Source organism: Edaphobacter sp. FHG110511_03, assembly GCF_059115365.1.
The window spans coordinates 56,663-104,197 of record NZ_JBZYWL010000011.1 but is presented as its reverse complement, the minus strand read 5'-3'; the positions used below and the strand labels follow the sequence as shown (position 1 = coordinate 104,197).

General features: G+C 58.6%; 51 protein-coding genes and 1 tRNA gene (1 of these 52 running past the window's edge). 25 read left to right on the top strand and 27 right to left on the bottom strand.

Features of this window, described 5'->3' with window-relative positions:
• Positions 1 to 291 precede the first annotated feature (291 nt).
• From rpmG to rplK, 5 genes are all read left to right on the top strand, one after another.
• Positions 292 to 441 carry a 50S ribosomal protein L33 gene (rpmG, locus tag AC5S26_RS27515; protein ID WP_158786509.1) on the top strand — a complete coding sequence of 50 codons (150 nt, stop codon included), beginning with the start codon at positions 292 to 294 and terminating at the stop codon, positions 439 to 441.
• 55 nt (positions 442 to 496) lie between these two features.
• Positions 497 to 572, top strand: a tRNA-Trp gene (locus tag AC5S26_RS27510).
• A 71-nt stretch (positions 573 to 643) separates the two neighbouring features.
• Entirely contained in the window at positions 644 to 904 is a 261-nt protein-coding gene (secE, locus tag AC5S26_RS27505; protein WP_494188156.1) for a preprotein translocase subunit SecE, read from the top strand.
• Positions 905 to 947: 43 nt separating this feature from the next.
• On the top strand, positions 948 to 1,613 hold the full coding sequence (nusG, locus tag AC5S26_RS27500; RefSeq protein WP_494188155.1) for a transcription termination/antitermination protein NusG: 666 nt from the start codon (positions 948 to 950) through the stop codon (positions 1,611 to 1,613).
• A gap of 106 nt (positions 1,614 to 1,719) precedes the next feature.
• Positions 1,720 to 2,157 (top strand): 50S ribosomal protein L11, encoded by a 438-nt coding sequence (gene rplK, locus AC5S26_RS27495; RefSeq protein ID WP_494188154.1) that lies wholly within the window; start codon positions 1,720 to 1,722, stop codon positions 2,155 to 2,157.
• Positions 2,158 to 2,321: 164 nt separating this feature from the next.
• On the opposite strand, the gene AC5S26_RS27490 is transcribed toward rplK, so the two are convergent.
• Together AC5S26_RS27490 and AC5S26_RS27485 are read right to left on the bottom strand one after the other, a co-directional pair.
• Entirely contained in the window at positions 2,322 to 3,107 is a 786-nt protein-coding gene (locus AC5S26_RS27490) for a class I SAM-dependent methyltransferase (RefSeq protein ID WP_494188153.1), read from the bottom strand.
• Positions 3,108 to 3,113: 6 nt separating this feature from the next.
• Complete coding sequence (locus AC5S26_RS27485) at positions 3,114 to 3,485, bottom strand: metal-sulfur cluster assembly factor (RefSeq protein ID WP_494188152.1); 372 nt, start codon at positions 3,483 to 3,485, stop codon at positions 3,114 to 3,116.
• A gap of 59 nt (positions 3,486 to 3,544) precedes the next feature.
• Here AC5S26_RS27485 and AC5S26_RS27480 point away from each other — a divergent pair, with 59 nt between their 5' ends.
• Together AC5S26_RS27480 and AC5S26_RS27475 are read left to right on the top strand one after the other, a co-directional pair.
• Complete coding sequence (locus AC5S26_RS27480) at positions 3,545 to 3,949, top strand: (R)-mandelonitrile lyase (protein WP_494188151.1); 405 nt, start codon at positions 3,545 to 3,547, stop codon at positions 3,947 to 3,949.
• 171 nt (positions 3,950 to 4,120) lie between these two features.
• A complete protein-coding gene (locus tag AC5S26_RS27475; RefSeq protein ID WP_494188150.1) occupies positions 4,121 to 5,119 on the top strand; it encodes a carboxypeptidase-like regulatory domain-containing protein in 999 nt (332 codons plus the stop codon).
• Positions 5,120 to 5,171: 52 nt separating this feature from the next.
• Here the strand turns inward: AC5S26_RS27475 and AC5S26_RS27470 are convergent, their stop codons facing one another.
• The 3 genes from AC5S26_RS27470 to AC5S26_RS27460 form a co-directional block, all read right to left on the bottom strand.
• The gene (locus tag AC5S26_RS27470; RefSeq protein WP_494188149.1) at positions 5,172 to 6,182 is read right to left on the bottom strand and encodes a polyprenyl synthetase family protein; all 1,011 of its coding nucleotides are present in this window, start codon (positions 6,180 to 6,182) and stop codon (positions 5,172 to 5,174) included.
• Between the two features lie 38 nt (positions 6,183 to 6,220).
• Positions 6,221 to 7,978 carry a putative glycosyltransferase family protein gene (locus tag AC5S26_RS27465; RefSeq protein ID WP_494188148.1) on the bottom strand — a complete coding sequence of 586 codons (1,758 nt, stop codon included), beginning with the start codon at positions 7,976 to 7,978 and terminating at the stop codon, positions 6,221 to 6,223.
• A 99-nt stretch (positions 7,979 to 8,077) separates the two neighbouring features.
• On the bottom strand, positions 8,078 to 10,744 hold the full coding sequence (locus AC5S26_RS27460; protein WP_494188159.1) for a penicillin acylase family protein: 2,667 nt from the start codon (positions 10,742 to 10,744) through the stop codon (positions 8,078 to 8,080).
• 134 nt (positions 10,745 to 10,878) lie between these two features.
• Here AC5S26_RS27460 and AC5S26_RS27455 point away from each other — a divergent pair, with 134 nt between their 5' ends.
• Positions 10,879 to 12,486, top strand: coding sequence for a Na+/H+ antiporter (locus tag AC5S26_RS27455; protein WP_494188147.1), 1,608 nt, complete (start codon positions 10,879 to 10,881; stop codon positions 12,484 to 12,486).
• Here AC5S26_RS27455 and AC5S26_RS27450 read toward each other — a convergent pair.
• Complete coding sequence (locus AC5S26_RS27450) at positions 12,476 to 13,513, bottom strand: CPBP family intramembrane glutamic endopeptidase (RefSeq protein WP_494188146.1); 1,038 nt, start codon at positions 13,511 to 13,513, stop codon at positions 12,476 to 12,478. The genes AC5S26_RS27455 and AC5S26_RS27450 overlap by 11 nt on opposite strands.
• Positions 13,514 to 13,642: 129 nt before the next feature.
• Between AC5S26_RS27450 and AC5S26_RS27445 the strand changes: the two genes are divergently transcribed.
• Together AC5S26_RS27445 and AC5S26_RS27440 are read left to right on the top strand one after the other, a co-directional pair.
• Positions 13,643 to 14,647 (top strand): phosphoesterase, encoded by a 1,005-nt coding sequence (locus tag AC5S26_RS27445; RefSeq protein ID WP_494188145.1) that lies wholly within the window; start codon positions 13,643 to 13,645, stop codon positions 14,645 to 14,647.
• A gap of 55 nt (positions 14,648 to 14,702) precedes the next feature.
• Positions 14,703 to 14,858 carry a hypothetical protein gene (locus tag AC5S26_RS27440; protein WP_494188144.1) on the top strand — a complete coding sequence of 52 codons (156 nt, stop codon included), beginning with the start codon at positions 14,703 to 14,705 and terminating at the stop codon, positions 14,856 to 14,858.
• An 86-nt stretch (positions 14,859 to 14,944) separates the two neighbouring features.
• Here the strand turns inward: AC5S26_RS27440 and rseP are convergent, their stop codons facing one another.
• The 3 genes from rseP to AC5S26_RS27425 are packed head-to-tail and all read right to left on the bottom strand — an operon-like array spanning position 14,945 to position 18,419.
• Entirely contained in the window at positions 14,945 to 16,291 is a 1,347-nt protein-coding gene (rseP, locus tag AC5S26_RS27435) for an RIP metalloprotease RseP (RefSeq protein WP_494188143.1), read from the bottom strand.
• A gap of 37 nt (positions 16,292 to 16,328) precedes the next feature.
• Positions 16,329 to 17,519, bottom strand: coding sequence for a 1-deoxy-D-xylulose-5-phosphate reductoisomerase (locus AC5S26_RS27430; RefSeq protein WP_494188142.1), 1,191 nt, complete (start codon positions 17,517 to 17,519; stop codon positions 16,329 to 16,331).
• A gap of 36 nt (positions 17,520 to 17,555) precedes the next feature.
• Positions 17,556 to 18,419, bottom strand: coding sequence for a phosphatidate cytidylyltransferase (locus tag AC5S26_RS27425; protein WP_494188141.1), 864 nt, complete (start codon positions 18,417 to 18,419; stop codon positions 17,556 to 17,558).
• Positions 18,420 to 18,522: 103 nt separating this feature from the next.
• Between AC5S26_RS27425 and AC5S26_RS27420 the strand changes: the two genes are divergently transcribed.
• Both AC5S26_RS27420 and AC5S26_RS27415 read left to right on the top strand, forming a co-directional pair.
• Positions 18,523 to 19,119, top strand: a complete 597-nt coding sequence (locus AC5S26_RS27420; protein ID WP_494188140.1) for a PadR family transcriptional regulator — start codon at positions 18,523 to 18,525, stop codon at positions 19,117 to 19,119.
• Between the two features lies 1 nt (position 19,120).
• Positions 19,121 to 19,420, top strand: coding sequence for a DUF3861 domain-containing protein (locus AC5S26_RS27415; protein WP_494188139.1), 300 nt, complete (start codon positions 19,121 to 19,123; stop codon positions 19,418 to 19,420).
• On the opposite strand, the gene uppS is transcribed toward AC5S26_RS27415, so the two are convergent.
• Both uppS and AC5S26_RS27405 read right to left on the bottom strand, forming a co-directional pair.
• Positions 19,407 to 20,324, bottom strand: coding sequence for an undecaprenyl pyrophosphate synthase (gene uppS / locus AC5S26_RS27410; RefSeq protein ID WP_494188138.1), 918 nt, complete (start codon positions 20,322 to 20,324; stop codon positions 19,407 to 19,409). The two genes, AC5S26_RS27415 and uppS, sit on opposite strands and share 14 nt — an antisense overlap.
• A gap of 173 nt (positions 20,325 to 20,497) precedes the next feature.
• Entirely contained in the window at positions 20,498 to 21,031 is a 534-nt protein-coding gene (locus tag AC5S26_RS27405; protein WP_494188137.1) for a helix-turn-helix domain-containing protein, read from the bottom strand.
• A gap of 211 nt (positions 21,032 to 21,242) precedes the next feature.
• Here AC5S26_RS27405 and AC5S26_RS27400 point away from each other — a divergent pair, with 211 nt between their 5' ends.
• Complete coding sequence (locus AC5S26_RS27400) at positions 21,243 to 21,860, top strand: HD domain-containing protein (protein ID WP_494188136.1); 618 nt, start codon at positions 21,243 to 21,245, stop codon at positions 21,858 to 21,860.
• A gap of 61 nt (positions 21,861 to 21,921) precedes the next feature.
• A complete protein-coding gene (locus AC5S26_RS27395) occupies positions 21,922 to 23,094 on the top strand; it encodes an AAA family ATPase (RefSeq protein WP_494188135.1) in 1,173 nt (390 codons plus the stop codon).
• A 7-nt stretch (positions 23,095 to 23,101) separates the two neighbouring features.
• On the opposite strand, the gene pncA is transcribed toward AC5S26_RS27395, so the two are convergent.
• Complete coding sequence (pncA, locus tag AC5S26_RS27390) at positions 23,102 to 23,728, bottom strand: bifunctional nicotinamidase/pyrazinamidase (protein ID WP_494188134.1); 627 nt, start codon at positions 23,726 to 23,728, stop codon at positions 23,102 to 23,104.
• Between the two features lie 88 nt (positions 23,729 to 23,816).
• Here pncA and AC5S26_RS27385 point away from each other — a divergent pair, with 88 nt between their 5' ends.
• On the top strand, positions 23,817 to 24,476 hold the full coding sequence (locus AC5S26_RS27385; protein ID WP_494188133.1) for a hypothetical protein: 660 nt from the start codon (positions 23,817 to 23,819) through the stop codon (positions 24,474 to 24,476).
• 33 nt (positions 24,477 to 24,509) lie between these two features.
• Here AC5S26_RS27385 and AC5S26_RS27380 read toward each other — a convergent pair whose 3' ends face one another.
• Positions 24,510 to 25,049: a hypothetical protein gene (locus AC5S26_RS27380; RefSeq protein ID WP_494188132.1), complete on the bottom strand. Its 540-nt coding sequence runs from the start codon at positions 25,047 to 25,049 to the stop codon at positions 24,510 to 24,512.
• A 108-nt stretch (positions 25,050 to 25,157) separates the two neighbouring features.
• Between AC5S26_RS27380 and AC5S26_RS27375 the strand changes: the two genes are divergently transcribed.
• The 5 genes from AC5S26_RS27375 to AC5S26_RS27355 are packed head-to-tail and all read left to right on the top strand — an operon-like array spanning position 25,158 to position 29,859.
• Positions 25,158 to 26,882, top strand: a complete 1,725-nt coding sequence (locus tag AC5S26_RS27375) for an acyl-CoA carboxylase subunit beta (RefSeq protein WP_494188131.1) — start codon at positions 25,158 to 25,160, stop codon at positions 26,880 to 26,882.
• Positions 26,883 to 26,906: 24 nt separating this feature from the next.
• Complete coding sequence (locus AC5S26_RS27370; protein ID WP_494188130.1) at positions 26,907 to 27,770, top strand: hydroxymethylglutaryl-CoA lyase; 864 nt, start codon at positions 26,907 to 26,909, stop codon at positions 27,768 to 27,770.
• 46 nt (positions 27,771 to 27,816) lie between these two features.
• The gene (locus AC5S26_RS27365; protein ID WP_494188129.1) at positions 27,817 to 28,596 is read left to right on the top strand and encodes an enoyl-CoA hydratase/isomerase family protein; all 780 of its coding nucleotides are present in this window, start codon (positions 27,817 to 27,819) and stop codon (positions 28,594 to 28,596) included.
• 35 nt (positions 28,597 to 28,631) lie between these two features.
• Positions 28,632 to 29,063, top strand: coding sequence for an acyl-CoA thioesterase (locus tag AC5S26_RS27360; protein ID WP_494188128.1), 432 nt, complete (start codon positions 28,632 to 28,634; stop codon positions 29,061 to 29,063).
• Between the two features lie 58 nt (positions 29,064 to 29,121).
• Positions 29,122 to 29,859: an SDR family oxidoreductase gene (locus AC5S26_RS27355; protein ID WP_494188127.1), complete on the top strand. Its 738-nt coding sequence runs from the start codon at positions 29,122 to 29,124 to the stop codon at positions 29,857 to 29,859.
• On the opposite strand, the gene AC5S26_RS27350 is transcribed toward AC5S26_RS27355, so the two are convergent.
• From AC5S26_RS27350 to cyaY, 4 genes are all read right to left on the bottom strand, one after another.
• A complete protein-coding gene (locus tag AC5S26_RS27350) occupies positions 29,849 to 30,265 on the bottom strand; it encodes a cobalamin B12-binding domain-containing protein (RefSeq protein WP_494188126.1) in 417 nt (138 codons plus the stop codon). The two genes, AC5S26_RS27355 and AC5S26_RS27350, sit on opposite strands and share 11 nt — an antisense overlap.
• A 39-nt stretch (positions 30,266 to 30,304) precedes the next feature.
• Positions 30,305 to 31,948 carry a M28 family peptidase gene (locus tag AC5S26_RS27345; protein ID WP_494188125.1) on the bottom strand — a complete coding sequence of 548 codons (1,644 nt, stop codon included), beginning with the start codon at positions 31,946 to 31,948 and terminating at the stop codon, positions 30,305 to 30,307.
• 24 nt (positions 31,949 to 31,972) lie between these two features.
• The gene (locus AC5S26_RS27340) at positions 31,973 to 32,824 is read right to left on the bottom strand and encodes a glycosyltransferase family 2 protein (protein WP_494188124.1); all 852 of its coding nucleotides are present in this window, start codon (positions 32,822 to 32,824) and stop codon (positions 31,973 to 31,975) included.
• A 107-nt stretch (positions 32,825 to 32,931) separates the two neighbouring features.
• Positions 32,932 to 33,282 carry an iron donor protein CyaY gene (gene cyaY / locus AC5S26_RS27335; RefSeq protein WP_494188158.1) on the bottom strand — a complete coding sequence of 117 codons (351 nt, stop codon included), beginning with the start codon at positions 33,280 to 33,282 and terminating at the stop codon, positions 32,932 to 32,934.
• Positions 33,283 to 33,416: 134 nt separating this feature from the next.
• On the opposite strand from cyaY, the gene AC5S26_RS27330 reads away from it, so the two are divergent.
• On the top strand, positions 33,417 to 34,256 hold the full coding sequence (locus AC5S26_RS27330; protein WP_494188123.1) for a hypothetical protein: 840 nt from the start codon (positions 33,417 to 33,419) through the stop codon (positions 34,254 to 34,256).
• Positions 34,257 to 34,318: 62 nt separating this feature from the next.
• Here AC5S26_RS27330 and AC5S26_RS27325 read toward each other — a convergent pair whose 3' ends face one another.
• The 4 genes from AC5S26_RS27325 to AC5S26_RS27310 form a co-directional block, all read right to left on the bottom strand.
• Positions 34,319 to 34,675 (bottom strand): hypothetical protein, encoded by a 357-nt coding sequence (locus AC5S26_RS27325; RefSeq protein WP_494188122.1) that lies wholly within the window; start codon positions 34,673 to 34,675, stop codon positions 34,319 to 34,321.
• A gap of 172 nt (positions 34,676 to 34,847) precedes the next feature.
• Positions 34,848 to 35,357, bottom strand: coding sequence for a DinB family protein (locus AC5S26_RS27320; protein ID WP_494188121.1), 510 nt, complete (start codon positions 35,355 to 35,357; stop codon positions 34,848 to 34,850).
• A gap of 300 nt (positions 35,358 to 35,657) precedes the next feature.
• Positions 35,658 to 36,761, bottom strand: coding sequence for a sigma-70 family RNA polymerase sigma factor (locus tag AC5S26_RS27315; protein WP_494188120.1), 1,104 nt, complete (start codon positions 36,759 to 36,761; stop codon positions 35,658 to 35,660).
• 21 nt (positions 36,762 to 36,782) lie between these two features.
• On the bottom strand, positions 36,783 to 37,253 hold the full coding sequence (locus tag AC5S26_RS27310; RefSeq protein WP_494188119.1) for a single-stranded DNA-binding protein: 471 nt from the start codon (positions 37,251 to 37,253) through the stop codon (positions 36,783 to 36,785).
• 230 nt (positions 37,254 to 37,483) lie between these two features.
• Here AC5S26_RS27310 and AC5S26_RS27305 point away from each other — a divergent pair, with 230 nt between their 5' ends.
• Positions 37,484 to 38,185: a hypothetical protein gene (locus AC5S26_RS27305; protein WP_494188118.1), complete on the top strand. Its 702-nt coding sequence runs from the start codon at positions 37,484 to 37,486 to the stop codon at positions 38,183 to 38,185.
• 118 nt (positions 38,186 to 38,303) lie between these two features.
• Here the strand turns inward: AC5S26_RS27305 and AC5S26_RS27300 are convergent, their stop codons facing one another.
• The 6 genes from AC5S26_RS27300 to AC5S26_RS27275 all read right to left on the bottom strand — a co-directional run bounded on the left by AC5S26_RS27300 (position 38,304) and on the right by AC5S26_RS27275 (position 43,448).
• Positions 38,304 to 38,528, bottom strand: coding sequence for a hypothetical protein (locus tag AC5S26_RS27300; RefSeq protein ID WP_494188117.1), 225 nt, complete (start codon positions 38,526 to 38,528; stop codon positions 38,304 to 38,306).
• Between the two features lie 39 nt (positions 38,529 to 38,567).
• The gene (locus AC5S26_RS27295) at positions 38,568 to 39,125 is read right to left on the bottom strand and encodes a DUF420 domain-containing protein (protein ID WP_494188116.1); all 558 of its coding nucleotides are present in this window, start codon (positions 39,123 to 39,125) and stop codon (positions 38,568 to 38,570) included.
• A complete protein-coding gene (gene cyoE, locus AC5S26_RS27290; RefSeq protein ID WP_494188115.1) occupies positions 39,125 to 40,042 on the bottom strand; it encodes a heme o synthase in 918 nt (305 codons plus the stop codon). The genes AC5S26_RS27295 and cyoE overlap by 1 nt, the downstream gene beginning before the upstream one ends.
• 434 nt (positions 40,043 to 40,476) lie before the next feature.
• Positions 40,477 to 42,222: a DNA polymerase/3'-5' exonuclease PolX gene (polX, locus tag AC5S26_RS27285; RefSeq protein WP_494188114.1), complete on the bottom strand. Its 1,746-nt coding sequence runs from the start codon at positions 42,220 to 42,222 to the stop codon at positions 40,477 to 40,479.
• A 154-nt stretch (positions 42,223 to 42,376) separates the two neighbouring features.
• The gene (locus AC5S26_RS27280) at positions 42,377 to 42,598 is read right to left on the bottom strand and encodes a cold shock domain-containing protein (protein ID WP_494188113.1); all 222 of its coding nucleotides are present in this window, start codon (positions 42,596 to 42,598) and stop codon (positions 42,377 to 42,379) included.
• A 166-nt stretch (positions 42,599 to 42,764) separates the two neighbouring features.
• A complete protein-coding gene (locus tag AC5S26_RS27275) occupies positions 42,765 to 43,448 on the bottom strand; it encodes an NUDIX hydrolase (RefSeq protein ID WP_494188112.1) in 684 nt (227 codons plus the stop codon).
• 191 nt (positions 43,449 to 43,639) lie between these two features.
• On the opposite strand from AC5S26_RS27275, the gene bshC reads away from it, so the two are divergent.
• The 3 genes from bshC to AC5S26_RS27260 form a co-directional block, all read left to right on the top strand.
• Positions 43,640 to 45,292: a bacillithiol biosynthesis cysteine-adding enzyme BshC gene (bshC, locus tag AC5S26_RS27270; RefSeq protein ID WP_494188111.1), complete on the top strand. Its 1,653-nt coding sequence runs from the start codon at positions 43,640 to 43,642 to the stop codon at positions 45,290 to 45,292.
• Positions 45,293 to 45,365: 73 nt separating this feature from the next.
• Complete coding sequence (locus AC5S26_RS27265; RefSeq protein WP_494188110.1) at positions 45,366 to 45,695, top strand: hypothetical protein; 330 nt, start codon at positions 45,366 to 45,368, stop codon at positions 45,693 to 45,695.
• 35 nt (positions 45,696 to 45,730) lie between these two features.
• On the top strand, positions 45,731 to 47,535 hold the 5' portion of the coding sequence (locus AC5S26_RS27260) for an ABC-F family ATP-binding cassette domain-containing protein (RefSeq protein ID WP_494188109.1). 16 nt of this gene lie beyond the right edge of the window; 1,805 of the gene's 1,821 nt are visible here — the first part of the coding sequence; it begins with the start codon at positions 45,731 to 45,733; its stop codon lies off the right edge, out of view.

Below are 47,535 nucleotides of genomic sequence, written 5' to 3'. Positions count from 1 at the left end.
GTCCTGCGCGGACGGCGGGAAGCGCTTTGTGCGAGTTCCCCCGGATGCCGAAAAGAATCAAGGCGGCGAGCTTCGGCTCGCCGCTGATTTTCACCCTACGGAGACCTTTCTTTATCGTCTGATTTCGTGGATAATAGATGGGGACGAGCGTGGCCTGACCGCTCCTCTCTTCCGTATTAAAATTCAGGATTCAGGTTGCAGGGACCTTACCCCTGCGTCGCGGCGTGTCGGAAGTATTTCGGCAAGCTGCTTGCCAGCCGAAGTGGCTGGCCACGTTAGAAGGAGAAAGAAATGCGCGAGATCATTACCCTCCAGTGCCCGGATTGCAAAAATCGGAACTATTCCACCACGAAGAACAAGAAGACGACCACGGGCCGCCTGGAGTTCTCAAAATTCTGTAACACCTGCCGCAAGCACACGGCACACAAAGAGACGAAGTAAGAGCAGTCTTTAGCCGTTGGCTGTTCGTCCAGAAGATGGACAAATCAGCCGAACCGGGGGAGTAAGCTCAACGGTTAAACTGTCGGTCTCCAAAACCGAACTTCTCGGTTCGAATCCGAGCTCCCCCGCCATCTTTCCCGTTCGACCGGGCTGGATGGCAAGCAGAAGAAGTTAGCAGTAAGAGAAGATTTGAGGCGGCATTATGGCCAAGACAGTAGCGGTAGCCGAGCAACAGACCAGCGCGGGGATGCAGCAGCTGAAGTCGCTGCCGGATCGCGTCAGCAGTTTCCTCAGAGACGTGCGCAGCGAGATGCGTAAGGTCGTCTGGCCTTCGCGCGCCGAGGTGCAGTCCACGACAGGGGTTGTTATCGCCACGGTCTTCATCTTCGCGGCGTACTTCTGGCTGGTAGATAACGTGATCGGGCGTGCGGTCGAGGCCGTGCTCGGAGCGGCAACGAAATAAACGATTCGCCGCATAACGGCAGAGACGTAGAGACAGAAACACGATGCGTGAAGAAGGCACAACCATGGCGGAAGAGCAGCAGAATCCGGAAGAGCAGAATCCTGACGCACTGAGCGCAGGGAACGCCTCGTCCTCCGAGCAGCCGGCCGATCAACTGGCCCCGCCGGTCAACGAGAACTTCAAGTGGTACATCATCCACGCTTATTCCGGTTTTGAGCGCAAGGTGCGGGAGTCCCTGGAGAGCCGTATCTCAGCTTTCGGGCTGCAGAACAAAATTGGCCGGATCATGATTCCGACCGAGCCGGTGACCGAGCTTCGCAACGGCAAGAAGTACACCATCGAGAGGGTATTTCTTCCTGGGTACGTTTTGATCGAGATGGATCTCGACAACGACCTGTGGCATGTGATCAAGAACACGCCGCGGGTGACGGGCTTCCTTGGAACGGGTGATAGCCCGGTTGCTCTCTCCGAGCAGGAGGTCAGCTCGATTATCTTCCGCTCCGACGTCTCCAAGGAGAAGCCAACGCTCAAGATCAAGTTCGACAAGGGCGAGCAGGTTCGGATCAACGAAGGGCCGTTCGCGAACTTTACCGGTGCGGTGGATGAGATCAACGAAGACAAGCAGACCCTCAAGGTGATGGTCAGCATCTTCGGCCGCTCCACGCCAGTCGAGATCGAATTCTCGAAGGTGGACAAGGTCGAGGAGTAGGTTTGTTCGACCGCTTGAGTCTGGCGGTCTGGAAGTGAGTTTTAGAAATATCAAATTAAGCGAGACGGCCGTGAGGCCGCCGCTGGAAGAGTAAGAGGATTTACGAATGGCACCGAAGAAGATTACAGGATACGTCAAGCTTCAGATCATGGCGGCCAAGGCGACGCCTGCTCCCCCGGTCGGCCCCGCGCTCGGTCAGGCGCAGGTCAACATCATGGAGTTCTGCAAGCAGTTCAACGAGCGCACGAGCAAGGACCCGGCTCTGGCTGGCCTCACCGTGCCGGTCGTGATCTCGGTCTATGCAGACCGTACCTTCAGCTTCGTGACCAAGACGCCTCCGGCTCCGGTGCTTCTGCTGAAGGCCGCCGGCATCGACAAGGGATCGGGCACTCCGAACAAGGAGAAGAAGGGCAAGGTCACCGAGAAGCAGATTCTCGAGATCGCCAAGCAGAAGATGCCCGACATGAACGCCGCTTCGGTCGAGGCTGCAGCGAAGACAATTCGCGGTACCGCCCGCTCGATGGGCATCGACGTCGTCGCCTAACTTTTAGTTTTCTTCTTTTCAGAAGACGCCTGCATAGAGCCTGAGAGGGCTTTGCAGGTGTTTTCCTTTTAACGGTGTATTTCAGCGGGCCCTGAGAAATCTAAGGTGGCGCGGACGAAATACAGGGATTTTTCGCTGCTCTCAGAATGACGAGGAAAAATTTGTCAGGATTTATTTCCTCGGCCTACATAGCGGTAGATGGCACAGAGCTCATCTCCCGTAGATCCATATTCGGTCTGCTGGGCGATGGCTTCGAGGTCGGCAGCATGGTCTTCGGGGCTCATGGGAACCGCATCCTGCCAAAGCAGCCTGAAGGCGGGATGGCGATTGAGGACGGCCCCGTGCTCGGCGTTTACATAGAGGATGTCCAAAGATCCGGGGCGATCGGCGAATGCGGTCTCGATGCGGCGGAGAAGCATTTTGAGGACCGGGTCTTCGAAAGGGTGAAAGAGGAAGATCAGGGTTGGAGTCGAAGGCAGGGAAAAGTTGAGCGCATCCTCCTCTACGATCTGGATTTGTGCGATGGCCGGGGCGGTGGGGTCGGAGGCGTGTTCGTGACGCCATAGGCGCGTGTTTCCGCGAGCGACGCCTGCCATGGCGGGATTGAGCTCGACGCCGATGACCTGGCGGAAGGGAAACTCGCTGGCAAGGAGAATGGCGCGACCCTTTCCTGCGCCGATGTCGAGAAAGGTGTAGTCGGTGATGTGATGCGGAGGCTCGGTCTGCTTCCAGCGCTCGACGAGCGAACGAAGGATGGAAGGCGCGACTGCGTAGTATGCGGTGACGTGTTCGTCATTGGGATGACCGGTAACGAGATCACGCGCGGGCACGAGGCCGCTTGTGTCGGTCCCGTGAATCTGGTCGAAGGGATGGATAGGAGTCGCGGTGGGCTTGAGAAGGTCGCGAGGGCGGATGGGCTGCACCTTTTGTTTGGAGAGTGTCGAAGACATGAGAGCCTAGCGGATTTGAATAAGGTTGCGGTTGCCGTCGAGACCGAGAATGCGACGTCCTTCAGGAGTGATCTGCTGCGGCGTCCATGGAGGCTGGTTGACGGGAACGACGGTGGTCTCGCCTGCCTCTTCCATTCCGGCGAGGCGGTTCTGAATCTGCGCTGTGAGTTGGGCTTCGGCATCCTCGGAAGGGTTGGTGAGCGTGAACTCGATATGGATGCGGTGCTTCTGTGGAACTCCCGGAATTCCCGCGCCTGGGGCGTCTGGGTTAGGGAAGACATGGATTGCGCGAACGAGGCCGAGATCGACGATGTTGCAGGGCAACGCAGGATCGTAGCAGTCGCGGAGCGCGTTAAGAATGTCAGATTCGGTGAGCATCGCTGACCTGATGATAGCTGCTCCATGTGCAGCTAGCGCATCGGTGCTAAAGTTGCGCCATGAAGATTCTTGGGAATGGTGAGCGTGGTTGCAAGAAGGTTCCGGAGGCATGGTTCTCGGGAGATGCGTGGATGGATGCCATCGTTGAGCCGAGTGGGTTGTCGCGATCGCAAGCCTTGTATGTGACCTACGCTCCGGGCGCGAGGACAGCGTGGCATACGCATCCGATACGGCAGGTGCTGCATGTCACCACAGGCATTGGATGGATTCAACTGGAGGGAGAGCCAGCGCAGAAGATTCGGTCGGGCGATGTAGTGGTGATCGAGGCGAATGAAAATCATTGGCACGGTGCCGATGCTGCTCACACCATGGTGCATCTGGCAATGCAGGAGTCAGATGAGACTGGAAAGAACGTGGTGTGGGGACGGCATGTGACGGATGAGGAGTACGCCGCCGCAGGTTGAGCGTGCGAAAGTGCGATTGTTTGATTTTCTGTTCCGTCTCTGTGATCAGAGATCACGGAGACGAACAGTTATCGAAACTTTTGTTAAAAAAATACCTTGATCTCGCCGAAGACCCGTTAACTCCTGAATCGTTCGAGGATGCTGCATCGTCTGCTCTAGAGACAGTTAATTATGCGCATCTTTCGAATTTTTTGTATCTTTTTCCTTTTTCTCTCATCGATTCATGCGCTGTGCCAGCAAGTCTCTGCACCTGAGCCACAGGCTGGAAGCATCATCGGCACCGTAACCGATTCGAATGGCGATATTGTTCCTGGTGCATCCGTCACGATCGACGGAGCGGACTCAGGAAATAGACCCGCGGTCGTTACGAATCAAGACGGATTCTTCACCTTGAAGGATGTTCCCTCGGCGACTTCCTTTCATGTCAAAGTAAGCGCAAAGGGTTTCGCCGACTGGACATCGTCTGCGGTGATTCTCAAACCTGGTCAGGACTTCGACCTTGCGAACATCAAAGTTACGATTGCTGTCGTCGAGACAACGGTAAGCGCGATCTCCGAAGAGGAGCTGGCTACGGAACAGGTCAAGGCTGCTGAGAAGCAGCGCGTTCTGGGCGTCATCCCAAATTTTTATGTGGTCTACGATCCCAGAACGGTCCCACTTACGACCAAGCTGAAGTTCCAGCTCGCGACGCGAACTACAACGGATGCGGTCACAATTGGAGGAGCGGCGTTTCTTGCCGGCGTCTATCAGGCATCGGATAATAGCGCCTTCGTCCAGGGAGCGAAGGGCTATGGCCAGCGCTTCGGGGCTGTGTACGCCAGTGGCGTCACCGACATCATGATCGGCGGCGCGATTCTTCCCTCGTTGCTGCACCAGGATCCGCGTTATTTCTATCAGGGTACGGGAACGAACAAGTCCCGTTTTATGCATGCGATCTCGGCTCCCTTCTGGTGCAAGAATGATAGCGGCCAGTACGGATTCAACTACTCCAGCATCGGGGGCGACCTGGCATCGGCCTCGTTGGCGAATATTTACTATCCGCCTGCCGACCGTGGAGCGAGTCAGACTCTCAGCAGTGTGGCCGTGGCTACGGGCGGGCGGATGGCCAATGCGCTGGCACAGGAGTTTATCCTGCCCCGGCTTACCCGCCATTCCAAGACTAAGGATTAGCTGAGGCGTCTGGAGTTACGTATCTCTCGGAGGCGAAAGCCAAAACCTGGCTTTAGTGTTTGCGTTCGACGAGATAGGAAGCGAGAGCCTTGAGTGAATCCGCGTCTTCGCCGAAGGGCTCGAGAGCGGCGAATGCGTCGGCGATCAGCTCCTCGGCGTCTTTGAGAGAGTGGTCCACGCCGAAGACAGCGGGCCAGGTGGCCTTGATGCTGGCGGTATCTTTTCCCGCAGTCTTTCCGAGCTCTTCAGAGCTCTGCGTCATGTCAAGGACGTCATCGACGATCTGAAAGGCAAGACCGGCTTTTTCGCCGAAGGTGCGGAGGCGAGTAATAGTGTCGGCGCGCTGCGCGAAGGTTTTGCGGATGCGCTCTCCCTCTTCACCAGGTCCGCTCCCTGAGCCCATCAGAGGTGTGTACCCGTAATAGAGCCCGAGGAGTCCACCTGAGAGGATGCTTGTGGTGATGAGGGCACCGGTTTTAGAGCGATGAATGGCTTCAACTAGTTCAGCGGTGGGGGGAACACCCTCGGACTCGATGTCTACGACCTGGCCCCCGATCATTCCGGGGGGTAGTTTGGTGTCGAGATCGCCGTAGTGGCCTATGCCGGTGCCGATGGAGAGGGATATTTCTTTGAGAATTTCGATTTTGCCCGCAGGCGAGCTTGGAAGTTGCGCGATTGTCTGGAAGGCGAGGGTCTGCAGGGCATCGCCGGCGAGGATAGCAATGGCTTCGCCGAAGACGACGTGGCAGGTGGGCTTGCCGCGGCGGAGGTCGTCGTTGTCGAGGGCGGGGAGGTCGTCGTGAATGAGGGAGTAGGTGTGGATCATCTCGACGGCCGCACCGAGTTCGGCGGCGCCTTCGGGAATCTCTCCGGTGCGGGAGGTCATGCGGGCTGCCTCCATCGCAAGGATGGGACGCAGGCGTTTGCCGCCGGCAAAGACAGAGTGACGCATGGCCCGGTGGATGGAATGAGGCAGCGTGTCGGGAGAAGGAAGCAGACGCTCGAGCGTTGCGTCGGTGAGCTCGACGCCGGAGCGAAGCAGATCTTGCACGGAGAGATTCATCTGGACTTGATGATAAATCAGCGCGCGGCGACGTTGATTCAGCAAGGTTCGGCCGGGGTACGGCTGCGCAGGATCAGAACGCCGAATATGAGAAGAGAGAGCAGAGATAGAACGTACCCGAGCTTTTGATCGGAAAGCATGGCGTATCTGATCTCGATATGAGCAGCCCCTCCGGGAAGCGGGATGGCGATGAGTCCGTCTTTACGTTTGAGGCGCGTCTCGACGAGTAAGTGATTCACGGTAACGCGCCATGCCGGATAGTCGCGCAGATTGAGGACGAGAGTTGTTGCGGTTGCAGGCGATAGGTCGAGGCGAAGGGGAGCCGGACCAGGGACAGATGATGGCGGTGCGGCCGTATCCGTGGCGGCAGCGAGCCAGTATCCGGGGTTGTCCTCGCTCAGAGAGTCATTGTCGGCGGTGATCGGGGTGTACTCATCCGTGGGATCGGTTCCGGGGTTGGAGGATCGAAAGACGGTGAGGCGCGCAGCGACGGTGTCTTCGGGGTAACAGCGCTGATGGAAGGCGTGATAGCTGGGAAGAACAAAGACGACAGCACAGAGGAGAGCCGTGATGCAGCTGCGAAGGCGGAACCGTATCAGAACGAGTGCGAGCGCGAATCCGAAGAGAGGACCGAGCACGGCCAGGAGACGCCATGGAAATTGCAGGAACTGAAGCTCAGGAAGATAGCGCCAGAGCGGCGCCGAAAGTGGGGTAAGCATGAAGGCGATCCCTGCCGTCAGGAAGGTGAGAACTAATTTGAAGTGCTCAGGGGCAATCGCGTCTTCGCCCAGCGACTGCTCTTTTCGTAAAGGCAGTGAAGAGGAGAGATCCAGGTCGTCCTTGCTATGCGAGCTGGCCAGCGTATCGGGTTTGCTTGAAGTGAGGTGGATCCAGAGGAGAACCGCAGCCGTGAGAGTCGTAAGGATAAGAGCGAGGATGGAAGCGGTGTGAAGAACGAGGTCGTGTTCGGGGTCGGTGGTGCGCTGGAAGAGAAAGTTGTCCCAGGGACGGAGGCCGGGGAGGATGGCGAAGTTGATCTGGACGAACCGACGCTCGTACGCGGCGGGAAGGAGGTAAAAGGCCGAGAGGCCGAGCCCAAGCAGGACGCCGCAGATGGAGTTCAAGGCGAGACGAATGGGCGATGACTTGGTGGTGGTCTTATCGAGAACGGGGATCCCCACGGTCGAGGAAAGGATCAGGCGGAAGAGAATGACGGCTGCCATCGCATAGCAGCCCATCACGGCTGCGGGGGCGTTGGTGAGCCAGAGCAGAGCGACCGGAATCGCTACTGCAGGAATGCTGATGTGTCGTCGAAGGACGGCGTGAAGCGCGAGGGGGAGCCAGATGGCGGCGAGCAGCTCGGCGTAGGCAGCGCGCTCGTATGCGGTGTAGAGGATGTAGGGATTCGTGAGATAGAGAGCTGCGGCCACAAGGGCGGCGTTAGGCGGGGCATAGCTGCGTACGGCGTAGTAGAGGGCGAATCCCGCGGCGGTGAGGACGATCCAGGTGTAGGCGATGGGAGTCCAGGTCCAGGGCATGACGAACCCGAGGAGGGCTCCAAGGAGCCAGGATAACGGTGGATAGAAGACGAAGCGGGGCTCGCCGGCGTTCCATGCCGGAGTGAAGGCCCAGTGGGGATGAAGTGTTCCATGGGCGAGCTGGCGTGCGACTTCGAACCAGTTGATGAGGTGGAAGTCGAAGTCGTGCCCGCAGGAGCAGCCGCGAACGACGAGCGGAACGATGGCAATGAACGCGGCTATCGGAAGAAAGATGTAAGGAGAGCGATAGCGCGGCATGAGATTCAGGGTAAAGCAGAGAGGGGAGCAGGGAAGGGATTCTTTGTCTCCCTGAGAATGACGATTTCAAAGGCTGTTTTTGATTTGTAGCGACCCGCTCTATTGGGGTTGGAGGGTCAGGGTGTGGCGAGTGGCGGCATTGACGGCAGCAGTGGTGAAGGGCATGGGGAAGGTTGTGCCGTTATACCAGGCAGGCCATTGATCCATGAACCAGGGACTGGTGAGAATGCCGGATTCACCGAGGACGAGGTTCAAGGTGGAGCGATCGAGATCGGCTAGATCGGCAGTGAAGCGTTCGGAGGGGCCGAAGGACCGGCCGACCTGTTTGATGGTGCTGGTATCTCCACTCAACGGCTTAATGCCCGTTCCTGTGGGTAGGTTAATGAGGGCGCGAAGGAAGGCGGAGTGGGAGAAGACGGGATGCTCGATGTCGATGGGATAGGCCTGGCCATGTTTCCATCGCGAAAGATCGTTGGGGGCATGAGCGTCGGCAAGGCCGCGCTGGACGGCGGCGGTGAGGAGTTCGTTCCAGTTGCTGTAGCCGGGCGGCAACCAGCGTTCGGGAGTATGCATGATGATCTGCTCGGCAGCGTAGGTTTTTTCGCCCCAGCTGTAGAGCTTCCAGAGGGGAAGGCTCTGGCCCTGGGTGTTCGAGTGTAGTTCGGAGCCGAGGCGTGGCTCGAGCAGGAGCTGCCAGAAGGCCTCGCGGGCGGCGTTGACGATGGGAGGTGCGGGCGAGTCGGCGTCGACCTGTCCGTTCCAGTTGCGGAGAAGGTCGGCGGCCTGATGCAGTCTTTTGTCTTTGCTCGTGGAGTGATCGATAGAGTAAGCGAGACGCTGTGCGATGTTGTGATCGAGGTCGGAGTAGATGTCAGTCTGGAGACTGAGCATGTCGGCGGCGGTAAGGTGGTCGCGATTGAGCAGCATCTTCCAGATGCGCTCGTTGCGGTAAGGCGCGGCCCAGTTCAAGGTAAGGGTATAGGGATAACCGTCGGGTGTGACGCGGGCATTGGCGGTGGCGAGAACTCCGTTTGGGGGATCGAAGGACTGAGGGAGCTGGACGAAGGGGATATAACCGGTCCAGTCGTAATGACCAGTTACCGCGTCGACCGGGACAGGGCTCAGGGGGCTGCCACCGGGTGACACGGCGGGCGTTTGCGTCGGCGATTGCGGGTTTGGCGTTACCGGTGCGGGCTGCGAAGCGCTGGCCGAGGGATTTCCGCGGATGGGGATCGCTCCGACGGCGTGATAGCCAATGTGGCCCTGATCGTCGGCATAGACGACGTTCTGAGACGGTCCTCCGAATTGGGAGAAGGCGGTGAGGAAGCTGGGCCAATCCGTGGCCGAGTCGATGTTGAGCAGGGGCGCGGAGAGTGTGGTGGGGTCGTAGATGGTCCAACGGAGCGAGAGAGGCCGTTTTTCAGAGGCAAGCAGAGGGGAGATGATGGGCGTGGGGACCCCGCTGTGCAAGGTGGAGGTGACATCGAGGTCGACGTCGGGGTTGTCGCGGACATGAATCAGCTCAGTCTGATGAAGGACGGAGTGCCAGGCTCCGTCGGCGGACTGGAACTCGGCGGAGGGACCGGAGCCACGGAGGTGCTCGATGTAGACGTCCTGAACGTCGGCGCCGAGGTTGGTGAAGCCCCACGCGATGTGGTCGTTATGGCCGACGATGATGAATGGGACCCCGGGGAGGGAGACTCCGGCGACGTGGAAGCTTCCGAAGGGCGCCGGAGCAGCGAGATCGGCCTGGTACCAGGTGTTCGGCACGCTGAGAGCCAGATGCATGTCGTTTGAAAGCAGCGGTTTCCCCGTAGCGGTACGAGAGCCGGAGATGGCCCAGTTATTGGAGCCGGCGGTGCAGGATTCACAAGCGGGGTGAAGAGCCTGGGTGAGGGAAAGAATGTCGGCCGGAGAAGCGCCCTGCGTGGGCCGGCGAAGCTGAGATTGCGATTCGTCAAGCGGAATGTCGGGAAGCTCCTGCGGGGCAGTCAGGTCGACGACGGGCTGCTCTGGAGGATGATCCCGCCAGGAGCCGACGGGGTAGAGATCGTCGAGCAGTTCTGGGGGCAGGCGGGCGGCGATGGCCTCACGGCTGAGCTTGGTGGGAAAGTTGTTGGTAAGGTCCTGAAACATGACGAGGCCGACGAGAAGGGAGTCGCGGGAGGTCCAGGCCGCGGGATTGTAGCGAAGGACACGGAATTCGAGGGGGAGATGTTCGTTCTGAATTGCGATTGAGGCATTGACGCCGCGGGCATAGGCCTCGAGGTAGTGAAGCTGTTCCTTAGGAATGGCAGAGACGGCACGGTCGGCGGTGGCGCGAAGCTGCAGGATTCGCTGGATGCGGTCGTGTTCGAGGAGTGTAGGGCCAAGGACCTGGGCGAGCTCACCGGAGGCATGCCGTCGGAGGAGGTCCATCTGGAAGAGACGGTCCTGAGCGGTAACGAAGCCCTGCGCGAAGACGAGGTCATCAAGCGAGGCGGCGCGGATATGAGGAACGCCGTGGGCATCACGCTGGACTGCGACGGGAGCCGAAAGGCCCTGGACGACGAGCGCGCCATCCGTCTGTGGAAGCGAGGCGATGAGCACATGGCGAACGTAGCTGCGGGCGGCGAAGAATGCGGTGAGGCCGACGATAAGCAGGATAGAGACAGCGATGGTGAAAAACCTGGAAAGTCGACCCCGCTGTCGGCGAGGTGAAGGGGAATCGCTGTGTCTTCTGCGCTGGATCAGGGTCGGCTCGTCATTGGGTTGCAAAGGACTCATCTTGTTAAGCACGAGTCTAAATGCTCGAGGAGGAGAGAGGTGGGTTGTAGCCCAGGTATGGGACAGATGGCGACAGCAGATGACGAATTTTGTTTTACTGGGTCGTACAAGACACGGATCAAAGGGAGGGCTCTTTGGAGTCGGCGATCAGTCTCCATGCAATCGAGAGAGTGGTGCTGCTGCTGTTGGCGATGGTGGCAGTGTTCGCGGTGATGGCGCACCGGCTAAAGGTGCCGTACCCGATTGTGCTGGTGCTGGCCGGTCTGGGGCTGAGCTTTGTGCCTCACATGCCCAGGATCCCGCTGAATCCGAACCTGGTCTTTGTGATCTTCCTGCCCCCGCTGCTGTATGCCGCCGCATGGGCCGTCTCGTGGAGGGATTTTCGACGGAACCTCCTGATCATTGCTCTGCTGGCAGTGGGACTCGTGGGCTTTACCGTATGGGGAGTCGCCGAGTTTTCTGACCGTTTCATCACGGCTCTGGATTGGAAGGCTGGCTTCCTGCTTGGCGCAGTGCTCTCCACGACCGATGCGATTGCAGCGACCTCGGTGGCAAAGTCGCTCGGATTGCCGCGCCAGATTGTGGACATTCTGGAGGGGGAGAGCCTTCTGAACGACGCGACCGGCTTGCTTGCGCTGGAGATCGGCCTGGGGCTCCTGGAGCGCGGCGACCTGCCAACGGTGGAGGAAGGAGCCATCAGGCTGCTGTATCTGATCTTTGGCGGTCTTGGAATCGGATTGGTGATCGGTGTTATCGTAGCGACCTTTGAACGCTTTATCGACAACGGCCCGATTGAGCTGGTTCTGAGTCTGATTGTTCCTTACGCGTCCTATCTTGCGGGTGAGGAGGCCAAGGCTTCGGGCGTGCTTGCTGTCGTGGCTTCGGGGCTTTACCTGAGCCGGCAGAGCGCGAGAATCTTTTCTCCTTCAGTACGGATTCAGGTAACAGGCGCGTGGCAGGCGATGACTTTTGTGCTGAATGGCATTGTCTTTGTCATGATCGGCTTGCAGATGCCGTATGTGCTGGCGGGCATCCACGGGGGCTTCAGCCAGTTGACCTTGATTGAATATGGCGTGATCTTCAGCGTGACCCTGATTGCGCTACGTCTTGTCTGGGTGACCCCGGCAGTGAAGTTTGCAAACCTGATCAAGAAGTGGCGGCATCCCAAAGACGAACCGATTACGCCACCCGAGAGCTTTGTGATCGGGTGGACGGGGATGCGGGGAGTTATCGCGCTGGCGGCTGCTGTCTCGGTTCCGGAGATCGTCAACGGGCGCGAGTTCGCGCAGCGAAACCTGATCGTATTCCTGACCTTCTCGGTCATTCTGGTGACGCTGGTTCTTCAGGGATTGACGCTGCCCTCTGTGATCCGCGCATTAGGCCTGACGAGGAAGAAGGGGATGGAGCCTGAGGAGCGGTGTGCGCGAGAACTGGCCATCAAGGATGCGATCGCATACCTGGAGAAGGGAAGGAGCCAGACCGAAGACGGTCTCGAGCACGCGTTCGACGACCTGATCGACCGATACGAGCATCGGCTGGCAGAGGTGAGCCAGGGAGAGGGACATGAGGCTTCGAAGACAGAGGTGTACCAGACGCTGAGCCGGGCTGCCAAAGCCGCGGCGCAGGTAGAGCGGCACACGATCATCCAGCTGCGCGATGAGGGGCGCATCAGCGATGACGTGCTGAGGAGACTGGAGCGCGAACTGGATCTGGAGGAGACGAAGTTCGAGCTCAACTCGTAGCAGAGGGAAGTGTTTCAGGATCGTCGTGTGGCGGAGGCGGCAAAAGAGGCATCATCGCCGCATAGCTGTTCGCGGTGCGAGGCTGTGTCAGGTGGATGATCACAGCCAGCAGAATAAGGGGAATGAGACAGAAGATGCTTCCTTCCGGACCCGTGGCTCCGCCGCTGAGTAGAGGCGAGCCCACTGGATGGGTCTGGAGGAGGCGATGGTCGAAGATGGCTCCGCTATCGGCGACACCGAAGAGGACGGACTGGCCGTAGTCCCATGCGGCGTGCATGCCGACGGCCCACCACAGAGACCCGGTTCGCCACAGGCTGAAGCAGAAGATCAGAGAGGCAACGCCCGCGCAGACGAGTCCCGCGGGGCTTTCGCCGGGGTTGGAGCCGTGGACTGCTCCAAAGCCGAACGAGACGATGAAGGCCGCGATCCAGAAGCCGACCGCACGAGGATCGGGAGTGCCTGGAAGATATCGCGCGAGATCGGAGAGGCCACGAGCCAGCGTGTACTGGAGATAGCCGCGGAAGAGATATTCCTCAAAGAGTCCGATGGCGAGGAAGCCGGGAACCCAGAGAAGAAGGTAGTGAAGAACCGCCGAACCGAAGAGCAGTCGGCGGTCGATAACGAGCAAGCCGGACTTCAGAAGGATTAAGACGAGCAGCGAAATCGCTATCAGTCCAAGGATCGTTCCGACGAGAAGGCGCATGATCTTTCGATCGCCTCCAAGGCCATAGACAGAGATGGGGCGCCGCTCGATCGTCGACATGATCCAGGTGACGAGTACGACGACTAGAAAAGCGGCTGCTTCGGAGATAAATACAGGGAACGGGCCGGGCGTGTGCTCCATTGCGTGCGATGGGACCAGATGGGTTGCGCGAAGGATGGACGTCAGGCCAAAGATAAACGTGAGGAAGAGAGCAAGTGCGATCAGCAAGCTCCATCCCGCGCGGAGCCCATGTGGGCCGATGAAGATGCGTGAAGGACTCGGTTCAGGAGACATGTCTGGAGCTTCGGGAACGATATCGGACAATAGGGGCCTCACGAGAGTGACCTGCTGCGTTTCAGAGAGGATATACGAGCCGTGCTTCGCAGCTTGGAGATCGAGAAAGGTGCGGATATTCTAAAGCTTCTTCGAGTGCGGTAGACAGGCGTTCGGACGATGGGGGCTTTGATCTTGGACTGCAGAATTTTTTTTCACGACAAATGTTTCGACGGGGCTTGCTCGGCTTCGGTGTTTACGCGGTTTCACCGGGAGTGCATTAAGACTGCCTCGGAGTTTTCGTATCACGGGTTGGTGCATCGCGCGGGTGCGCTGTTCGATGAGAGCGACTTTATCGAGGGCGAGAATGCAATCGTCGACTTCAAGTATTCGGCTTCGAAGAAGGTGACCTGGTGGTTCGATCATCATCTGAGCGCGTTTCTGACGCCAGAGGACCAGGCCGACTATGAGCGGGGACAGGCCGATGGCACGCAGTCGATGCGGAAGTTCTACGACCCGAGCTATACGTCGTGCACAGGGCTGATCCTCGACGTGGCGACGAACAAGTTCGGATTCAACGCGGAAGCGCTTGCGGAGTTGCGTTACTGGGCCGATATCGTGGACGGGGCGAAGTATGAGAGCGCGACGGCTGCTGTGGATATGGCCGCTCCTGCGATGAAGCTGACGATGGTGATCGAGAGCACTCAGGATGATTCCCTGGGGAAGAAACTGATCCCCTTGCTGACGGAGATGCCGTTGCAAGAGGTACTGGATCAGCCGTTTGTACAGGAGCTGCTGGGGCCATTGATGGAACGCCACCAGGCTGCGCTGAAGCTGATTGGGGAGCGCGCCTCCATGGAGCGGGGGGTAATTCAATTCGACATCACGGATTATCCGACCGAAGGCTACAACAAATTTATTCCCTATTACCTGTTTCCCGGGGGGACGTACAATGTCGGCCTGAGCAAGTCGAGCTTCCGGACGAAGGTTGCGGTCGGGACGAATCCCTGGACGCCGCTACCGGCTGAGAAGCTGGCGAACCTGGCGGTGATCTGCGAGCGCTATGGCGGCGGCGGCCATGCGAGGGTTGGAGCAATCAGCTTTCCTCCGGACCGGGAAGAAGATGCGCGCAGGGCGGCCGGAGAGATTGTCTCCGAGCTCCAGGCAAGAGATATCGCCGGCTAGAGTTCCAAGCAACCGAAGGAGGGCGGCCTGACCTCAGATCAAACGGAGGTGTGCTATGAATCCTGTTCTTTGGGGTGGAGCGGTCGTTGTTCTGCTGATCGTGATTGCTACGGTGACGATGGGCAAGACAAAGTGGGGCCGATCGGAGCTGGACCAGAGACCGGCAGGGCAGCCTCGGAACCTGGGTCGAGTGAGCGGGGACGACGACTAGAAGAATGCATAAGAAATAAGAGGCGGTCAGTGTGAGAACAAAGGGACTCTCATGCCGACCGCCTCTTGATTTTGAACAGCGCTAAATCAGGGCTTCACTCGCGCGAAGATATTCAGCTTGCTGATGTCGTTGAAGATGACCATCGCGGCGAACACAAGGATGCAGACGAAGGCGACTTGGTACACACGTTCCTTGAGCTGCTGATTGAGGTCGCGACGCATGATGGATTCGACCAGGAGGAAGAGGATCATGCCACCATCAAGGATGGGAATAGGAAGCAGGTTGAAGATCCCGAGGTTCAGAGAGATGTAGGCCATCAGGCCGATGATCGGCATCCATCCCGGCATTGCGGCAGCCTGATGAATCTGCTGGCCGATTCCAATGGGGCCGGAGAGCGAGCGCACGGAGACCTGGCGGGTGAACATCCGCTTGAGGACCTCGACGATCAGCATGGAGCCCTTCTTGTTGTACTCCCACGAAGCCGCGACAGCCTTGCCGAAGGGAAGCCTCTCGACCTTCACCGGCGGCTGGACAGGACGGAAGCCGAGCCGGTAGTCCTTGGTTCCGTCGCCAACTTCCGCAAGCTGCGGCGTGATCTGGAGGGGAAGGCTTTGTCCGCTGCGAAGGATGGTCAGTGCAGCAGGCTTGCCAGCTTGATCCTGCAGATAGGCAAGCAGCGCAGGTACGGAGTGAAGTTGAAGGCCATCGATGGTGGTGATCTGGTCTCCTGACTTCAAACCAGCGTGCGCGGCAGGCATATTCGGCTCGAGAGAGTCGACCTGAACCGGGACGTTCTGCATCTTGGGGATGAGGCCCAGCCTGTCGAGGGAGAAATTATCCGCGCCCTCCTTGGCTTCGACGAAGAGCCTGGTGTTGACCCGCTGGCCGTCGTGGAGGTAAGAGAAGGCGACATTCTGGTTGATGTTAAGCAAGGATCGAATGGCGACCTGATCCCAGGTAGGGTTCTCTACGGTGTCGTAGTGGACGATGAGATCTCCGGAATGGATTCCCGTACGCGAGGCCGCGGTGTTGACCGGAATGTAGTCCGTGAGGGCGGGGCCAGAGATGTATTCCTGAACCTCGTTGTGCAGCATCGAGACGCCCGTCATCAGGCCGAGGGCCAGGATGAAGTTGGCAAAAGGCCCGGCGAGGGCTACAAGGACGCGCTGCCACCGGGGGTGCGCATTGAAGTCGCCGGGATCGGTAGGAGCTTCGCCGGGATTGTCTCCCGACATCTTGACGTAACCGCCAAGGGGAAGCAGGGAGAGGCGATAGTCGGTATCGCCGCGACGGAAGCCGAAGAGACGTTTGCCGAAGCCAATGGAGAAGGTCTCGACGCGGATGCCGCAGAGCTTGGCGACGGCAAAGTGGCCGAACTCGTGCACGAGCACCATGATGCCGAGCACGATACCTAATTGAATGATGGTGGACATGAAAGAGTAAGGACCTCGCTCGGAGAATCGTTGCGGCTTATCGAAGAACGCCTGAAAACTGGTGAGCGATTACATCACGGGCACGCGCTCGCGCCGTAAGATCGGCTTCGAGCACTTCTTGGATAGACGAAGGATGACGGCCTGAGGTTTGTTGCAGCACCTGCTCTATTGTACGCGGGATACCCAGGAAAGGAATGTGGCCCTGGAGGAAGGCGGCAACGGCGATTTCATCCGCCGCATTGAGGGCAATGCATGCCTCGCCTCCGGTTTCGGCAGCCTCATAGGCCAGCCGCAGGCAAGGGAAACGCTCAAGATCCGGGGCCGAGAAGTCCAACTGGCTCAACGCGGCGAGATCGAACGTGAGCCCGGAGGCGGGAGCAGCATCAACGCGCTCGGGGTAGGCCAAGGCGTAGAGAATGGGCAGGCGCATGTCAGTCACGGAGATCTGCGCGAGGATGCTGCCGTCAATGAACTCGACCATGGAATGGACGGTGGACTGCGGGTGGATTGTGACGCGGACCTGTGCCGGGGGAAGGGAGAAGAGGCGGCAGGCCTCGATGACCTCGAAACCCTTGTTCATCAACGTGGCGGAGTCGATGGTGATGCGCTGCCCCATCACCCAGGTGGGGTGTTTGAGGGCCTGGGCGGGAGTGATGTGCTCGAAGTCGGCGCGAGGCGTATTGCGGAAGGGACCACCGGAGGCTGTGAGCCAGATCTGCCGGACCTCACGGGCTTCTCCTCCACGCATGCACTGGTGGACAGCATTGTGCTCGGAGTCGATGGGGAGCAGAGCGACGTTATGCTCTTTGGCCGCAGCCATGATGAGCTCGCCCGCGGCGACGAGGCACTCCTTGTTGGCGAGGCCGATGGTCTTACCGGCCTTGATGGCGGCGTAGGTGGCGTCGAGTCCGGCGACGCCGACGATGGCGGAGACAACAAAGTCGACCTCAGGCAGGGTGGCTACATGAACGGTTCCGGCGGTGCCGTGGACGACCTCGACGTCGCTGATTCCTGCCGCCTTGAGTCGCTTCTCAAGTTCGGCGGCGAGTTCCTCGGTGGCGATAGAGATGACCTGCGGATGCCAGCGTACGCACTGGGCGAAAGCGGCCTCAAGATTTTGGCCCGCAGCCAATGCAATGGGCCGGTAACGGTCGGGGAAGGACTCGCAGATGGAGAGGGTTGAGGTGCCGATGGAGCCGGTGGAGCCGAGGATGGCGAGCTTTTTCACGGGTTCTATTTTCGCAGATGTGTCAGGGAGTGGCGATTAGAACCGGCCGAAGCCGAAGTAATCCTTGAGTAAAAGGGCAAACCACAACACAGGCGCGGCTACGAGGAGAGCGTCGATGCGGTCGAGAATGCCGCCGTGGCCGGGAAGCATGGTTCCGGAGTCTTTCACGCCCGCGCCGCGCTTGACAGCGGACTCCAGCAAATCGCCTAACTGGGCTGCGATGTTGAGAATGGCTGCAAGGACCAGGGTCTGCCAGGTGGGTTCAGTAATGTGCAGCATCAGGTTCCCACGCGCGGTCAGCGTATCGCTGATCCAGAGGACCAGAGAGGCGGCGAGGATGCTGCCGACGATGGAGGCGATCGATCCCTCCCACGTCTTGCCGGGGCTGATGCGAGGAGCGAGCTTATGACGGCCGAAAGCTTTGCCGATGTAAAGAGCCGCGATATCCCCAGACCAGACGCAGACCATCAGGAAGAGGACGAGCGCTGGGCCGTCCTCCTGCTTCCAAAGCATAGGGATGAGGGTGAGCGGGTAGGCGATCCAGAACAGGCCGAAGAGTCCCTGCGCGGTATCCGGAAGAACCTGGATCAGGGGAGCACGGAAACAATTCCAGGCAAAGAGAACCAGCGTAAGCGCACAGAGAACGGGGAGTTGCGCCTCGACAGGGAAATTGGTGAGGGTGACGACAAAGGCGAGCGCGGTGCCGAGTGCCATCCACCAGATGGGAATGCGCAGGTGGGCGTCGTGAGCTTCGGCGCCGACAGCGGCTAATTTGAGGTACTCATAGGCGGCCAGCTCAGCGACGAGCGCGGCGGCAAGGGCGATCATCCAGAGCTGGCCAAAGAAGAGCAGAGCAAAGACAGCGAGGATAAGAACAATGGCAGTAAGGATTCGCTTCATTGGAGGCTCACACAGTATATCTCTCGGAAAAATATAGAGACGAGACATTACTTGACATATAAAGATATATCTTGATACTGTTTCTCTCATGAGAGGTAAATTTATGCATTACGAACATTTCAGAGGTTTTCGCGAAGGAGAAGAATTTCGCGGAGAACAACATCAGCACCACCGGCAGCAGAGATTCTGCGGAAACTTTGGCGGATTTGGTCCAGGACGCCACGGATTCAGAGGACGCGGACGCGGCGAAGGCCGTATGTTCGGCTCGGGGGACCTGCGTTACGTCATTCTGCAGCTCATCTCGGAGAAGCCGAGCTATGGATACGAGATCATCAAGTCGATTCAGGAACGGCTGGGCGGAAACTATACCCCGAGCCCGGGAGTGGTTTACCCGATGCTGACGATGCTGGAGGAAATGGGCCACGCAAGCGTCGTCACCGAAGGCACGAGAAAGCTATACACGATTACCGAAGAGGGCGCGAAGGCGTTGGCCGAGAACAAGGCGACGGTGGATGCGCTGTTTACAAGGATCGAGAATCTCAAAGCGCAGTATGCCACCCAGCGTCCTCAGCAAATCGAGCGAGCAGTCGAAAACCTTCGTATGGCATTGCGGATGAAGATGGGATCGCTGACGACGGAGCAGATCCATGCGGTCACCGACATCATCGACGCCGCGGCCAAGCAGATCGAGAGAATCTAACGTGAACTCTTACCGATACAGGGTTACAGTCGAAAAACTGGCCGACGCGAAGGGCGAGTCCGTAACCGGGCATAGCCTCACGTTCTACGCGGCCAATCACGATGACATCCTGGAGATCGTCCGCCGACTTGAGGCGAAGCTGCCGTTTTCTGCAGGTACGACAGCTTCGCTTGGCGTTGGGTTGAAGCTCTTCAGCGAAGTTACTTTGGCGCACCGCGATAACCCTCTCTTTGCAGAGATTCGTCCTGCGCTGGGCAATTTTATTCAGCAGTTGAAGCAGCTACCGGCTAGCGGCGGCTGAGCTCGCGAGGGGGAGCCAGCTCGGTGGCGATCTCGCTTTCGAGCTCGGAGACCGGCTGCAGCGTGTCGATCTTCTCGTCGGAGTTGTCGTTCAGGCCTCCGAAACGGCGATCGCGGCGCTGGTAGTCGGCAATGGCTTCGAGCAGATGGGTGCCGCGGAAGTCGGGCCAGAGTCGGTCGGTGATATAGATCTCCGAGTAGGCGATCTGCCACAGCAGGAAGTTGGAGATACGCTGCTCGCCGGAGGTGCGGACGATCAGGTCGGGATCAGGCATGTGGGCGGTGTAGAGCGCGCGGGAGATCGTGGTCTCCTCGAGGGAGTCGAGAGCGCCGGCCCCAAGCAGATCTTCAACGGAGCAGCCTCGGGTGTGAGCCTCAGTGGTGAGGTCGGTGAGGATGCGGCGGACGGCGTCGACGATCTCGGAACGGGCACCGTAGTTTAGAGCCAGAGTGAGCGTGGTTCCTGTGTTTTTCGCGGTGGACTCCATGGCCCACTGCATGGTGTCCTGGACCTCTTGGGGAAGGTCGTAGGTGCGGCCGATGTAGGCCATGCGGACATTGTTATCGTTCATCCGCTTCACGTTGCCGATGAGGTAGTTCTTCAGCAGCTTCATCAAAAAGCTGACCTCGGCCTTGGGCCGGCGAAGATTATTTTCCAGTGAAAAGGCGTAGAGAGTCAGCCAGGGAAGATTAATCCGCGAGGCGGTCTCGACCACGTACTGGACGCTCTCAGCGCCCTGCTGATGTCCGAGGAAGCGTTTGAGCGCACGTTTGCCGGCCCAGCGGCCGTTGCCGTCCATAATGATGGCGATGTGCTGGGGGATACGGGAGGGATCGAGCTGCCGGTAGACACTCTGTTCCTCGGCAGAGAGCTCATGCACGCGGCTGGGGGAATTGGACGGCAAAAACAACCTCTCAAACCAAGACGCTAGCACACCGGAGTGGGCTGCGCAATGAACCAACAGTATGGTAGCGAGTGAGAGAGTTTATGCGATAAGGAGGAGGTGCCGCGCCTTTCCGTATTTCGGCCAAGCGCGGCACAGAGGTGAGGATCAGACAATGGCCCTTAAGCTGAGGGCTAGGCGGAGCGGCGACGGCCGGCCGCCAGCTCGCGGACGTGATTCAGGAAGATCGAACGCTGCAGCGCATCGAGTTGTGAGGTGTAAGCCGCGATTTCCGCAAGGAACGGATCGGCCATCAGGACAGCAGTCTCGTCGCGGTGCCGGGTGTTGGAATCGCGCAGCAGAGTGGAGATGTCCACCTGAAGGGCCTTGGCCAGGCGGTCGAGCGAGGAGAGGGTAGGCATCGCCTTCCCATTCTCAATTTTCGAGATGTACGTGCGCGGCACGTTCATGCGAGCCGCAAGCTGACGCTGCGACAGGTTGCGCACGTGACGAAGATCGCGTACCGCTGTGGCGACCTGAAGGCCGTCTGCAGGTGCCGGGGTTGCGGGAACGATGGAAAGCGGTGCCGGAATCGGCTCGGGTTCTTCAACCTCGAGCGATTTGTGGCAGCGGCGGCACAGTGCATTCACCGTGCGGAACTGTACCAGGCTGCAGTGGTCACAGCGTAGTACCTCACGCTGTTCGACGGGTGCCATCATGGTTGCCATAAGTTGTCTTGACGCGGGCGGGCCCAGAGCAAGGACCGCATCACATGTCCGATAACGGAGCAGGTGATGTGCCTAGAGTGACACTGGGGTTCCTGAGGAGTCAAGAGGAAAACCGACAATTCTTAGTAGAATGCCGGAAAAACCCGGAAGGGAACCAAAATAGTAACTTGGAAGAGATCCGGTTTGTATGGTGCAGGAGGAGAAGGAAGAAATGGGATTAGGACGGACGGAGGCACTTGAGCTTCTACAGGAATGGACGAAGGGCGAGTCGTTGCGGAAGCACGGCATGGCCGTTTCGGTGTGCACAGAGGCGTATGGCCGCAGAGAGGCCGAGAGGCTGGGGCTGAGCGGAGACGAGGCCGAGGCGTTTGCCGAACCCTACGCGTGTGCAGGGCTGCTGCACGATATGGATTATGAGCGCCATCCTTCTCTGGAGGAACATCCGTTTGTGGGAGTACGGCATCTGCGCGAGTTGGGCTGGTCCGAGCCGGTGCTGAACGCAATTCTGGCGCATGCGGATTACTCAGGCGTGCCGCGTGAATCTCACCTTGAGTGCGCTCTGTTTGCCTGTGACGAACTTGCGGGCTTTTTGACCGCGTGCGCGCTCGTGAAGCCGACGAAGTCGATCCACGATGTAGAGGTGGCAGGGGTGAAGAAGAAGATGAAGGACAAGGCCTTCGCGCGGGCGGTGAAGCGTGAGGATATTACGGGTGGGGCGGAGTTGCTGGGAGTTCCGCTGGAAGAGCATCTGGGGAATTGCCTGAAGGCGATGCAGGAGAGGGCGGAGGAGTTGGGGTTGGCGGGCACGGTGTGCGAATCTGCGAATTGACTGAGTGTTGTTTGTCCGATGCTTTACCGGTTCAAGCAGGGATCACGATATTCTGCGTCCTATGATTCGCACCGTCGCGGTTCAGGGTTACAGATCGCTACGCGACCTGGTACTGCCCCTGGGGCAGTTGACCGTAATTACGGGTGCCAACGGAAGTGGGAAATCCAGTGTTTATCGTTCGTTACATCTGCTCGCCGATGTAGCGCAAAATGCGGTGGTCGCTTCTCTCGCTCGTGAGGGTGGGCTGCCTTCTACATTTTGGGCAGGTCCCGAGACGATTTCACGCGATGTTCGTCAAGGGACATACGAAGTGGAGCCTCTTGCAAAACGCAAGGTGGCCAGTCTCAAGCTTGGCTTTGGAAGCGATACCTATGGATACAGCATCGATTTGGGATATCCTCCGCCACCTCCGCCTGCGACGATGTTTCAGCTGGACCCGTGTGTAAAACGGGAGTGTGTGTGGCACGGCTTGACCTATCGAAAGGCATCAGCGCTCGTAGATCGAAGGAATAATTTTGTCTGGCTTGCGACTACAAAAGACGAAGAGCCGGTGATGCTGACACAGCATCTTTCCGATACCGACAGCATGCTCGCCAGCATTGCCGATCCAGAGCGGGCGCCGGAGATGTTGGCAGTCCGGGAAGCCCTTCGCAGCTGGCGCTTTTACGATCATTTCCGCACCGACTCTGAATCCCCTGCAAGGACTGCCCAGATTGGCACTTTTACTCCAGTGCTCCATCACGATGGCAGCAACCTCGCTGCCGCGCTGCAGACGATTCTGGAGATTCGATCCGACGAAGCACTTGGCACCGCGATTGAAGATGCCTTTCCCGGTAGCCGGTTTTTTATCAAGGTGCAGGATGGGCGTTTTGAGTTGCAGCTGCAGCAGCACGGTTTGCTTCGGCCTCTCTCAGCTGCCGAGCTGTCGGATGGGACGCTGCGTTATCTGCTCTGGACCGCTGCACTGCTGACCCCGCGACCGCCGGAGCTGATGGTGCTCAACGAGCCGGAGACCAGTTTGCATCCGGAGCTGCTACCAGCACTGGGGAGGCTGATTCTCGCAGCGGCAGAGCAGACGCAGATCATAGTGGTGTCGCATTCTCAGGTGCTGATAGAGGCGCTCGCGACCGCGCCTTTATGCAAACACCTTCATCTGCTGAAAGAGTTTGGGGAAACCACGCTGGATGGCTCGACCCTGTTGAACGCGCCTAAATGGGTATGGCCGGCACGGTAGCTCAACATCACAAAATGGAGATAGCGCTGATCCGTCGAATGCCTTTGTCTTCGAAGGTTGTGTTTGCATCTTGGACCGAACCTGAAAGCCCTACCGCCCGGGTAGCATCTTCAATCACGATGCATTCAAATCCTGCGGCTGTCCCGTCGATGGCGGAGTAGCGTACGCAGAAGTCATAGGCCAGTCCACAAAGAAATAGCCGCTTCAGACCACGTTCGCGCAAATAACCCGCCAGACCGGTGGGGGTGGTGTGGTCGTCTTCGAGGAATGCGGAGTAGCTGTCGATGTGGCGGCGGAAGCCCTTGCGGACGATCATCTCGGCGTGCGGAAGATCGAGGCCGGGGTGGAAGTCGGCTCCTGGTGTGTCTTGGACGCAGTGATCGGGCCAAAGGGTCTGGGTGCCGTAGGCGACTTCGATGGTGGTGAAGGGCTGGGTGCCGGGATGGGTGGAGGCGAAGGAGATGTGGTTGGCGGGGTGCCAGTCCTGGGTGTGGATGACGTGCTCGAAGCGTTGGCCGAGACGGTTGATGAGAGGAATGACCTCATCGCCGCCTTTGACGGCGAGGGCTCCGCCGGGACAGAAATCATTCTGGACGTCGATGACGAGGAGGGCGTCGGTGGGACCCAGGTTCATGAGATCAAGTTTTGCACGGGAGGATTCTTAGTGCTCTAAAACAATAAATTTTCTGGACGATAGAACAAGCCTGGGGTCTAATCCGGTCATGCAAACACTTGGTCTTTCCAGCAATCCACAGCCTACCGATGGTCTGTTCAAAAGGCTCTTTTGGCCAGAGATTGCAAATCAATATGACGTTGATCTTGTCGGACAACAAGGCTTCTGGATTTGCATAGGGGTGTCAGCAATTTCGATGCTCGTACTTATTTTGAACGGGCAAGTTGGTTTCGCGCTGCTGATGGGTAGTGCATATTTTCTGGCGGCGATGGGGGTAAGAGAGCGCAGTGTTGCAGCGGCGGTACTCATCTTTCTTTGCTATCTGCTGGACCGCGTTGCTTCGATTGAATCTATGGTCTTGGGAATGGGCGGGGGCAGCAATCCCCTGATCGCCACGGTTGCGACCATGCTGTTGTTTGCTAATGTGCGCGCTACGATCTTGTCTCGACGCTGGCAGGCTCCGAATACACCAACCGAGGTGAGTGAACTACCAGAACGGTACACAAGCTCGCTCGGAGACAAGATTGCTAATGTATTGCCTGCGGTACTCTGGCCCCGGACTCGCTATATTTTTTATCCTCTGGCCTCAATTCTGGTGCTTTTATCCGTCTTAGGCGTGATTGGATTGCCCATGATGAAGCACAAGCAGGCCCAAATGGCTCCCCCGGCTCCCTCTGAGAAGGTTCTTACTGTAAGCCCATCTCGATAACGCAGATCGTTTGACGGCTCAAGTTCCCGAAACCTATTTCGGAGGAACGACTGTGTTCTGGATGGTCCTGATTTTGATATCGACCTGCTTGCAGGCTTTGTCTTTGCAGATTCCTGCGATCCAGACCTCGCCTGAGCCGAACATGGCTCCCTGATAGTTGACGAAGAGATCTTCATATTTCTGCTTTTGGATGGCGTCGGCGATGTGCGGTGTGACGATGTTGTCGTATTGGGCGATGAAGGCGGCTGGCGTGCGGATGTTGAGGACCTGCTTCGTGTGCGGATTGATGTCGATCGGGTAGCTGACGAGTGCGGCCACGGCTGAGGCGTCATGCTTCAGGATGCCCTGTTGTAATGCAGTCATGAGTTCACGGAACTTTGCCGGGTCGCCGACGTTCGTTGTAATCGATTGATCGACGGCGGTAGAGGCAGGCGCTGTCGTGGGAGTGGGGGGAGAGGGCTTGGACTCGACCGGAGCTTTCTGTGCCTCAGGCGCGGCTTGTGGTTTGGAGCAGGATGAGAGTGGCGCGAAAGCGATCAACAGGGTCGCGCATGCAAGATGTTTACACGGCATTCTTCTTCCTTTAGGGACAGAGTAACGTAAGAATGTCGAGACGTGAATACTGCTATGCGTTCGTCTTGACTAAGGTGCTATGCTGGCAGGTCTTTCGTGGAAGGTGCAATGGCTGAGGAAGCGAAGTTGGAGAGCAGTCTCGAGTCGAAGCTGGATGGGAAGGCGGCGCGGTTTACCGCGAACCGGGCTGCATTGATGACGCTGCTGGCGGCAATGCGCGAGCAGGAGGCCGAAATCCGCCAGGGCGGGGGCGCAAAGGCCGCCGAGGCACAGCGAGCCAAGGGCCGGCTGACGGTGCGTGAGCGGCTGGCGCTTCTGCTGGACGAGGGGACGGAGTTCCTGGAGCTGGGCCTGTGGGCCGCGCATGGAATGTACGAGGAGTTTGGCGGTGCTCCGGGGGCAGGTGTGGTAACAGGCCTAGGGAGGGTGAGCGGACGGTTGTGCATGATCGTCGCCAACGACGCAACCGTAAAGGCGGGGGCGTTCTTTCCCATGACGGCGAAGAAGGTTCTGCGCGCGCAGACCATTGCTTTAGAGAACCGCATTCCGACGCTCTACCTCGTCGACTCGGCGGGGGTATTTTTACCGCTGCAGGAGGATGTGTTTCCCGATCAGGACGACTTCGGTCGAGTCTTCCGCAACAACGCTGTGATGAGCGCGTTGGGGGTTCCGCAGATCACAGCGATCATGGGGATGTGCGTCGCGGGCGGAGCGTACCTTCCGGTGATGACCGATACGGTGCTGATGACTGAGGGCTCAGGCCTGTTTCTCGCTGGCCCATCGTTGGTGCAGGCGGCCATCGGTCAGAAGACGAGCGCCGAAGACCTGGGCGGGGCGTCGATGCACGCGGAGATCTCGGGCACGGTGGACTTCAAGGAGCCGAACGATCATCTCTGCATCGCGAGGTTGCGGTCGCTTGTCGGCAAAATCGGCGAACGGCCTGGAGCTCCGTTCAACATCATGCCTTATAACGAGACGAAGGATGCTCCGAAGTATGCAGCGGAAGAGATGTACGGGCTGATCGACCCCGATCCCGCAAAGGCGGCGACGAACGTTTATGACATGCGCGAAGTGATTGCGCGCATCGTCGATCGCTCGGAGTTCGATGAGTACAAGGAGGATTTTGGCAGGACCGTGTTGTGCGGATACGCTCGGATCGGTGGCCGGGCCGTAGGCATCGTCGCCAATCAGAAGGTCCATCAGCAACAGACGGTGGCGATGGGACCGCAGGCAGGGTCGAAGCGCACGGAGTTCGGAGGCGTCATCTACACCGAGAGCGCGCAGAAGGCGGCGCGGTTCATCATGGACTGCAACCAGAACCTCATCCCGCTGATCTTCATGCACGACGTGAACGGCTTCATGGTGGGCAAGGACGCGGAGTGGAGCGGGATCATCCGCGCAGGCGCGAAGATGGTGAGCGCCGTCAGCACCAGCGTGGTGCCGAAGATCACGGTCATCGTCGGTGGCAGCTTCGGCGCAGGCCACTATGCGATGTGCGGCAAGGCCTACGATCCGCGCTTCCTCTTCGCGTGGCCCACGGCGCGTTACGCTGTGATGAGTGGAGCCTCGGCAGCGAACACGCTGGTCGAGGTTCGCGTGAAGCAGATGGAGCGCGGCGGCAAGCATCTCTCTGAAGAGGAGAAGAAGGCGATCTACGAAGAGATCAAGACGACCTATGATTCACAGGCTGATCCACGCTACGGTGCAGCCAGAATGTGGGTGGATGCGATTATTGATCCAGCGAAGACGCGAGAAGTTTTAATGACCGCGCTCGAAGCTTGCGCGCTGAATTCCGAGGTGGCGAAGTTTAATCCCGGGGTTCTGCAGACCTAGGATCTGATGGAAGGGGTTTAGAACGTGGTAAAGATCATCGAATGTCCGCGCGACGCATGGCAGGGACTTCCCTTGCATATTCCTGCTGAGGTGAAGGCAGACTACTTGCGTGTGCTGATTGCAGCGGGCTTCAAACACATCGACGCGGTTAGCTTCGTGTCTGCTGCCGCGGTGCCGCAGATGGCGGATTCGGAGAAGGTGCTCGAATACCTCGATCCGCCCGACGATACCGAGATTATCGGCATTGTCGTCAACCCAAAGGGCGCTGAGCGGGCCATCAAGACGGATGCTGTGCGTACACTTGGCTTTCCTTACTCCATCTCGCCGGAGTTCCTGAAGCGCAATCAGAATCAGACACCGGAGGAGTCTCTGGAGGCGCTCGAGCAAGTGGGAGCGCTGGGCTACAAGGCAGGGCTTGAGGTCGTGGCCTATATCTCGATGGCCTTCGGGAATCCTTACGGCGACGCGTGGTCGATCGACGAGGTCGTCGATGCCTGCGATCTGCTGGTGGATTCGGGCGTGACGCAGATCTCGCTGGCCGATACGGTTGGGATGGCGACGCCAAAGCTGATCGCCGATGTGGTGAGCGACGTGATGGCAGTCCACGATGGCATAGAGGTCGGCGTTCATCTGCATGCCCGTTACGAGGGGGCGCGAGAGCTGGTGCGGGCGGCGTACAACGCCGGCTGTCGTCGGTTTGACGCCGCAATTGGCGGGCTGGGTGGGTGCCCGTTTGCTCAGGATGTTCTGGTGGGCAACCTTCCGACGGAGATGGTGTTGGAAGAGTTGCGAGCTCTTGGCGCGGAGCTTCCTTCGCTGGAGCCGCTGGAGAGTCTGCAGTCAGCCAGTGCGGAGATCGCACGCAAATATGGCACGAAGGTGCAGTAAAGATCGAGGGTGCAGTAGGATTCGATGCGGCAGGCATGAGGGGCGTATGAGTTACAAGACGATTCTGGTGACGGAAGAGAATGGCGTAAAGACGATCATGCTGAACCGTCCGGCGCGCCGCAACGCGATGACTCCGGAGATGCAGGATGAGCTGATCGCCGCCTTTGAAAAAGCGGCTACGGGGCATTGCAGGGTGATTGTTCTGACTGGCGCGGGAGAGGCTTTTTGTGCCGGATTGGATCTTGGCCACCTGCAGGCGATCGCGGATAAATCGCAGGCCGAACACGTAGCCGATGCCGAGCGTATTGCTCGCCTGTTTCGAATGCTGTACGAACTGCCTAAACCGACGATTGCGTTGGTGCAGGGGCCGGCCATTGCCGGCGGCACGGGGCTGGCCACCATCTGCGATTTCACCCTTGCCGCCCCGGGAGTGAAGTTCGGGTTCACGGAGGTGAAGATCGGCTTCGTTCCCGCTCTCGTCTCCGCCTTCCTTACGCTACAGATCGGAGAGAAACGAGCAAGAGACCTCCTGCTCAGCGGCCGGCTGTTCTCTTCGGAAGAGGCTGAGGGGATGGGATTGGTCAACGAGGTGGTGCACCCCGAAGAACTCGCGGACCGCGTCAAAGCTCTGGCTGAAAGACTGAAGGCCAATAGCCCTCAATCCATGGCTGCAACCAAACGCCTGATGGCGATGCAGAACCACGCATGGCTCGATGCGGCGATCGGTCATGCCATGACCGCGAATGCCGAGGCGCGGGCGATGCACGATTTCCGCGAGGGCATTGCCGCGTTCCTGGAAAAGCGCAGACCGGTCTGGGGCAAATAGAAGGCGTTCTTTCTATAGTTCTATAGACTGGAGTGATGAACGAAACGGAAAAGAAGTCAGTCGTGAGCGAGTCCCGGGTCCGGGTCCGGTATGCAGAGACGGATCAGATGGGCGTGGTCTATCACTCGAACTATCTCGTCTGGTTCGAGATCGGACGCGTGGACTTTATCCGGAGTCTGGGCATGAACTACCGTTCGATGGAGCAGGAGGACGGCCTCGGCATCGCAGTAGTCGATGTCACGGCGCGGTATAAGTGCCCTGCGCGCTATGACGACGAGTTGAAGATTGAAACGAGGTTGGCGGCTGCACGCGGCCCCGTAATCAAGTTTCAATATAGGGTGCTAAGAGATACAGACGACGTGCTCTTGTGCGAAGGTGAGACCGTGCATGTCGTCGTTGACAGGGAGATGAAAAAACGGTCGCTGCCAGAGAAATATGCAAGCCGTTTTGCTTCGGTGCTCATCTAACCCTTTAAATTTTGCGAATAGCTGCTGCGTGAAACGCACGGCGACGAGGTAGAAAACGATGAGCACTGCGAAGAAGGTTGCGCTGATCTCCGGCGCGAACAAAGGGATCGGTTTAGAAACGGCACGTCAGCTTGGGAAGCAGGGCATCACGGTAATTCTGGGCGCGCGCGATCTGGCCAAGGGCGAAGCTGCGGCAGCCGAGCTGAAGAAGGAGGGCGTCGATGCCATTCCTGTGAAGTTCGATGTTGCAGATGCGGCTGACATCAAAGCCGCGGCCGCCAGGATCGAAAAGGAGTTCGGGAAGCTCGATATTTTGATCAATAACGCAGGTGTCATGCTTGAGCCGATCGGCGGCAACAATACCAGCACCGTCTCTGATGAGACGCTCCGCAAGACCTTCGATACAAATTTCTTTTCTGTAGTCGCGGTCACAAATGCGCTTCTGCCGTTGTTGAAGAAAAGCGATGCCGGACGCATCGTCAACGTGTCGAGCATTCTGGGTTCGCTGACATTGCACGCAACCGAAGGCTCGCCCATCTATGAGGCGAAAGCGTTGGGATACGATGCCTCGAAGGCCGCGCAGAACGCCTTCACAATCCATCTGGCGCACGAGTTGAAGGGAACCAAGATCAAGGTCAACTCGGCGCATCCCGGCTGGGTGAAGACCGATATGGGAACCGATGCTGCCCCGATGGAGATCGTCGACGGCGCTAAAACAGAGGTCGAGCTGGCGACGCTTGGCCCCGACGGTCCTACAGGTGGCTTCTTCCACATGGGCGAAACGATCAGTTGGTAAGCAGGCCGCGCGGCTTTACGTTCTCGCGAATGAATTGAATTGTTTTCTCAAGCGGCGTTCCTGGCCCGAAGATGGCTGCGACGCCGCTTTCCTTCAATCGGGGAAAGTCCTCTTCAGGAATGGTTCCACCCAGCACGAGCAGGATGTCCTCCGCGTGCTCGGTGCGAAGCAGCTCCGCAATCCGAGGCACGATGGCATTGTGCGCTCCGGAGAGAATGGATAATCCGATGCAGTCCACATCTTCCTGGATCGCGGCGGAGACGATCTTCTCCGGCGTCTGCCGCAGTCCCGTGTAGATGACCTCCATGCCGGCATCGCGCAGAGCGCGGGCAATCACCTTGGCTCCGCGGTCGTGGCCATCGAGACCGGGCTTAGCGACAAGAACACGGATGGGAGGCTTGGTCATGCGAAGTGAGTATACGTCCCGGCGATCCTCCCCGTGAATTCATCTTCCTGCAGAGGTCTGCTTTGTCTCTGAGGCGGAAGGATGCAGTTGCTGACCTGCGGCAAGAAAGGGGATGGTCTGGCTCGAGTTCGCAAGATCCGCAACGGAAAGGTATACGAGACGAACGATTTTCGTCAGCTTGGGATAATTGATCCGGTCCCAGGTGTCGTTTTCGGTGTGATAGTCGGGGTGCAGACCGGTCTGGAACTCGACCTGAGGAATGTGCAGGGTGGCAAACCAGAAATGATCGCTGCGGGACCATAGCGAGTCTGGATCGACGACGTCCATCTTATAGTCGAGCTTCAGGTGTTCCTGTTGGTTTTCGCCGTCGATGAGCTGGCGCAGCCCAGGGTTGTAACGAGTTCCGAGCACGTTGACCATATTCGTGTTGCGATCGGACGGAGTTGGCCAGTTGGCGTCGTCCTCATTACGACCGATCATGTCGAGGTTCAACGTGGCCACAGTCTGGCTGAGTGGAACAACGGGATGAGTGACGTAGAAGTACGATCCGAGAAAGAAGCGCTCCTCTCCGTCATACGCGAGGAATAAAACGCTGCGCTTCGGATGAACCTTGGATCGAGTCATCGCTCGGGCGACGGCCAGGAGCCCTGCCACGCCCGAGGCATTATCGTCGGCGCCGCGATAGATGTGCCCATTGGAGATGCCCATATGGTCATGGTGAGCTGTCAGGATCACGGTCTGGGCCTTGAGCTTTGGATCGGAGCCTTCGAGAAGCCCGATGACATTGCGGCCTTTGTGTGTCTTGACATCGGTGTAGGACTTGGCGAGACAGGCTGAGCTCTTTGGAAGGTCGAAGGAGTTGGGATGGGCCGAAGTATCGAGCGCGGCCTGAAGGGCATCGGATGTCTTTCCGGAGGGAGCCAGAAGCTGATCGGCGACATCCCTTTCTACGAGAAAGACGGGGAGATCCCACATCTCACCGGCCAGCGCATAGGATGGTTCTCCCGTAGGGCGCGGTGAGGTTGGAGGAATCGGCTTCACGTCACGCGGAATTCGATCCTGGACGATAAGGATTCCCGATGCACCGCGCTTCCGCAATTCCTCAACCTTGTGCGAGTTGAAGCCATGATACGTATCCCAGGTTCCCATGAACTTTGAACTGGCATCGCCGGACTGGGGTTCGCGTGTGAAGACGAGAGCGATCTTGCCTTTCAGATCGATTCCGGCAAGATCGTCATAGTCGAACTCGGGAGCGCTGATTCCATAACCGGCAAAGACGATATTGCCGCAGACGGATGTTGGTCGCAGGCTCTGATGGGTGAGCTGGAAGTCCTGGTTGAGAGTGTAGTGACGCTCTTTGCCGTTGATGGTCGCGTTGAGGCGGGTGTGCTGTGCATCCTCTCTTCCGGAGAGGATATCCATGACCTGGAAGAAGGAGCCATTTTCTCCCATGGGTTTGAGGCCTAGGCGGAGGAACTCCGAGGCGATGTAGTCGGTCGCGATGTGGTCTTCCGGGCTGCCTGTGTTACGGCCGGCGAGGTCATCGGAGGCGAGGAAGTAAATGTCCGCCTTCAGGTCATCAGTCTTAATGAGATCTACGCTTCGGTTGGTCGTTGGAGTGGAGGTTTGGGCCGCAAGCGGAATCGTGAAGAGAAAGGTACAAAGAAGAGAACGCAGGCCCATGCGTCCTTTGTAGCACGGCTTTGCTCAGTGATTGCGGGTCGTCTGCCAGGCCTTCGCATACTTCCAGCTGGTGTAGGTGGAGTGATACAGGTGCAGCAGGAGGCCTTCGCGGCCGTCGAGGAAGCCGAAGCGGAAGATGAAGTTCCAGACCAGGGTGAAGAAGGGAAGGATGAAGATGTTGTAGAAGAAGCTCCACCCGGAGCGGCTGGTCTTGCCTTTATCTACGATGATCTGGGCGCCGAGGGTGCTGTAGCGATCCATATGCTCGATGTAGCTCTCGATGGTGGGGTAGGCGTGATGGATAAGATCGTGCTTTAGAGTATCCAGGATGCCGTCGAAGGCGATCGTCTCGTGAACGGGCCGCTCCGTGAACCGAGCGGCCGGCGCGAAGTTGGCGGAGTAGCGGCGGAAGAGTCGAAGCTTGGGATCGGGATAATAACCGCCGTATCGCATCCATCGGTTGAGGAATAGATTGCGGCGGCGGATCATGTATGCATCCGCTGGCGGCCTAGTCCGGAGCAACACGCGAATCTCCTGCTGCAGCTCGAGCGTCAACTCTTCGTCTGCGTCGAGCGAGAGGATCCAGGTTCCGGTGCACTTCTCGATCGCGGAGTTCTTCTGGCTTGCGAAGCCTTTCCAGGGTTCGAAGATCACCTTCGCGTCGAACTCGCGTGCGATCTCCAGAGTGCGATCTGTGGAACCGGAGTCGATGACGATGACCTCGTCTGCGAACTGCACGCTGGCAAGCGTGCGTGCAAGATTGGCTTCTTCGTTCAGGGTGATGATGGCGACAGACAGGGTCTGCCGAGTCGACTGCTCGGACTCAGACGGCTGTTCGACGGCCCTGTATGCGGGGTCATGTGCTGGTGAAGTCACCTGGATTTCCTGATCGAGAGGCAATATAGAGGGATTGTCCCATATTCTGCCAACTTGTCTACCCTAAAACCCGTCCAGAGGATACCTCTTTTGTGGAGGTTCGCAGATCACGGGAGCGTGATGGAGGCATCTCCGAGTTGCTCGCGCAGCAGACGTTCCGTGAGGGTCTTGAGGTCTTCCCCTGTCTTTGGCAGGATGAAGGAGCGTGTTTCGCCGGACCAATCGAGCTTGAAGCTGGTGGTCAGGGCAGAGATCCAGATCTGCCGGACCGGGGTGTTCGGGGTGAAGACGAACTTGCTGTTGTCGTGCTCGAAGACGACGTTCAGGACTCCGTTCTTCTCCTCGGTTTCAAAGGGAATCTCGTCGGCGTCGCTCTGTTCTTCGGCGAGGATGAGGGATTGCTTCAGGGCTTCAAGGGCCTGGTCGGATTCACGGCGAAAGGTCACTTCATCGAGCATGGAGACAGTGTAGCCGGTTGCCCCGGCAACTGCAGTGGATTCGCCGGTGCGATAAGATTGAAGGAAACATAAGCCGGAAGACAACGATTCCGGTGTTGCACGTCTTGGGAAGAACGGGATAGAAGGAGCTCTTTTTGCGCAGAATTCTATTGCCGTTAATCCTGTTGGCTGCAACGTCCGCAGCCGAGGGGCAGGACGGCTTCATCAACGATTTCGCTTCCAAGTGGGAGGCGCGTGCGACTAAAACACAGGCTGCTCAGCCGAAGTGGGCCGTTCCGATGTTCTCGCCCTTTCCGATCCTTGCCCAGGTCTTTCGCAGCGACTTCACACGTCAGCGAACGTCTGCGGGCGAGAGCGACTGGCATTTTGGGAGCGGCAAGGGTTTCAACCTGATCCCCTTTGCAAACACCCAGATCGATATTCTTGTTCCCGGGTACATCGTGCATGGCGGCGACCAGCAGGATGGCTTCGGCGATATGACGCTGCTGGGGAAGTATCGCTTCCTTGCACGTCCGGAGAAGCAGGGCAACTACATCCTGAGCGGTGCACTCTCGTGGCACATTCCGACGGGAAGCTACAAGAACGGCGCTCCGAGCGCGTCGTTCACACCGACGGTGGTGGGCGGCAAAGGCTTCGGCAAGCTGGCGCTCTTCAGCTCGCTGGGCGGTGGTCTGCCGGTTTCACAGGTGTCGACCAGCGGACGCACGATCCAGTGGAACTCGGTCGCTCAGTATAAGATTGGGCGCTATTTCACTCCAGAGCTGGAGGTAAATACCACCAGCTACTTCGGAGGGACACGGGACGGCAAGACGCAGACTTTTCTCTCGCCGGGAATCATCGTGGGCAAGCTTCCGATCCGATCGGAGGAGAAGAGCCGATTGGGGGTCACGGTCGGAGCCGGGTTCCAGATCGCGGCGACCAGCTTCCATACCTACAATCATGCGTTCTCGACGAGCATCCGGTTTGTCTTCTAGGGGTACTACCCCCGGTACCTGTTTTGTTGCAAAGTCTTCATAGGAAATAACTTAGCTTCGGACTAAGACTGCAAAGTCTTGATAATGAATAATTTTTCGGCAAAGTATTGAATCATAAGTGCTTGTTGGATTCGAAAGGCCCCAGATGTTCTGGGGCCTTTCTTATTTGCTGTTTCCAGTTTAACAGGGAAGGATGAACTGATCGGCAACTGGATGTTGTCTGGTTTGTGTGGTTTAGCGGAGGATTGGCTTGACAGGGCTTTTGCATTGTCGGGATGGATCACCTTAGCGGATAAAGCCGCTTTGAAATTCTGCAATTTGCGGTGCCCGTCGGTTTCGCTCAGGGCAAAGGCTATCGATTTGAAAATGAAAGAACAGGCAACGGCAAGAACAAAGGCTAAATCCAGGGATCTCTCCACTCCGGCGCGATGAAGCTACGCGCCTCCGGTCGAGATGACGTGTTGGTTGAGTGACGTGTTGGTTGATTTATTGGATAGATTCTAAGGCGCGATGCGCGCTCTCCGGCCTTGAACCGGCGCGTCCCCTTCGCCCTGAAAGAACGAAAGAGACGCATGCCTGTCGGAGGAACCGTTAGCTGGCAGCCTGGAGCACGGGGGCCATGCGGCCGGCGGCGCGGAGTGCATCGGTTACGTGGCTGCGGTGCAGGGTCTGGTGGAGGGCCAGGGTGAGAAAGCTGCGGCCGAAGGTGGAGTACTCCTGCTCTCGTCCCGGGGGCGGAGCCACGGTGGGTTTGTCCATATCAGCTTCGGTAAGGGAGGCGAGGATTTCGAGGTTTCTCTTGCGCAGTTGCTGATATTTTTTCTGGATCTCGGCAAACGATGGATACGCACTGGTGTCCTCCACCGGCTCCGAGTGTTCGCCAAAGAGCTTCTGCCAGTCAGGCAAGGGATTGGGTTCTCCGAAGAGGATTCCTGGAATCGTGCTTTCAATGAGGGTGAGGTGTCCCAGAACCCAGAGGGGGTGACAGCCGCCGTTGGAGGTTGGGAATCTTGTCGGGTCGTCGCTCATCTTGTCGATCGGGCCCATGACGGCCTTATCGGAAAGGGTGAGCGCAAATTGGATGGCGTCTTTCGTGTGCATGGTTTCTCCTTCGCCGAAGCTTGTACTTCTGCCCTCTATTACGGCTGCCGGGCGGAGAAGGATACGGGGCTTTGTTCTATGCAGGTGATTTGGGCTTGCCCATCCCAGAGTTGGGTTGTGCCTGCGGTATTTGTGGCGGCATCGGCGAAATACAGGGATTCCTCGGCTTCGCGGCTGCGCCGCTTCGCTCGGAATGACGTGTGTGCTCGGAGTGACGTTGTGCGCGGTGGCGTGCTCGAAATGATGTTGTGTGGTTGCTGGTGCTCAGAATGACCGGAGTGCGCGTTGCGTGCGTGATGGCTAAAAGGAATCGACGACCACGGAGGCTGCGGCGGCGAAGACCCAGGGGCAGTGCAGGTAGTCGACGACGCGCACGATGCGATCGTCTTCCATTTCGACATGGATGAACGAGTGCGCCTGCCACTGACCGTCGTGTTGACGAAGCGCAATGACGGCGGGCTGTCCATCGACGGTGCCAGACGCCATTCGCCACGGAGTCGTCATGCGTTCGTAGCGGCTGAAGTAGGGAGCCTCGGCAAGAGAGCCGGTGTACCGGTCGGCGACGCGGAGACGGGCATCGGTGGTGGCGAGATCCTGGATTCCCTTCCAGTCGCGTCGATTGAATCGCTCGGCGTAGAGATGGAGCAGGCGGGAGGTTTCAGGGTTGTGCGCGCGCGGCGCAACCGGTTGACGAGGCAGCGCCGCCAGCTTTGAGCGACCGCGACTGAGGGCGGCTTTGACCGCTCCTACGGTGGAGCCGATGAGCCCGGCAATCTCTTCGAGGGAGTAGTCGAAGACGTCTTTCAGCAGGACGCAGGCTCGTTCTTTGGGGGCGAGTGCGAGCACGAGGTATTCGACCGATTGAGGAGGAATGGGGCTGATGGGATCGGGGGGAAGATAGACGTCCGTCTGCGCGGAGGCGGATTCCGCCTGTTGGCGAACCTTGCGCCGACGCAGGAGATCGATGCACCGATTGTGTGCGATGCGGAAGAGCCAGGGGGTGAGATCGCGGGTGTCGTCGAAGGTATCGAGCTTGCGGTAGGCCTGGAAGAGGGTCTCCTGAACGATGTCTTCGCCGTCCATGACGGAGCCTGTCATGCGAGAGCAGTAGCGATGCAGCCGAGGCCGCAGGTGGGGGATGGTCTCGAGGAAGGCGATGTAACGCGCGTCGAAGGAGCCGAAGGGGCCGCGGGAGTCGAAGCCGGAATCATCCATATTGATCTTTACGCGGCTCACCGAGGTAAGGATACGGATGGGAGGGTTTTGTGTGGGATTATGCCTGCGGGATTTGTGGCGGGCCGGGCGAAATACAGGGATTCCTCGACTTCGCGGCTGCGCCGCTTCGCTCGGAATGACGTGTGTGTGGGGGGGAGACGGATTGCGGTTGGGCTTTCCATGCCGCAACCCGTGTCTGATGGAGATGATTTAGAAGGGGATATCGTCGTCGGTGATGCCCTGGTCCGCGTAGTCGGGTTGGGCTGCGGGGGTGCGCTGGTCGAAGCTGCTGGTGTTGGAGCGGGAGTAGCCGCCGCTGGAGCCGGCGCCTTCGCTGCGTCCCGGGCCACCACCGAGGAGGCTCAGCTCATTGACGAGGATTTCGGTGCGGTATTTCTTCTGTCCGGACTCCTTGTCGTCCCAGGAGCGGGTCTGAATCTTGCCCTCAACGAAGATCTGGGTACCTTTTTTGACGTAATCGCGGACGATTTCGGCGGTGCGATTGAAGGCTACGAGATTGTGCCATTCGGTCTTGTCCTGCCAGTTGCCTTGCTGGTCCTTGGCGCGGTCGGCGGTGGCGAGGGAAAAACTCGCGACGGTGGTTCCACCCGCGGTTGCGCGGATCTCAGGGTCTTTGCCTACGTTGCCGAGAAGAAAAACTTTATTAACGCCTTTTGCCATGCGGATACTCCGGTATTGTTCGGTTTCTTGAAGGTTGAGGATAGCAGATGGAGGAAGCAATCGCTGATGTGGGGAGGATTTGAGGACGGTATTCGCAAATGCTTATGCCACATACGCATAGCTTCCTAGATCGATGATAAGAGTTCCTCGCGGATTCGCCCGCATTTTTACTTCGTTGGACAACACTGCCTTTTTGGGGCAAGACTGATGGCGAAAGAAGGAGAAACACGATGAACAAGATCATCAAATCCACACTCTCGTTTGGCTTGGTTGTCTCAGCGGCGATCCTACCTGCAGCTTCGGCAGAAGCAGAGATCTATTCGAAGTCCAGGGATCTGGTGGTTATGGAGCCTCGCGATCTTCCGCAGCATGCGCAGGCGCCGGGCAACTCACTCTATCTTCACTCAGACAATGCAGGGAGCACGTATCTTTACATCGCGCAACACGATGGCACTCGCCTGTCCATCTTCGATGTTACGGATCCGGCCAGCATCAAGCTGGTAGCGAGCCACACGCTGGAGGCAAAAGGCACGTTCGATTTCGTTCGTCCTCTCGGGCGTCATGCGTTGGTGTCATTTCGCGATAGTCAGCAGGACGCTGTACTCGACCTGCGCAAGGCCGAGAGGCCTGTGCTTCGGATGATTCCGATGAAGACAGATCTTGGATCGGCTGAGAAGCTGGGAGAGAGCGGTCTTCTTGCCACAAGCCAAGAGCGCAAATACATTCCTGCGGTTGCGCGTAACTATCAGGTGATCGATCTCTCCACTTCTGATCCTTCTCACCTGACTACTGTCCCGGACGTGAAGCATCGGGTGGATAACAATTACACGGGCACCACGTTTTTACTTGGCAGCAATGGCCTGACGGTTGTCAGGCGACTCGGGGTCGAGAACGCCTACAAGGTGCTTCAGATGCAGATGAAGGGAAACTAAGTCCGCAGTACTGAAGCGAGACCCTTCTTTTGCGCGAGGCCGCATTGCCGATCATGGCGGCGGCCTTTCGCATTTCCTGGTTGAGGCACGGTGATGCGCCTAAGGAGAAGGTACTGCCTTAGCGGCGGCGGTCGCCGTAGAGCTTGGTGAGGGCGAGGATGAGGGTGAGGGCGCCGGTCGGGAGGCAGCCCATGGCGACCATGAGGGCGAGCCAGCCGGAGTTGGTGTGCGGGCCCTGATGGCCGATGCCGCCGAAGAAGATCTGGACTGCCAGCACGGCGGCGACGCCTGTTCCGAAGATCCAGAGGCCGGAGCGAAGAAGTTTGCGGGTATCAGGTTGCATGAGGCTGGACGTACCTGGGACTTGTTTGGGACTTGCGGGTTAGTGGATCGCTGATTGCATCCAGTAGACGATGACTCCGGTGATAGAGACGTAGAGCCAGATGGGCCAGGTATAACGCGCAAGCTTCTTGTGCGCCGGGAAGCGTCCGGTGAGGGAGAGGAAGAAGGTGATGAGGATCATGGGCAAAGCGATGATCGACAGCAGGATGTGCGAGGCAAGGAGCTTCCAGTAGAAGGGCCACCAGGCGCTGAGGCGGTTGAAGTGGGTTTCGCCGTGGAGGGTGAAGTTGACGAGGTAGGAGACGAGAAAGATGGACGAGAAGATAAAGGCGGTAAACATGGCCGCGCGATGCTGGGGAATCTGACGGGCGCGGATGAAGCGATAACCCGCAAGCAAGGCGAGGGTCGAGAGAGCATTGAGGATGGCGTTGACGAGGGGTAGGGAGCGGAGCTGGGTTCCGGCGACGTCGGTGGGGGCGTGGAAGTAGACCAGCCAGCAGATGAAGGCGCTAGCGGCGGCGCTAACCGCGATGATGGTGACGATGACGGAGGGTGGGGTGCGAAGGCTGGGAGAAGATGGGGTCGTGCGTACGTTCATCAGAAGAGCAGGCGTCCTTTCGCGTCGAGCATCAATGCGGCCATGAGAAGGGGGAGATAGATGACAGAGGCCTTGAGGAGGTCGCGCGCGTAGATGCGAGATTCCGGCGCCGTGGGGTTGCGGGTGATGCGCGCAAAGCGGATGGTGTACCAGAGGTAGGCCAGCGAGAGGACGGCGGCGATGACCTCATAGATGTGTCCGGTGACTCCGAGCCATGTGGGCCACATGCTTACGGGGACCATGAGGACGGCGTAGAAGAGGGACTGGATTACGGTCGAGCGGGCGGCGAAGACTTCATCGGGCTGGGTGGGGGTGAGGCGGATTCCAGCGGAGGCGTAGTCGTCGCGATGCATCCAGCCTATGGCCATGAAGTGAGGGAACTGCCAGACGAAGAGGATGGCGAAGAGGGCGACGGCGGGCCACTCGATGACGCCGCGCGCGGCGGTCCAGCCGATGAGCGGGGGAAGCGCGCCGGGAAAGGCTCCGATGAAGGTATTGACGACGGTAATGCGCTTTAGGGGAGTGTAGATTCCCACGTAGCCGACGGCGGTGATGAGAGTGAGGGTGCCGGTGAGGAGGTTGGTGACGTGTGCGAGATAGAGCGAGCCGAAGAAGATGGCGAAGAAGCCGAGAAGGAGTCCGTGGGCGAGGGAGATTCTTCCGGCGGCCATGGGACGGTTCGCGGTGCGGCGCATGAGGGCGTCGGTGCGGCGCTCGAGGGCCTGGTTGAGGGCGCTGGAGCCGCAGGTGACGATGGCGATTCCAGCCAATGCCTGGATGAGCCCGGCGTGGAAGGGACTGATTCCACTGGCGAGGGAGCCGAGATAGAAACCTGCGCCGGCGGTGATGACGACCATGACCGAGACGCGGAGCTTGAAGAGGGTGGCGTAGTCGGCGAGGAGGCCAGGTTCTGCCACCGCTTTCCGGGTGGAGATCGTCGCCGAGGTTGTTGCGGATTGCGCCACGATCCAAGGATACCGCTTTTGGTTGGGGGGTGGTGGAAGTGGGGACGATTAGCGTACGGATGGTTTAGGCCCCCTTCGGGACTCGCTCACGATGGCATATCTTCAAAAAACTCCGAAGGCATGCCCCAGGGGCTGAAGCCCCCTATGTTTTATGGCGGGTTAGAGTCCCAAGGCTGAAGCCTTGGGGTACCTAGAAGCAAAGGCCGTGGATGATGCCTCGGGTATTTGTAGCGGCATGAGCGAAATACATGGATTCCCGTTCGACTTCGCTCAGGGCAGGCTTCGACTCCGCTGCGCTTTCGCTCGGAATGACGTTTTTGTGGTGGCTGCGCTGCTTCGCTCGGAATGGCGAAGTGTAGTGAGGAGTTATGCGGTGTGGGGATGATTTAAGGGGCGGGACGCAGGGCGGCTAGAAGGGCTTCGGCCGTGGGCTGCGTGTTGAGGACGTCGGCTGCGGTGAGCCAGGCGCGGCGAAGCTGCGTGATTCCATAGCGGATTTGGTCAAGCTCGGCGATGGAGTGGGCGTCGGTATTGGCGACGATCCTGCAGCCGTGTTGTTTGGCCAGGCGGAGATGGAGGTCGTTGAGGTCAGCGCGTGCAGGGTTGGCGTTGTGTTCGACGGCGACGCCAAGCTGAGAGGCGCGTTTGAGGACAGTCTCGATATGGAGAGCGTAGGGATCGCGCTTGAGGACCTTGCGACCAGTAGGGTGGCCGAGGATGCGGACGTAGGGGTTTTCGAGGGCGCGGAGGATGCGCTCGGTCATCTGCTCGATGGGTTGGTCGAAGCGGCTATGGACGCTGGCGACGACGATGTCCATCTGGGCGAGGGTCTCGTCGGCGAGATCAAGCTCGCCTTCCGCTAGGATATCGACCTCGATGCCGGCGAGGACGCGGATGCTTCCACGCATCTCGGCGTCGATCTCGCGGATGCGCTGAACGTGGGCGACGGCGCGGCGGTCGTCCATGCCGTTGGTCATGGCGAGGTTTTTGGAGTGATCGGTGATGGCGATGTATTTGAGGCCTCGGGCCAGAGCGGCTTCAGCCATCTCGCGAATGGTGTTGCCGCCGTCGGTTTCGACGGTGTGCATGTGGAGATCGCCGCGAATATCGGTGAGGGTGATGAGCTCGGGTAGAGCTTTGGTAGCGGCGGCTTCGAGCTCTCCGGAGTTTTCACGAAGCTCAGGTGGGATGTAGTCGAGCTCGAGGGCGCGGTAGATGAGCTCCTCGGTGGCTGCAGCGACGATGGAATTATCTTCCACACGCACAAGGGCGTACTCGTTGAGAGTCATGCCGCGTTTGATTGCTCGCTGGCGCAGGGCAACGTTGTGCATCTTGGAGCCGGTGAAGTATTGCAGGGCTGCCCCATAGCTGGCGCGGGGAAGAAGGCGGACGTCGACCTGCAGATGATTCCGAAGGTTGAAGCTGACCTTGTTTTGCCCGCGGGCGATGAGCTTGTCGATGAGGGGAAGAGTGGCGACGTGTTCGACTGCGGCAGCGACGACGTCAGGCTCGCAGGCGGGGCCAGTGACGAGGAGGTCGAGATCGCCTACGGTCTCGCGTCCGCGACGCAGTGAGCCTGCGGGGGTGATCTCCTCGATGCCTGGGAATTGCCGTATGAGCTCGGAGATCCGTTCGGCGTGCTCGCGGGCCTGGTCGATGCGGAAGCGGCTGGAGTTTTTGCGGTAGTCCTCAATTCCCTTGAGGAGCTTGACCGTGAACTTTTCGCCCATGCGGGGGAGCTTGTTGAGGTGTCCTACCTTGGCGGCCTCTTCGAGGGCGTCTATGTCGCAGACGTTAAGCGAAGACCAGATGAGGGCGACGGTCTTTGGGCCCATGCCGGGGAGCCGTAGGAGCTCGAGCATAGAGGGACGATATTTTTTCAGCAGCTCGTCGCGCAGGGGCGTGGAGCCGGTGCTGAGGATGTCGACGATGTTAGAAGCCATGCCTTTGCCGATGCCGGCAATCGCCAACAGCTGTTTTGGATCTTCGGCGAGGGTTGCGAGCTGCGTGGTTTGCTGCTCGACGGCTTCGGCGGCGCGGCGGTAGGAACGAATGCGAAATGGATCGGCAGCATCGATCTCTAGAAGAGATGCCGTCTCATCGAGCACACGTGCAATCGAAATATTGTCCATGAAGATTTGACCCGGAGCCGACTGGCGCGCCGGACTCCTGAGTCAGTATGCAGCATACTGATCCTTCTTGGGATCACGAAGTGTTTTCTCTCGCCTAAACCTTACCGGGGAGTACGGCGAGCAGGCACGAACTTTTACTTACCTGTATGTTGTGTCAACTCGCGAGTTCCTTGAGGCGAAGGACCTGATCAGCCTGCGGACCCTTTGCCCCTTGAATAATGTCGAACTCGACTTCGTCTCCCTCTTTGAGGCTCTTATAGCCATCACGCTGGATCGAGGTGTAGTGAACGAAGACATCGGCTCCGCCATCCCGACCGAGGAAGCCGTATCCCTTTGCATTGTTGAACCACTTTACGGTGCCTTTGTACTGTGCCAAGACCCTTGCTCCTTGCAGTTAATTCGAACCGATGTGCCCGGTTGGCGCGGACACATCGGTTCAATAACTGAGACGCAAAAGGCAGGAACCGGGTTTTCTGTAAAAGGGTGAGAGCACGTGCAACTGCTGATGATTCACGAGTAACGATTCTGTTGTGTTGTCTGAATCAGAAACGTTTTTCGCGGCGCAAGCGATCGTAAAGCATGAGCCCGATCAATGTTTTACCGTCATGAATCTTGTTGGCCGATGCAAGAGCGAGTGCTTCGGAGAGGGGCATCCGAATGACGTCGATCTGCTCGTCGGCTTCGGGCTGTGCCTTGCCTTCCCGGATGTCTCTCGCGAGATAGATCTGCATCCACTCGCCGAGAAAACCGGGGCTGGCGAAGTATTTGGTCAGAAGCGTCCAACGTTTCGCCCGATACCCAGTCTCTTCAATCATCTCTCGTTTGGCTGCGGCCAGCGTGGTTTCGCCAGGCTCGACACGGCCGGCGGGAAGCTCGAGGAGGAATTGTTTAGCGGCGTGGCGGTACTGTCTCTCCAGGATGATGTCGGGATCCGATGATTTTTTTGATTCGTCGACAGCCAGGACCACGACCGAGCCGTTGTGGCGGATGACTTCGCGAATATTGTCGACGCCGGTCGGTTCAATGACTTCATCCCGATAGACAGAAAAGACTTTGCCCTTAAAGACAACCTTGGAGGAGAGCACGCGTGTCTTTGCTTCAGTCCGGCGGGGAGTGGGCTTTGCCTTGGCTGCGGCTGACTTTGAAGGACCCGCTCCTTTTCGCGGCCGGGAGGCGTTGGTCCCGGCATTTGCCACTTTCTTTGTGTTCTTTTGTCTGGCAGGCATATCGCTACGGTATCATCCTGCATCGGGAGATCCGGGATCGGCATCCAACCAAATGCAATAAAAAGAGACCATTAGGTTTCCGAGTTGCATCTGATAAAGGACATCAAGCAAAGTAATTCCAAAGAAGGTGTTTCGCGGATTCGGATCGAGTCTGCGGTTTTAAAAAAAAGACTCGAGGATGAAGGGCCGCAATGAACGTTGAGTGTTACCCGATTACGGTGTTGCCCCATATATCGCAGATCTACCGCGATTATCTGGGAATGGGAGACAACCCGGGGTCGCCGGTCTGCTCATGGTACGGCTCTGGCGATTCGGGAGGGCCGTTTGCAGGCGGGTGGATGAGGACGGAGCTTCCCGCGGTCGATTTGAACCCGCTGGCGGATGAGCTGCTTCGTCAGAACCGGATCTTCGATGCCGGTGCGGAGACCTTTGCCAATATTGAAAAGCTTCGCGCTGGAGCGCGTGCGGTGGTTACGGGACAGCAGGTCGTTCTTTTCGGCGGCCCGTTGCTTACGCTTCTGAAGGCTGCGACGGCGGTTTCCCGGGCCCGGGAGGCGACGCGCATTACCGGCGTCGAGCACGTGCCGATCTTCTGGATGGCGACGGAAGACCATGATCTGGCCGAGGTCGATCAAGCTGCGCTTCTGACCAAGACTGAAGTCGAGGTGCTGAAGGCCGGGCTGCGGGTTTCGTTGCCGGTTCCGGTTGGCGGCGTGGAATTGAATTCTGAGACCGCTCCTTTGCTGGAACAGGCGATAGAGCGCACCACCGAACTGCTTGAGTTCGCTCCGGTCACGGAGTGGATTCGGGAGTCGTATCTTTCGAGCGGGGCGACGCTGGCCAGCGCTTTTGGGCGGCTTATCGCTCGGATCTTTGCAGCGCAGGGATTGATTGTCGTCGATGCGGCGAGCCGTGAGTTTCATGCGATGGGCGCTTCCACGTTGCGCCGCGCGATTGAGAATGCCGAGGCGTTGCAGCAGGCTCTGCTGAATCGTACGGAAGAATTGACGAAGCACGGTTATCACGCGCAGGTGATGGTCTCTGAATCCTCTTCGCTGCTGTTTCTGATGGACGAGAAGACGCGCGAGCGGGTGGCCCTGCGCCGCGTGAAGGACGTTGGCGATTCCGAGGCGCAGTGGAGGGCTGGATCTCATATCTACTCCACGAGCGACCTGCTTAAGATTCTTGATCGGAGCCCGGAGCGTTTGAGCCCGAATGCGCTTCTGCGGCCCGTGTTTCAGGATACGGTGCTTCCGACGGCTGCTTATGTCGGCGGCCCAGCGGAGATTGCGTATTTCGCGCAGAGTGCGGTGCTTTACCAGGAGATTCTGGGCCGGGTTACGCCGGTTCTGCCTCGGTTGAGCGCAACCCTGATCGAACCGGCGATCGCGACGGTGATGGAGAAGGATGAGGTGCAGGTTCCCGACGCGATGACGACCGCGGCAGAACTTGCGCAGCGTCTTGGAGCGCGAGCCATGCCGATTCCGCTGAAGCGCAAGCTCGCTGCGGCAGGAAATGCGCTGGAGACGGAACTGGATGCCTTGACGGAGTATTTGCGGGGTATCGATGGCTCGCTTGGCACAACAGCTGAAACTTCCAGCTCGAAGATGCGCTACCAGATGGATCGTCTGCGGCGCATGGCAGCAACCTACGAGCTTCAGAAAGAGGCGTCGCTGAGCAAACACGCGGCGGCGATCACGTTGAATATCTTTCCGGATGGACATCCGCAGGAACGTCTTCTGGCGGGTGTCTGGTTTCTTGCGCGCTATGGCGATGGCCTGATTGATCGCCTGGTGCAGGTGGCAAACAACCAGTGTCCGGGCCATGTGATCGTGCGCCTGTAAATCCATTCCTTTCTGAACCAACCACTTTCCCTCAGGCTGCTGCGGTTTTCGATTCCCTTGACCGGAGCATAGAATGGCGCACGAGGAGTTTGCTATGGGCCTGAGTGATCAGCCATTCGAAGTGATGTGTCCCGATTGCGGGGCGATGCTGAAAGTCGATCCGGTCAGCCGCGCGATCATCGCGCACAAATCCGCGCCGAAGAAGAAGATGTTTGAAGATTTTGGCGAAGCGGCCAAGGCGTTGCGAGAGGCCGATGCCAGGCGCGATACGATCTTTCAGCAGTCGGTCGAGGCGCAGAAGAATAAAGAAGATGTGCTGGCAAAGAAGTTTGCCGAGGCGGTCAAGAAGGCGAAAGAGACTCCTATGGGCGAGAGGCCCCTGCGCGATTTCGACCTCGACTGAGCGGCGCTGAAGCGGCTGCGCGGTTAAACTGAATCATGCCACCGATTTTGAACGCGCAAGGGCTGTCGAAGAGTTTTGGTGCGACGCCGCTGTTTCGTGATATTGCCTTCACCGTCTCCGATGGAGACCGCATTGGACTGATTGGGCCAAATGGAGCAGGGAAGAGTACCCTGCTGAAGATTCTTGCCGGAGAAGAGGATGGAGATGCCGGCGATGTCGCGATTCGCAAGCGGGCGCGGATCGGGTATATCCACCAGGAGTCGACGTTCGCTCCGGGCAAGACGATTCGCGAGATTCTTGAAGCGGCGCTGGTGCGGGGAAATGTCGCCGAGGCGGAGCGAGAGGGAAAGCTTCGCGAGACCAGCGGACGGATCGGCCTGAGTGACGTAACGGTGGAAGCCGCAACGTTGAGCGGAGGCTGGCGGAAACGTCTGGCTGTGGCGGAAGCGATTGTGGCGGCGCCGGATGTGCTGCTGCTGGATGAGCCTACCAATCACCTTGATCTTGCCGGAATTGCCTGGCTCGAGGAGTTGCTGAACGAGGGGGACTTCGCTTCGGTGGTGGTCACGCATGACCGCTATTTTCTCGAAAATGTTGCTACGGAGATCGTCGAGCTGAACCGTGTTTACGCGGATGGCGTGCTGAGGGTTCAGGGGAGCTACTCGAAGTTTATCGAAACGAGGCAGGCTTATCTTGAGTCGCAGTCGCGCCTGGAAGAGTCGTTGCGCAATCGCGTGCGAACGGAGGTCGAATGGCTTCGCCGCGGTCCCAAGGCTCGGGCCACGAAGGCGAAGGCCCGCATCGATACGGCGAATCAGCTGATTGACCAGCTGAAGGAAGTCTCTTCGCGAGGGCAGAGCAGCACGGCGGCGATCGGCTTTGCCGGGACGGATCGGCAGACGAAACGGCTAGTAGAGCTGAATGATATAGCGATTGAATTGGGCGGCAGGACGATTGTGGAACATCTCAATTTTCTGATCGCCAACGGGACGCGCGTGGGGCTGGTTGGGCCGAACGGGAGCGGCAAGACGACGATTCTGCGGCTGCTTACGGGCGAGCTTGCTGCCTCTGCTGGTGAAGTTACGAAGGCAGGCTCGTTGCGGATCGTCTACTTCAGCCAGATGCGTGAGTTGCCTGAAGGTGTGACTCTGAGACGCGCGCTTGCGCCGGATTCAGACTCGGTCGTTTACCAAGGACGGGTGGTTCATGTGGCGAGCTATGCGCAGAAGTTCCTGTTTAGCGGCGATCAGCTAAGTCAGCCGGTGGAGCGTTTGAGCGGAGGCGAACGGGCCCGGGTGCTGATTGCGAGGCTGATGCTCGAGCCTGCGGATCTTCTGCTGCTCGACGAGCCGACGAACGATCTGGATATTGCGACGCTGGAGGTTCTGGAGGAGAGCCTGCTGGAGTACAAGGGCGCGCTGGTTCTGGTGACGCATGACCGCTACATGCTCGACCGGGTTTCGACCACAGTGCTGGGTCTGGATGGAAAGGGGAACACGGCAGTCTTCGCGGATTATCCGCAGTGGGAGCAATGGTTTCTAAGTCAGCAGAATGACCAGAGGCCGGAACGAGAGGCGCAGGATGCAACGGAAAAGCCTGCCTTGCCTGTAGAGACGGTAGCCGGTTCCACGAAGAAGAAGCTCTCGTATCTTGAGGCCCGTGAGTTTGCGACGATTGAGGAGCGTGTGGAGGTAGCGGATGCCCGGCTGGATGCAGCCCGGGATCGCGTGGGTGATCCTGAGGTCGCGATTGACGCGGCGAAGCTGACCGACGCCCTCGCAGAGATGGAGGCGGCGCAGGCTGAATCCGATGTCCTGTACGCGCGGTGGGCGGAGCTGAC

Bases quoted from the DNA above. Each gene is read 5' to 3' on its own strand.
- AC5S26_RS27445 (WP_494188145.1), top strand. From the start codon at position 13,643: ATGGGGGCTTTGATCTTGGACTGCAGAATTTTTTTTCACGACAAATGT.
- AC5S26_RS27485 (WP_494188152.1), bottom strand. From the start codon at position 3,485: ATGCTCACCGAATCTGACATTCTTAACGCGCTCCGCGACTGCTACGAT.
- AC5S26_RS27480 (WP_494188151.1), top strand. From the start codon at position 3,545: ATGAAGATTCTTGGGAATGGTGAGCGTGGTTGCAAGAAGGTTCCGGAG.
- rplK (WP_494188154.1), top strand. From the start codon at position 1,720: ATGGCACCGAAGAAGATTACAGGATACGTCAAGCTTCAGATCATGGCG.
- polX (WP_494188114.1), bottom strand. From the start codon at position 42,222: ATGGACAATATTTCGATTGCACGTGTGCTCGATGAGACGGCATCTCTT.
- AC5S26_RS27310 (WP_494188119.1), bottom strand. From the start codon at position 37,253: ATGGCAAAAGGCGTTAATAAAGTTTTTCTTCTCGGCAACGTAGGCAAA.
- AC5S26_RS27300 (WP_494188117.1), bottom strand. From the start codon at position 38,528: ATGCAACCTGATACCCGCAAACTTCTTCGCTCCGGCCTCTGGATCTTC.
- AC5S26_RS27470 (WP_494188149.1), bottom strand. From the start codon at position 6,182: ATGAATCTCTCCGTGCAAGATCTGCTTCGCTCCGGCGTCGAGCTCACC.
- AC5S26_RS27425 (WP_494188141.1), bottom strand. From the start codon at position 18,419: ATGAAGCGAATCCTTACTGCCATTGTTCTTATCCTCGCTGTCTTTGCT.
- AC5S26_RS27295 (WP_494188116.1), bottom strand. From the start codon at position 39,125: ATGAACGTACGCACGACCCCATCTTCTCCCAGCCTTCGCACCCCACCC.
- nusG (WP_494188155.1), top strand. From the start codon at position 948: ATGCGTGAAGAAGGCACAACCATGGCGGAAGAGCAGCAGAATCCGGAA.
- rseP (WP_494188143.1), bottom strand. From the start codon at position 16,291: ATGTCCACCATCATTCAATTAGGTATCGTGCTCGGCATCATGGTGCTC.
- AC5S26_RS27305 (WP_494188118.1), top strand. From the start codon at position 37,484: ATGAACAAGATCATCAAATCCACACTCTCGTTTGGCTTGGTTGTCTCA.
- cyaY (WP_494188158.1), bottom strand. From the start codon at position 33,282: ATGCTCGATGAAGTGACCTTTCGCCGTGAATCCGACCAGGCCCTTGAA.
- AC5S26_RS27400 (WP_494188136.1), top strand. From the start codon at position 21,243: ATGGGATTAGGACGGACGGAGGCACTTGAGCTTCTACAGGAATGGACG.
- bshC (WP_494188111.1), top strand. From the start codon at position 43,640: ATGAACGTTGAGTGTTACCCGATTACGGTGTTGCCCCATATATCGCAG.
- AC5S26_RS27385 (WP_494188133.1), top strand. From the start codon at position 23,817: ATGCAAACACTTGGTCTTTCCAGCAATCCACAGCCTACCGATGGTCTG.
- AC5S26_RS27420 (WP_494188140.1), top strand. From the start codon at position 18,523: ATGCATTACGAACATTTCAGAGGTTTTCGCGAAGGAGAAGAATTTCGC.
- pncA (WP_494188134.1), bottom strand. From the start codon at position 23,728: ATGAACCTGGGTCCCACCGACGCCCTCCTCGTCATCGACGTCCAGAAT.
- AC5S26_RS27405 (WP_494188137.1), bottom strand. From the start codon at position 21,031: ATGGCAACCATGATGGCACCCGTCGAACAGCGTGAGGTACTACGCTGT.
- AC5S26_RS27265 (WP_494188110.1), top strand. From the start codon at position 45,366: ATGGCGCACGAGGAGTTTGCTATGGGCCTGAGTGATCAGCCATTCGAA.
- AC5S26_RS27490 (WP_494188153.1), bottom strand. From the start codon at position 3,107: ATGTCTTCGACACTCTCCAAACAAAAGGTGCAGCCCATCCGCCCTCGC.
- AC5S26_RS27460 (WP_494188159.1), bottom strand. From the start codon at position 10,744: ATGAGTCCTTTGCAACCCAATGACGAGCCGACCCTGATCCAGCGCAGA.
- AC5S26_RS27355 (WP_494188127.1), top strand. From the start codon at position 29,122: ATGAGCACTGCGAAGAAGGTTGCGCTGATCTCCGGCGCGAACAAAGGG.
- AC5S26_RS27440 (WP_494188144.1), top strand. From the start codon at position 14,703: ATGAATCCTGTTCTTTGGGGTGGAGCGGTCGTTGTTCTGCTGATCGTG.
- rpmG (WP_158786509.1), top strand. From the start codon at position 292: ATGCGCGAGATCATTACCCTCCAGTGCCCGGATTGCAAAAATCGGAAC.
- AC5S26_RS27465 (WP_494188148.1), bottom strand. From the start codon at position 7,978: ATGCCGCGCTATCGCTCTCCTTACATCTTTCTTCCGATAGCCGCGTTC.
- AC5S26_RS27375 (WP_494188131.1), top strand. From the start codon at position 25,158: ATGGCTGAGGAAGCGAAGTTGGAGAGCAGTCTCGAGTCGAAGCTGGAT.
- AC5S26_RS27360 (WP_494188128.1), top strand. From the start codon at position 28,632: ATGAACGAAACGGAAAAGAAGTCAGTCGTGAGCGAGTCCCGGGTCCGG.
- AC5S26_RS27395 (WP_494188135.1), top strand. From the start codon at position 21,922: ATGATTCGCACCGTCGCGGTTCAGGGTTACAGATCGCTACGCGACCTG.
- AC5S26_RS27380 (WP_494188132.1), bottom strand. From the start codon at position 25,049: ATGCCGTGTAAACATCTTGCATGCGCGACCCTGTTGATCGCTTTCGCG.
- secE (WP_494188156.1), top strand. From the start codon at position 644: ATGGCCAAGACAGTAGCGGTAGCCGAGCAACAGACCAGCGCGGGGATG.
- AC5S26_RS27475 (WP_494188150.1), top strand. From the start codon at position 4,121: ATGCGCATCTTTCGAATTTTTTGTATCTTTTTCCTTTTTCTCTCATCG.
- AC5S26_RS27365 (WP_494188129.1), top strand. From the start codon at position 27,817: ATGAGTTACAAGACGATTCTGGTGACGGAAGAGAATGGCGTAAAGACG.
- AC5S26_RS27345 (WP_494188125.1), bottom strand. From the start codon at position 31,948: ATGGGCCTGCGTTCTCTTCTTTGTACCTTTCTCTTCACGATTCCGCTT.
- AC5S26_RS27320 (WP_494188121.1), bottom strand. From the start codon at position 35,357: ATGCACACGAAAGACGCCATCCAATTTGCGCTCACCCTTTCCGATAAG.
- AC5S26_RS27350 (WP_494188126.1), bottom strand. From the start codon at position 30,265: ATGACCAAGCCTCCCATCCGTGTTCTTGTCGCTAAGCCCGGTCTCGAT.
- AC5S26_RS27275 (WP_494188112.1), bottom strand. From the start codon at position 43,448: ATGCCTGCCAGACAAAAGAACACAAAGAAAGTGGCAAATGCCGGGACC.